We start from the raw sequence: 50,166 nt of genomic DNA, 5'->3' as shown, positions 1-50,166 counted from the left end.
GAAGAAGACACGGATTGATGAATCGAACTATGATTTTTCATGGACTCGCCCTCGCTGTCGTTGGCTGTTTAGACTGCCACCGTGGCGCATTGACGCCTCGGCTTGGGCGAGTCCATCCAATTACAGGATTGTGGGTGGGCGCAAGAGCGGTGTTTGATACCAAACCTTGTAGGAGCTGGCTTGCCAGCGAAAGCGCCAGACCAGCCACCGCCAATGTTGGCTGTGCCGACGCCTTCGCTGGCAAGCCAGCTCCTACAGAATTGTGGGTGGGCGCAAGAGCGGTGTTCGACACAAAACATTGTAGGAGCTGGCTTGCCAGCGAAAGCGCCAGACCAGCCACCGCCGATGTTGGCTTTGCCGACGTCTTCGCTGGCAAGCCAGCTCCTACGGGATTGTGGGTGGGCGCAAGAGCGGTGTTTGATACAAACATTGTAGGAGCTGGCTTGCCAGCGAATGTGCCAGTCCAGCCACCTCCAATGTTGGCTTTGCCGACGCCTTCGCTGGCAAGCCAGCGCCTACAGGGATTGTGGGTGTGTCTGCTATATCAATTTTGAATCTGCCGACGCTCGGCCACCAACAGCAACGACTGTGGCACCGGGCTCTGCGGGTGCTGCGGCTCTTGCAAACCAACCAGCGCAAAACCGGCCATGTCCAGCGCGTTCAGCCAACTGGACAGAGTACGGAAATACCACGGCATGGGCTGCCACTGGCCCTTGAACGTGGAAAAGGTTTCCTCCCGCCAGCCATCCTGATAATCACCTGCCGCTGCCGTCCACGGATGCAGCGTCTGGATCAGCAGCGCACCACCGGGGGCGAGCAGGGTATTCATGGCCGCAAGCAGCGGGATGATGTCTTGATGCAGCAAAGCAAAATTGGCGCAGATCAGGTCGTAGTCGCGACCAATGTCGACGTCTGCTTGCGCCAGTTGTTCATAACTCGCCAGGTGCACGGTCGCTGTCCCCGCCGTCCGCGCCGCCTCAACCAACGTCGCATCGCCGTCCACGCCGACCGCTTCAATGCCCCGGTCCCCCAGCGCCCGCAGCAACCAGCCTTCGCCGCACCCCAGATCAAGCACACGTTCGGGCTGGCGACCCATGATCGCCAGCAGGATGGCTTGGTCGGTCACCTTCAGGCGGCTTTCGATGGTGCCGTTGCGAATGGCCACGATCCAGGCCTGGGCGTTGTGGTGCCAGCTGTCGAGCAAGGGGGATTTGGCGGCTGACATGGGCATGTCCGGCGTGATGGGTTCGATGAAAGGATAGGGCACAGGAAGTGGTGGCGCCCGTTTTGTCCGGCGCCACCGACAGCGCGTGCTCAGCCGCTTTGGGTGGCGGCCAGGTGGTAGGCCACCAGCGCGTTGGCATGGCCATGCCCCATGCCGTGTTCCGCCGTCGTCAGTAATTCATCCCGTCTTCAATCGCGATGCCCTGGGCGCGCATGGCCTTGATCAACTCGACGCGGGTGCCGGGCAGGTTGAGCATGGTCTTGGCGCGCAGCGTCGTGACTTCCTCGGCGGTGTAGGGCTGGTAGTCGGCCGGCCGGCTCTGGCCCGCCATGCCGTCCTCACGCATCAGCCAGTTGATCAGGTCTGCCAGTTGCGCGTTGTTCAGCGCCGACTGCGACATGCCCGGAACCCGCACCAGGAATTCGCGACCGCCGGGCACCTTCAGGAAATTGCCGACAAACCCCTTCATCCGTGGCACGTCGTTGGCGGCAGAACCTGTGCCGTCGTTCAAATGGCAGCCGGCGCATTGCAGCTGGTAGTTCACGCCAACGCTGTACCCGGCCTGGGCAATCGGGGTCTGCGGGGATTCATTGCCCGGCGCGTGGTGCTGGTTCGGGTTGGGAATGGCCCGGGCGAAAGCAAGTGGGGCGCTCAGGGCGCAGACGAGACCGAGCAAAATAAAACGACGCATTTAACCGAACTCCACTGATGACCGTTTGGTACCCGTGTAGGAGCGAGCTTGCTCGCGAAGGACGTCAACGATAACGCGGGCAAAATGGTTTAACGCGCCGCCCTTGAGTTCTACGCGAGCAAGCTCGCTCCTACAGGTACACACACACAAAGCAGTAAAAAAAAGGAAAGCAGCCACAGAAAAAAAAGCCGCCGATTGCGCGAGCAACCGGCGGAAATTGCGCGTTTAAATGGCGACGCCGCGGATCACCGACACGGTGCAGTGGTAGATGTGCGATTTGGCGGCCAGGCACCAGTTCACATCGTTGTTGTTGAACGGGCGATAGGCCGGTTCTTCACTGTCGTTACGCGTACAGGCGCACTGGGCGCAGCTTTGCTTACCGCAGCAGTCGTTGTACGAAATGATGTAGTCCTTGCCGTCAGCCGGGTTGCGGCAAGTACCGATCCAGGACACTTGCGAGGCTTCGGTGCCCGGTGGGCAGGAAGTCACCGACCCGCCGCAGCAGCTGCACAGAAAGCCGTCGATGGAGCAGTAGCGCCAGTAGTCGCAGCTGTTCGGATCACCCGGGTCACCGGCTTGCGCAGGTTCGGCGGCCAGGGCCTTGCTGGTGCGATCCAGCGGCAACAGCAGGGGCAGGGCGGCGCCAGCCACCATCAGCGACCCCATGCGCGACAGCAATTTACGGCGCGAGGTGGTGTCGGCGACACGGCGGGTCGAGCGCTCAAACAACAGATCCAGCAGTTTCATAAACGTCTCCCTGCCTTATCAGTGGCTATGGCCGTGGCTGTGGCTGTGGTCGTGGGCATGCGGTTGGGCATTGAGGTATTGCTGCAGCGTGGCGTGCTTCAAGTGCTCGACCTCGAACAGGCTGTCCAGGTGCTCGCGGGAGTTGACCAGGCCTTTGGCGCGCAGGGTGCCGGACTTGTCGATCAACGCCGCGTACGGCAGCTTGCCGATCTGGTAGGTCATGCCCACTTGCGGGCCGACCACGTAGGTGGCGTCTTCGAGTTTGTGTTCGCGGATCAGCGCTTGCTGGGCGTCCATGTCGCCATCGCTGACGAACACCACGTCGAGGTTACCGGCTTGTTCCTTGGCGATGGATTTGATCGCCGGCAGCAACGACTTGCAGATCGGGCAGGTCGGCGAGAGGAAGAACAGCAGTTGCGATTTCTCGCCGGCATAACCGAAGTTCACCGGGCGACCATGACGGTCAGCAGCAGTGATTTGCGGCGCGGCTTCGTTGACCGCCACGCCTTTGTCGACCATCAGTGCGCCAGCCGGCGCCAGGCGACCGTGCAGTACGCCAATCTGCCGCACCAGGCCCATGACGACAAACGCCACGGCCACCAGCAGCACCCAGAGCAGAACGTTGGAAACGATCAAGCCTTCCATTTCGATTACCTACCAATCAATTTGAGCAGAAGAGGGGAATTCGCCAGCAGGCCATCGGCCGCGGCGTAGATGAGCAGCGCCACCGCGGCGGAGGCCAGGGTCACGAAGCCATCGAACAGGGTCAGGTCGCGGGCCACCGGTGCGAGGCTGGCCACCAGCGCCAGCGCAACCAACGCGCTGTTGCGCGCCAGCAGTACCGGGCGCAGCGGTTGTGCCTGGTCAGGGCCGGCACAGCCGCAGTCGATGTCGGCACGACCGCGCCACAGGTTGATGCCGATGGCCGCGGCGTACAGCGCCAGCAGGCTGGCGGCGCTCAAGGCGGCATAACCGCGGCTGACCGGCATCAACAGGGCAAAGGCGATGGCCAGTTCCAGCAGCGGCACCAGCCGTGCCGTCGGGCGCACCAGCCCCTGGGGCAGCAGTTGGTAGTCCGCCAGTTGCCGAGTGAAGCGGGCCGGCGCGCGCAACTTGTGGGTCGCGGCGCTGGCCAGCAACACCGCGATGGCGATAGCGCTGGCAATGATGAAGATCGGATCTGTGTGCATGGCCGAACCTCTTAGTAGCTCATGACCTGGGTCGCGGTCTTCGCGACTTTCGGCATGCTGCCGGTCAGCTTGTTGGTCTTCAGATCAAAGATCTGCAAACCGCCTTCGACGTCGACACCCAGCAGCAGCGGCTTGTCGTCGCCGGTGGCCTGCATGCTCCACACCGGAACCGGGGCCTCCAGGGTCGCTACCTTCTTGTGGGTCTTGAGGTCGAACGCCCATATCAGCGGGCTCGGGTCTTCCCACTTCATCGGTTCGTGAGCGTCGTGCATCAGCACGTACAAGCGGTCCAGCTTCGGCGAGGCGGCCATCAGCTGCCAGCCCCCCGGCGCCCAACCGGCTTTTTTCTCTTCGTCGTTGACCAGCGACCAGGCCGGCAGGATTTTCGGTGCATCACCGGAGAAGTCCACGGGCCGCACGGTGCCCAGGGTGGTGGTGAAGTAGTAGGTCTCACCGACGTTGATCGCGCGCTCTACCAGTTTTTCGGCGTTCGGATCAAAGAACGGCGTGCGGCTGCGTGCGGTTTCCTGACCCTGGTCGTTGAGGGTCACCACTTGCAGGCTGCCGTCGCCGCACAGGGAGGCGAAGCGGCGATTACCGATCGGGTAGTTGAGCACGCAGCCCGGAATGGCGATTTCCCCGGCAACGGTCTTCGCCTGGGTATCGACCACCGTCACCGAGGTGGACGGGGTGAAGTTGTAGACGTAGATGAACTTGTCATCGCCGCTGGCGTTGAGCGAATAACGCTGGGTCAACGATTCGGCGCGCTTGTTCGGCAGCGATACTTCCCAGGCCGGCGACAGGGTCGAGCTGTCCCAGGCGGTCAGCACGTCGGTGCGGGTGCCGCGGGTGCCGCGCGAATACCAGATGTCGGCGCTGTAGAGGGTTTTCTTGTCGTGACTGAGGGTCGACGGTGCGGCAAAACCGGTGGGTACCATGCCCAGCACACGCTTCTGGTCCGGGTCGACCACGGTCACGCGACCGACCACGAAGCTGTCGAATTCAACGTCGATGATGAACGCCCGGTGAGCTTCTGGTGGAAACGGTAGAACGGTCTGGCCAACGGTGCCGGCGGGCAAGTCCGCACGGGCACTGTTCAAACCGAGTACAAGCAGGCTCAGGCCTAGCGCTGACTGTACGGAGATCCTGTTTGTTCGCATACGGGGAACTTCCTGAATTGTTGGTAACGCGGATCGCGGGTGCTTTGGCAGATTTTTACCCTTTGATTCTGCCGTGCCGCGCCATCAGGAGAATTGCCCTGCCTGCCAAGTGTTTGTGTGTCTGTGCCAGTGTCATGAAATCTGTGCCAAAGCCTGATATTGCAGGGCGGCGGGAGCGTTTATCGGACGCAAACCTGCAGGCGCTGGCTTGCCAGCGAAGAGGCCCTCGGGTTCAGCGCAAACCTCAAGGACGCCTTCGCTGGCAAGCCAGCTCCTACAGAGGGGTGGGGGAAACACGGACTAGAGGGAGGTGGAGAGGGGCAAGGAAAAGGTAAATACCGCGCCGCACGGCTCCAGGTTTTGCGCCCAGATATCGCCGCGATGGCGGCCGATGATGTTCTTGCACAACGCCAGGCCAATGCCGTTGCCGCTGACCTTGGACGAGAAGAAACCGTCGAACAGCTTCTCTTGCGCCTGGGCCTGAATGCCCCGGCCGCGGTCTTCGATGCGTACCAATGCCACCTCATTCTCACGGCTGGCATGGATGCGCAACAGACGCCTTTCGGCCGGCAGGTCAGCCATTTCTTCGATGGCGTTGAAGGCCAGGTTGAGGATCACCTGACCGATCAGCACTTTCTCGCAACTCACCATCAGCGGTTCGGGCGCCGCGACCACCTCCACCCGCACCAGGCTCGGATCGGCGCGCAGGCTGATGAAGTACTGGGTTTCGCGCAGCAGCTCATTAAGGTCGACCCGCTCTTCGGACTGCTCCAGCTTGACCACGTAATCGCGCACGCTCTTGATAATCACCGAGGCATGTTCGATTTGCCGCACCGCGTTCTGCAAACCCCAGGCGACGCCTTGATCGGTTTCCCCGGCGTTGCCCAGGCGAATCACCGTGCCTTCGATGAAGTTGCGGGTGGCGGCCAGTGGTTGGCTCAATTCGTGGGCGATGGCCACGGCCATTTCACCCATAGCGTTGTAACGCGCCAGGTACTCGAGTTTCTGTTCACTGACCCGCCGCGCTTCTTCGGCCCGGACCTGCTCGGTGACATCGCGAAACAGCAGCAGGTGGCCGACCAGATCGTCCTCGATCTCGATGTAGCGGCAGGTCGCGTCATGCCAGCGCCACTCGCCATCGCGGCGCTGCACCTTGTAATGCACGTTGAACGGCGCGTGTTCCGGCGTCTCATGGGCAAACTGTTGCAGCAGGCGCTGGCGTGAGGCCTCGTCGCACCAGACCAGGAAATTCTTGCCCATCAGCGTATGCACTTCGCTGTCGAGCAGGTGCGCGCCGGAGTCGCTGATAAAACGGACATCACCCTCGGGGCCGAGCACCGCCACACCCTCGGCCAGGTCCTGCATGAACGCCTTGAGCCGGCTCTCGAAACGCTTGAGATCGCGCTTGACCTTGTCCTCCTTGGAGATGTCGCGGAACTGCACCATCAACACATCGCGACCGTCCAGGTGCACCAGGGTCGCCACCGCCTCGGACAGGATCTCCACCCCTTGCTTGGAGCGATAGCACCACTCGATGGCCCGTTGCCCGGTGCGCGCCGCGCCTTCCAGCCAACGCAAACCCACCGAGCGCCGGTACTTCGGCGCGTCGCTCGTCATGTCCGGGGCTTTGAGCGGCGTCAGCTCTTGCAGGGTAAAACCCAGCGCCGCCAGGGCGGCGGCGTTGGCCCAGAGAATCTCCTTGGTGTGCGCGTCATGAAGAATGATGCACAGCGGCATGGCTTCGATCAGCGTGTAGAAGTCGTTCGGTTTTGGCAGGTACATCGCACGGCCCTTGGCGGCAGGGGTTTGCAGTATGGCGCTTTATACCTGCTCGCACAGCGCGATGCGCTCAGAGGTAACCGGCGTGGGCCTAGGGGTTTTCTTTAGCGGGGAGGCTGCACGCCCCAATAGTTGCGCCGCGGTACGGTTTTTACACTGGGTCCCATCAACGTAACGGTCGCTGCCCCCGCATCACTGAATCACCCCTTGTAGGAGCCGGCTTGCCGGCGAAGGCGCCCTTGAGGTCACCGCTGAATTCGCGGGCCTCTTCGCTGGCAAGCCAGCTCCTACAAAGGGAATCAGCGTGCAGTCACCGGCACTTATAAACGGTCGCCAGCGTCCAGCCTGGCTCCAGCTAATAACAAGCAATACGGAGAAAGCCCATGCTGCGTTCAGCTGTCGCGCAACAAGACCCTGTGTCTGCCCCGGTCGTGCCAATGGTCGAGAGTCAGCTATTTCAGCAAGTGCTGGATGAGGTGCGTCAACGCCGCGAGGAATTCGACGCCGGCTCCCACGTGCCTCGGGACATGATCGAGCGCTTCAAGCAAGTGGGCATCTACCGCGCTGCCACGCCGAAATGCTTTGGCGGCGACGCCCTGGCGCCGGCGCTGTTCCTGCACATGATCGAACGCATTTCCGAAGCCGACGGCTCTGCCGGTTGGGTCGCCAGCTTTGGCAGCGCCGGCGTCTACCTCGCCGCTCTGCCGCCAGAAACCCTGGCTGAACTGTACGCCGACAGCCCGGACCTGGTGTTCGCCGGCGGCCTGTTTCCGTTGCAGCCGGCCGAAGCCGTCGAAGGTGGTTATCAGGTCAACGGCACCTGGAAATTCGCCAGCGGCTGCAAAGGCGCAGACCTGCTCGGCGTGGGCATCGGCGCGGCGGGCGGTAAGCCACGCACCGCGGTGTTCCGCCCGGAGCAGGTGGACATCGTCGAGAACTGGGACGTGGTCGGCCTCAAGGGCACCGGCAGCCACGACTTGCGCGTGACCGACAAACCCGTCGACGAACGCTGGACCTTCATCCGTGGCGGCGCCGCGACCATCGACGAACCGCTGTTCCGCTACCCGTCGATTGCCTACGCCGCGCAAGTGCTGGCGGTGGTCAACCTCGGCCTGGCCCGCGCCGCACTGGACGAAATCAGCCGCATGGCCGGCGGCAGTGGCATCACCGGCGCGCCGAAATTGTCCGACCGCGCTTACGTGCGCATCGAGATCGCCAAGGCCGAAGCCAAGCTCAGCGCCGCCCGCGGTTTCTTCTACAACGCCACCGAACAGGTGTGGAACTCGATCCTCGCCGGCAACCCGGTTACCCCGGAACAAACCAGCCTGCTGCGACTGTCGGCGATCCATGTGTCCCAGGCCGGCGCCGAAGTGGTGCACAGCGCCTACAGCCTGGCCGGCACCACCGCCATTTATCTGCGCCATCCGCTGCAACGCTACCTGCGTGACTCGATGGTAGTGACCCAGCACGCCTTCCTCAGCGAAGGCCTGTACGACGGCGCCGGCTCGGTGTTCCTCGGCGTGCCGCCGTTCCCGGGCTACATCTGACCCTCATTATTTTTTCAAGGAACTTCACCCATGTCGCAAACCACCCAAGAACCACTGCGCGTCGTCTTCTGCATCGGCATCACCCAGAACTTTTTCGACCTGCCCACCGGCGAAGGCCTGAGCGTTTGGAAAGGCTTCAGCCAGATGATGGGCGATCTCGGCGCCATGCCCGGCATCACCGTGCTCGGCGCAATGGACGACGATCGCTTGATGGTCGGCCCGTCGACCACCTCGCCGTGGACCGTGTACATCATGGCCGACGTCGACTGCCACCAGTCGGTGATCGACGCTTGCAACCTGTTCCGCACCACGCCGGTCGGCCAATACAGCCTGTGGCGCTACGCCAAGATCGAAGCGCGCATCGGTCGCCCGCTGACCATCCCTGATGCGGCCAAGGTGTAAGCCATGAACGAGACCTTGCTGCGGCGTCTGGCGACGCTCGAAGGGGAAAGTGCGGTGCGCCGCCTGATGGCGCGCTACATGGACCTGTGCGATGTGCCGCGGGTGCTCACTCAGGTCAGTGAATTGGCTGAGCTGTTCTGTGCAGACGCGATCTGGGAAGGCGTTGGCAGCCAGACGGCGCAGACCTTCGGTCAACACCGGGGACGCGACGCTGTGGCGGCATTCGTCGGCGGTTACCTGCCGCCGTCCGACCACTTCAAGCTGAACCTGCACTACCTCACCAGCGAGTCGATCGTTGTCGACGGCAGCGGGGCGCAAGGGCAGTGGATCATGCAGCAGATTTCGACCTACGCCGATGGCCGCAACGAGTTGTTCGGCACTCGGCTGAACATCGATTTTCGTTGTGTCGACGGCGTCTGGCTGATCGCGCATTTTCGCACCCAGCGTTTGTTCAATACGGAGTTGAGTGCATGAGTACCTTCATCAGCGAATTCCTCCTCGGTGGCAGTGGCAAGCGCGTTGCGATCAAGGACTCCATCGACATCGCCGGCCATCCGACCCGCTCGGGCAGCCGGGCCTTTGCCGAGGCCCCGGCAGCGACGAAAAACGCTGACGTGGTCGACGCCATCCTCGACGCCGGTTGGCAGATCGTCGGCAAGACCAACCTGCATGAACTGGCGTTCGGCGTGACCGGGATCAACGACTACACCGGCACGCCGATCAACCCGCAGGCGCCGGATCGGGTGCCGGGCGGTTCGTCCAGCGGTTCGGCCTCGGCGGTCGCGGCCGGCCTGGCAGACATCGCCATCGGCACCGACACCGGTGGTTCGGTGCGCGTGCCGGCAGCGTGCTGCGGGGTTGCCGGGTTGAAGCCGACTTATGGTCGCGTCAGCCGTGTCGGTGCGCATCCGTTGAATTCCAGCCTCGATTGCGTCGGGCCGTTCGCCAGATCCATGGACGACCTGATCGCCGCGATGCAGGTGATTTGCCCAGGTTTTGCAACGCAAGGTTTACCAGGGGCGAATGCCAAAGTCGGCTTCCTCGAAGTCGCCTGCGACCCGCACCTGCAAGCGTGCCTGGGTGCCGCTGCCGACCGTGCCGGTTGGCATCGCAGCAACTTGTACTTGAGCGAATTCGAAGCGGCCTTCGCGGCCGGCCTGACCGTGATCAATTTTGAAAACTGGGCGGCGTTCGGTCACCTCACCGGCAAAGGCCTGATCGGCGCCGACGTGGAAACCCGTCTGCTGGCCGCCAGCCGTACCGACGCACAGGAAGTGGCCCACGCCGAAGCCGTGCGCACCCGTTTCACCCGGCAGGTGGACGCGGCGCTGGAAGACTTTGCGGTGTTGCTGTTGCCCACGCTGCCGAGCCTGCCGCCGACCCTCAGCGAAGCCCGCGCCGGCAGCAAAGCCGTGGCCGGCATGACCCCGCTTGTACGACCCTTCAACTTGAGCGGCCACCCGGCACTGACGGTGCCGGTGGAGCTCGATTGCGGCGGGCTGAAAGTCGGCCTGCAAATCGTTGGCCGCAAAGGACAGGACGAACGGGTCTGCGCCTTCGGTGCGCAACTGCAACACAGCATGGCCGGCGAACGCCCAGCCTCCAAGAAATCATAAAAACAAGCCATGAGGAGAACCGCATGAGCACTCATGAATACCGGCTGATCGCGACGTCGAAAAGCCCCGAAGACCTGGTCCAGCATGACCGCGTCGACGTCTCGCTGTACAACGATCCGGCGCTGTTCGAAGCCGAGCTGGACAAGATTTTCTACCGTACCTGGGTGTGGGTCGCCCATGAAAGCGAAGTGCGCAACAGCGGCGACTTCAAAACCGCGACCATCGGCCGGCGTCCGGTGATTGTCGTGCGCGACAAGAAGAACACCATCAACGTGCTGGAAAACCGTTGCCGGCACCGTGGCGCCACCGTGTGCGAAAAGCACAAGGGCAACGCCACCGGCTTCACCTGCCCGTACCACAGCTGGTCCTATGGCCTGGACGGCAAGCTGCGTGCGCTGCCGTATCCGGATGGCTACGAGGGCATCCTGGAGAAATCCGAACTGCCGCTGACCAGCCTGCGTGTCGAGAGCTACGCCGGCATGATTTTCGCCAGCTACAACGACGAGATCGAACCGCTGGAAGATTTCCTCGGTGGCGCCAAGCACTGGATGGACCTGTTCATGAAGCAGGGCGCGGGCTACCCGATCAAGACCCAGGGCGAACACAAGTTCAGCTTCAAGGGCAACTGGAAGATCCAGTTGGAAAACACCACCGACGGTTATCACTTCCCGATCGTGCACAAGTCGTTCATGTCGTCGGTCGATGAAGAAACCTCGGAAATGCTCTCGTTCATGACCGACGAACACGCCGTGACCCACTCGCTGGGCAACGGCCACAGCGTGATGGTCATGGTCCCGGAGCACGTCGATCTTGATCACGACGACGGCAGCGAGCAGTTGCAGGAGCGCTTCGCCCATGTGACTGAAGAGCTGTCGAAGACCCTGCCCGCCGATCAGGTGCGTCGCATTGTGCGTTCGCTGCACGGCGCCGGTTTCAACCTGAACCTGTTCCCTAACATCGCGATGTCGATGTCGTTCTTTCGTGTGCTGCGCCCAGTGTCGGTCACCGAAACCGAGATCCGTCACGTTGCCCTCGGCATGGACGGCGGCCCGGAAATCGCCAACCGCGAGCGTATGCGCATTCACGAACACTTCCAGGGCCCGTTCGGTTTCGGCAGCCCTGACGATGCCGAGGCCTGGGATCGCGTGCAGCGCGGCTCGTATGCCGGCGTCGATGCGCCAATCCTGGTCAACCGCGGCCTGAACCGCGAAATCACCGCTGAAAACGGCGACAAAGTCAGCCACGCCACCGACGAAGGCGGCATGCGTGGTGCCTACGACATGTGGAAAAGGATGATGAGCCAATGAGCAATCACGACACCCTGAACGGTTTTACCGGCCCGTTGGCCCAGGCCATGGAGTTCATCTGGCGCGAAGCCGAACTGCTCGACCACAAGAACTACGCCGAATGGGCGACCCTGTGGAGCGACAGCGGCAAGTACATCGTGCCGATCGACCCGGACACCGAAGACTTCGAAGCGACGCTGAACTACGCCTACGACGATGCACGCATGCGCGCCTTGCGTATCGAGCGCTTGAGCGCCGGCTTCTCGCCGTCGGCCGTGGACGCGGCAAAAACCATTCGCACCGTTTCGCGGTTTCGCCTGGTGGAAGCGGCCGGTGACATCGTTGAAGTCAACTCCGCACAGTTGCTGTACGCCTACAAGCGAGGCGTGCATACGCCGTTCGTGGCCGACCTGAACCACCGCATTCGCTTCACCGATGGCATGCCGTCGCTGGAACGCAAAGTGGTGCGCCTGATCAACTCCACCGACAGCCTGAGCGCGCTCGGCTTCCTTTTGTGAGGGTTTCATCATGAGTCGAGTAGCCCTTGTTACGGGCGCTTCGCGTGGTTTGGGCGAGTGCATCGCCCGCCGTCTGCACGCTGCGGGTTATCGCGTCGGGCTGGCCGATGTGCATCTGCAGGGCGTGCAGCAACTGGCTGCCGAACTGGATGGCACTGGCGCCAGCGCCATGGCCATCGAACTGGATGTGCGCAGCAAGGCGGATTTCCAGCGTGCCCGCGACCTGCTCACCGAGCAATGGGGCGGCACTGACATTCTGGTGAACAACGCCGGCGTGTCGAAAGTCGCGGCGCTGATGGACATCACCCCGCAAGAGTTCGACGAGTCGATGGCGATCAACCTGCGCGGCACCTTTGTTGCCTGCCAGGTGTTCGGTGCGCACTTCGCCGAGCGTGGCTTCGGGCGCATCGTCAACATCGCGTCCCTGGCCGGGCAAAACGGCGGCACCGCCACCGGCGCGCATTACGCGGCGGCCAAGGGCGGCGTTGCGACGCTGACCAAGGTCTTCGCCCGTGAGTTGTCGCCGCAAGGGGTGACAGTCAACAGCATCTCGCCAGGCCCGCAGGACTTGCCGATCGTGCGCGAAAGTGTGGCGCCGGAGCGTCTGGAGCAGATCCTGAAAATGATCCCCACCGGTAGCCTCGGCGACCCGACGTTCGTCGCTGACAGCGTATTACTGCTGGTCGCCGATAACGCAACCTCCGTGACGGGCGCGTGCTGGGACATCAACGGCGGCTTGTTCATGCGATAAGCGATCCTATGGCTGAACAAATAACCCTGTAGGAGCTGGCTTGCCAGCGAAGGCGTCAACACTGGCGATGCAAGACTCAAGACCGCCATCGCAGGCAAGCCAGCTCCTACAGGGGCCGGGTGAACAGCCATCCCTGTAGGAGCCGGCTTGCCGGCGAAGGCGCTCTGATGGGCGATGTATGACTCAAGGCCGCCTTAGCTGGCAAGCCAGCTCCTACAAGGGGGCCGTGTTTGACAAGAAAATTTATATTCAGGTGATGCAATGATGAAGGTGAAGATCGAAAGGATCGTCGACGAAGCGCTGGATATCCGCTCCTTTCGCCTCGTGCGCAGTGACGGCCAGCCGCTCGACACCTATGAACCGGGTGCCCACGTCGACCTGACCGGGCCGACCGGCGTAACCCGTCAGTATTCGCTGTGCAGCCCGCCACAGGATCGCCGCGCCTACCTGGTGGCGGTGAAGAAAGAAGCGCAATCTCGCGGAGGCTCGCAGGCTTTGCACGAGCAGGTGCAAGAGGGCATGGAGCTGGAAATGGGTGCACCACGCAACCTGTTCCGTCTCGATGACGGTGCCTGCGAACACGTACTGTTTGCCGCCGGCATCGGCGTCACACCGCTGCTGAGCATGGCCTATAAACTGGCCGAAAGTGGTCAGCCTTACCGCCTGCATTATTTCGCCCGTTCGGCGCAATACGCTGCGTTTACCGAGCTGCTGGCGACACAGTTTGCCGATAACGTCGAGTTTCACTACGGCATAGAACCGGCTGATCTCGACAGCGCATTGAGCGCCTGCCTGGACCGCGCCAACCCCGCAGCCCACGTCTACACCTGCGGCCCGGCCCCGTTCATGAACAAAGTGGTGGAAGTCGCTGCACGCAGCCGTTCGGACGATTCGATTCACCTGGAACACTTCGCCGCAGACCCCGCGGCCAACAGCGCCCCGGCCGGCACCTTCGAAGTGGAATTGGCCAGTTCGGGCGTGGTGCTGCACGTGCCGGCCGACGCCAGCCTGGTCGACGTGCTGCAAGCCCACGGCTGCGATATCGACACCGAGTGCCGCGAAGGCATCTGCGGTACCTGCATCGTCGAAGTGCTGGACGGCGTGCCGGAGCACCGTGACAACTGCCTGTCCAATAAGGAAAAGGCGTCGAACAAGCAGATTTGCGCTTGTGTATCCCGGGCGCTCTCCGCTCGTCTGGTATTGGACCTGTAAGACTAAGGAAGGCTGGAAAGCACGCGCCGGAGCCTGTTAAATCGGCGCCCGGCGGCCATCGAGGGAGGCGATGGCTACAGAAACAACCGTGTTAGCGAACCGTTCGATGAAACGGTCGAAAAATAACAACAAGAAGCGTGAGGCTTTGCGGACATGATTACAGCATCGACGGTGCGCAATGAGGCGTTCGAAAGTTGGTTGAGCCAGGTGAACCAGGCCTGTGGGCGCTTTGACGCGCGGGCGCTGGACACGGATTTCTACGGCGAACTGGCGGAATTTCGCAGCGGGGCGATCAACCTGAGTGTGGTCGACATGGCGCACGTGCATTTGTATCGCACCAGCAAGGACGTCAGCACCAGCAGCGACGGCCACTATTACGCGGTGTTCCAGATGCGCGGCAGCTCGCAACTGGAGCAGGGCGACAACCGAGCGCAACTGGGCTGTGGCGACATCGCGCTGATCGACGCCAGCCGCCCGAGCGACATGATCTACCACGACGATTGCCGGCAGCTGTCGCTGATTCTGCCGCGCCAGGTGGTCGAGCGTGGTTCGCACTTCAACGCCGTCAACTGCGCCACGCGCATTGCGTCCAGCAGCCCTTTGGCGGCGATGGCCAACAAACTGGTGCTGGACACCCGCCAGCAGGACGGGCTGGACATGCAGGAAAGCGAGGCCGTGCTCGACGCGCTGGCCAGCCTGTTGCTGCCGGGCATCAGCGCTCGCGACAGCGTTGCCGATCCCCATGAACGGCAGTTCCGCAAGATCATCGCCTTCATTGATGCACACCTCAGCGACGAGGAACTGTGCCCCGAGTTGATCGCCCGTGAAGTGGGGATCTCCGTGCGCGGCCTGTACCGCATGTTCTCCAAGCGCGGCCTGGTGGTGGCGCAATACATCAAGCACCGCCGCCTGGACTTCTGCGCCGAAAACCTGCGCCGCGCCGATGTCGACCAGAAGCTGTCGGCGCTGTGTTATGCGTGGGGCTTCTCGGATTCGAGCTACTTCTCGTCGGCCTTCAAATCGCGTTTTGGTGTTTCGCCGGGCGCTTATCGCAAGCGGTATAGCCAGATCTGACACCCACCCTTGATGTTGGATGTGCCGACCCCTTCGCCGGCAAGCCGGCTCCTACAGGGACCTGCCGCGAACACGAATCCTGTGTACGACAAAAATCCACTGTAGGCGCTGGCTTGCCAGCGAAGGCGGTGTGTCATTCAACACATTAGATGGCAGGCTGACCCCTTCGCCGGCAAGCCGGCTCCTACAGGGATCTGCTGCGAAAACGGCCTGTCGGCAAAGACAGAATGATCAATGCCGCACCGGCTCTTCCACCGGCAAATGCAGCACCTCGCGCACCAGCATGGCAATGCTGCTCACGCCCATCTTTTCCTTGATCTTGGTGCGGTGCACGTCAACGGTCTTGACGCTGATGTTCAGCTCCCGCGCAATCACCTTGCTGGCCTTGCCATCGATCACCAGCATCAACACTTCCCGCTCACGGCTGGTCAGCAGTGCCAGCTTGCCTTGCAGGTTCTGACGCTGCTGCTGGTCGGCCTGGGCGTGCACGGCGGTCTTCAGTGCGGCCTGGATGCGGTCGATCATCTGCTGCGGGTTGTAGGGCTTCTCGACGAAATCCAGGGCGCCGTTCTTCATTGCCGTGACCGACATCGGAATGTCGCCATGGGCCGAGACGAAGATGGTCGGCAAGGTGCTGCCACGTTGGTTGAGGATTTCCTGCAACTGGAAACCGCTGGTTTCCGGCATGCGCACATCCAGCACCAGGCAGGCGGGCTGCTTGGGGTCGTACTGGCTGAGGAACTCTTCGGCGCCGGCAAAGCACTGCGCCTGCACGCTGACCGACTCCAGCAACCACGCCAGCGAAGTGCGCAGGTCCTTGTCGTCGTCAACGATGTAAACAATCGGTTTGCGGGTTTCCATCAGGGCTGCCACGAAAATTCTAATGATTGTTTTCGCACGCGAACGCACGGCATGCATTGGCTCGTCTTTCTTGAGCCAGTGAGCAGAATACCCACTGTGGCCGGCCCTTGCGATAAAGAAACCACCTAGTCGACTAGCGGAAACCCAACCTCGGCATGGGGATCGTCAGAATGGTTACGCAGCGCCTGCAGCCTTAGTCTTGTTCCATCAGCTACGGGCCGCAAGAAGGCGGTCCTCCTAGAAGGAAGGGGCATCGACATGGCCGACCTGAGCCAGCAGCAAATCGACTTTCGCAACGCCATGGCGCAGCTGCCTGCGGCGGTGAATATCATCACCACCAATGGCCCTGGCGGACGTTGCGGCATCACCGCCAGCGCCGTGTGCTCGGTGACCGATTCGCCGCCCACCGTGCTGGTGTGCGTCAACCGCAACAGCGCCACCCACGACGTGTTCCGCACCAATGGTCACTTGTGCGTGAACGTGCTGTGTGGCGAGCAGGAAGAACTGGCCCGGCATTTCGCCGGCATGACCCAGGTGCCGATGGCCGAGCGCTTCGCCTGGGACCTGTGGGATGACGGCGCGGCCGATGTGCCGGTGCTGCGCGATGCCCTGGTACAGCTGGAAGGGCGGATCAGCGAGTGCAAGGAAGTGGGCTCGCACTCGGTGATGTTCGTCGAGCTGACGAAGGTCGGCGTGCGCGAGCCGCGCGACAGCCTGGTGTATTTCAACCGCCTGTTTCATCGCGTTGAGCATGCCAGCGCGCATTGCTGAACTCCACCCATACCTGTAGGAGCTGGCTTGCCAGCGATGTGGCCCTGAAGACCGCTATCGCCGGCAAGCCGGGCTCCTACAGTGACCGCGTGCGGTTTACCTCGCGGTGATCACCGACAGTTTGCTGATCCCCGCGCGCTCGATCGACGCCATGGCGCGGGCCACTTCGCCGTAATTCACGCCGTCATCGGCCTGCAATTGCACGCGCACTTCCGGGTCTTTGGCCTTCGCCGCCTGCAGGTTGAACTCCAGCAGATCCGGCTGGATCTCATCCTTGTTGATGAACAGTTTGCCGGCACCGTCGATGCTCACCACCAAAGGGTCCTTCTGCTCTACCGGCGCCACCGCTTCGGTTTTCGGCAAGTTGATCGGTATCGCATTGGTCAGCAGAGGCGCCGTGACGATGAACACCACCAACAGCACCAGCATCACGTCTACCAGGGGCGTGACGTTGATCTCGCTGAGTACTTCATCGCTGTCTTGTGTAGAGAAGGCCATATCAGGACGCCTCCTTGATTTTCTGCCCTGAGGTGCTGGCGGCGGATTTACCCGCGACAGGGCTCAGCAGTACACGGAATGCATGTTTCTGCGCCAGGCTGTAGAAGTCGTGCGCAAAGTCATCCAGGTCTGCTGCCGTCAACTTCAGGCGACGCAGGAAATAGTTGTAGACCAGCACCGCCGGCACGGCGACAGCAATACCGACGCCGGTGGCGACCAGTGCGGCACCGATGGGGCCCGCCACGGTTTCCAGGCTCGCCGAGCCCGCCGCACTGATCCCTTTCAATGCAGACATGATCCCCCAGACGGTACCGAAGAGGCCGATGAAGGGCGAGGTGCTGCCAATACTGGCGAGGATGGCCAAGCCGGTTTCCAGCGAGCGCCGTTCACGCACGATCTGCTGGCGCAAGGCACGCTCAAGGCGGTCCTGATGATTGATCGACTGGCTGAGGTCAGCGTTCTGACTGTCACTGATCTGGATCGCGTTGTAACCGGCAAGCGCAACGCGGGCTGCAGCGCCAGGCAGGTTGTTGGCGAAATCGGCGGCCGATTCAAGGCTCGAAGCGGCCCAGAACAGCCGATGGAATTTTCGGTCCTGCGTCTTCAACCGGGTGAACTGCAGGCCCTTGAGCAAGGCCAGGCCCCAGGTCGCGACGGAGAAGACAATCAGCAGCCAGATGACGGCGTGTTCGATGGATTCGAAGGGGGAGGTGAGTAGACTCATGGTCGGGTGCTCCAACAAGGCATTAGATCAGTTGTAGCGATGCGCCTTTTGCCAGGTAGCCCGCAGGGTTTCGATAGGTTTGAGTTACTTGATTTTGAAGTCGATGGGCACGCTGACCCAGCCGTCCAGCGCGGTGTCGCCTTGCTTGGCCGGGACGAAGCTCCAGCGTTTCACGGCGGCCAGTGCGGCGTCGTCCAGCGATTCGCGGCCACTGCTTTTTTGAATCTGGATTTCACCGGGCTTGCCGCTGGCCAACACATGCACGCGCAACAGCACCGTGCCTTGCCAGCCCCGGCGCAAGGCCTGGGACGGGTACTCCGGCGCCGGGTTGTGCAAGTACCCGGCCGTTGCCGAAGCCGGGGTCACGGGCTGAGGGGCAGGCGGTGCCGCAGGTGCTGGCGCCGCGGCCACCGGTTGCGGCGTCACGGCGGGGGCAGGTTGCGCTGTCACCGGCTTGGCCACCGGTTTGGGCACTGGCTTGACCACAGGCTTGGGCTTGGGTATCGGCTTGGGCGGTGGTGGCTTCACGGCCAATTCATCTTCCACCGGTGGCGGCGGCTCCACCACGGGTTGGGCAATCGGCTCGGGCGCAGGTGGTTCGACAACGGGTGGCGCCGGCCGGGAGAACTCGATGGTCATCGGCGGGATTTCCGGGGGGACTACGGGCAGTTGCGGCGTAGGTGCCTGGCTGACCCAGACAATCACCGCGCCATGCAGGACCAGCGCCAACACCCCCAGCAAGACCACCTCGCGACGACTCAACAGCCGTTGCGGTGTGCGGTGCAGGCGAGACAGTGCCAAGGGTTCGCGAAATACCCGGCCAAGGTTGAGCAGCTCACCGAGGCCCGGGCCCTGGAATACCTGCGGCAGACTGGCGGGGCTTTGGACATTGCCCATTTGTTTACTCCTGTGAATCCTGTGGTTTTTCCACGCTTCGACGGACCGGTCCGGGCTTCAATGCCCCACCAGTTCCTCCAGCAGTTGTTCCTTGTAGCCTTGCAGCACGGTTGAAGCCCGGTCCCGGGGATGGGGCAAGTCGACCTTGATTTCGTGCTTGATCCGTCCCGGATGGGCGTCCATGACGATCACCCGGTCACCCAGGTACAGGGCTTCTTCGATATCGTGGGTCACCATGATCACGGTGCAGCGTTGTTGCACCCAGATGCGCTGCAGTTCGTGTTGAAGTCGTACCCGGGTCAACGCGTCGAGCGCGCCGAGGGGTTCGTCGAGCAACAGCACTTTCGGTTTGTTGATCAGGGCCCGGGCAATGGCGGCTCGTTGCGCCATGCCACCGGACAACTGGTGCGGGTAGGCATTCTCGAAGCCCTCAAGGTTGACCAGGGCAATGTGTTCGGCCACCAAACGGTCTTTTTCCGTCTGGGACAGTGGATGGTTTTTCAAGGCCAGGGCAATGTTCTGGTTCAGGGTCATCCACGGAAACAAACGGTGATCCTGAAACACGATCCCGCGTTCCAGGCTGGTGGCCACGATCTGCTTGCCATCGAGCAGGATGTCACCTTCATAGTCGGCCTCCAGCCCGACGATGAGCCGCAGCAGGGTGGATTTCCCGCAGCCGCTGGCACCCACGATGCTGACGAACTCGCCGGGGCGAACGTCGAGGTTGATGTTGCGCAGCACCGGCAAAGGCTGGCCTTCGATCCGATAGGCCTTGCTCAGGCCGCGAATTTGCAGCGCGCCGGACTGTAACGGAGTGCTGTGGGGCAGGATATGTTGGGCGATTGCGTTCATGGAGTGGCCTTTCAACGAATGTTGCGCCAGCGCAGCAAATGGCGGCTCAGAAGGGTGAATAGCAGGGTCATCAGGTAACCGCACAGACCGATGCACAACACGCTGAGGACGATGACTTCCATGCGTGAGCCGGCTTCGGCGTTCATCATCAGGTTGCCCAGGCCGGCTCCCGAAGACAGGAACAACTCGCTGCCCACCGCCGTGACCCAGGCAAACGCGAGCGCGTGCAGCACACCGGTGGCGATGCTTGGCAGCGCTGCGGGCAACAGCACATGACGAAACCGTTGCCAGCGGCTCAGCACCAGCACCTGGCCGACCTCGCGATAGCGCTGTTCGACATGGTGGAAGCCCTGGTAGGTGTTGAGAACCATGGGGTAGAAGGCCGCGAGGCTCACGATCAGCACCTTGGAGAACTCGCCGTTGCCGAACCACATGGCAATCAGCGGAATCCAGCCGAGCATGGGGACCTGGCGGATCGAATGAAACAGCGGCCCGATCAGCCGGTTGGCAAGTCCCGACAGCGCCATCAACACGCCCAACAGGACCCCAAAGAAAATGCCCAGCGCCAGGCCGGTGCTGGTACGCGCCAGGCTGGCCAACAGGTTCACCAGCAGCTCGCCATTGGCCAGCAGTTCGAGCAAGGCGGCGCCGATGGTCGACAGCGGTACAAAGGCGTAAGCCCCCGCCGCGTCCTGGCGCGACAGGTATTCCCAGCCGCCGATCAACAACAGCGGCAGCAACAGGCCACGGGATTTGGCAATGAGTCCAGACATCGAAGGCTCCTAGCGGGTCTGCCAGCGGAACAGCCGCTGTTCCAGTTGGCGAAAGCTGAAATCCAGGATGAAACCGATCAAACCGGTCACGACAATCCCGACCATCACCACATCGATGCGCAACATTTGCCGGCTCATTTCGATCATCTGTCCCAGGCCACTGTCGGCGGCGAGCAACTCGGTGGCCACCAGCACCACCCAGGCGCGGGTCAGGCTGATACGAAAACCGGTGATGATCGGGGGCGCGGCAGCGGGCAGGGCGATCTCCCGGACGAATGTCGGCCAGCGCAGGCGGTAGACGTCAGCCACCTCGAAGTAGCTGCGCGGAATGGCTTTGACGCCTTCGCTGGCGGCCAGCGCGACCGGGAAGAATGCGGTTTTGGCAACGATGATGATCTTGAAGGTTTCATCGATGCCGAACAGCAGCACGAACATCGGGATCAAGGCGATGCTGGGAATCTGGCGCAAGGTGTGGAACAGCGGCGAGCAGTAGATCTCGACGTTTTTCGACAAGGCCATGAGCACGCCGAACGCCAGCCCGCACAGTGAACCAATGCCGAACCCCAGCCCCAGGCGCGACAGGCTGTTGAGCAGGTGTTCGAGCAGCTCACCACTGGCCGACAGCGCTTCGAAAGTCCGCCACACCTGAGCGGGAGGGACCAGCAGGTTGCGCGGGAAAATCCCGGCCTCGGCGACCACCGCCCACAGCAACAACAGGGCAACAGGAGAGGTGAGCCAGCTCAGGGAGGACAACAGACGTTGAGTACGCATGGCGGTTCTTATTTCGGCGAAGTACCGAAGGGGTATCGCAAGAGCTGTGCCAGCAAATACCGATCACGCCAAACAACCCTGTAGGAGCCGGCTTGCCGGCGATGGCGGCGGTGCAGGCGACGTAGATCGTGCTGACCGCATCGCTGGCAAGCCAGCTCCTACAGGCCGTGTGTCGGTGCAATTGATGCCTGATCAGCACCCGTTGCTGCCAGGGCAACACCCCGGCAGCAGTCCACTCAGAAGTCGTAACTGACGCTGGTGTAGTAGAACGCGCCCTGGGCGCCTTCGGGGCTGGTGATCGAGTACTTCGGCACGCCGTACAACTGCGCTCCGTCAGCCTTGTCCGGATGGGTGTCGAACAGGTTGATCGCTCCCACCGACACTTTCAGCGCCTTGTCGAAGGTGTATGACAGATCCAGGTCGGTCACCCATTGCGGGCTGTAGGTCTGGTCCAGGTTCGGGTTGGTCGAGTTCAGACTTTTCCATTCGCCATAGCGGCGCTGGGCCACGGTGACGCCCCAACTCTCATACAGCCAGTTGGCACTGAGGATCAGCTTGGACTCGGGCGTGCCATCCTCGATCAGGCCTTGGGTGGTGCGGCCGACAATCTGCGAGCCCTTGATGTTGCCGACGTCACGCAGGGCGGTGATTCTGGTGTTGTTCTGGCTCACGCCGGCATTCAGGTTCAGGCGTCCCCATTGCTGCAGGTCCAGCTGATAGTTGCCGGCCAGCTCGACACCGTCGGTGCGGGTGTCGGCCACGTTGGTGTAGAAGGCCGCACTCTGGATGTTCGCGTAAGGGGTACCGGCGAAAATCGGCGAGACCACCGACGCGGGCAACTGGTCGGAGAGGGTGATGCGGTTGTCGATATCAATGCGGTAGGCGTCCAGCGTCACCGATGCATTGGCCAATGGACGCCAGACCAGGCCCAGGGAGTAGCTGGTGGATTCTTCCGGTTTGAGCGATGTCCCTCCGAGCAGCGCTGCCTCTGGACTGTCGGCGCGCAACGTACGCTGCTGCACTTCGACAAAGTTGCCGCTGCCGGGCGGTTGCTCCACCACTTGCACGCTGAACGAGGACAGGCCGCTCTGCACCAGGGATGGCGCGCGATAACCGGTACTGGCGGTGGCGCGGGCGGCGATCTGCGGGGTGAAGTCGTAGCGCAGGGAGAGTTTGCCGTTGGTGGTGCCGCCGAAGTCCGAGTAGTGCTCGCTGCGCAGGGCGACACCGGCCTGGAATTTCTCGGTGACCTGGCCTTCGATGTCGACATAGGCGCCCGCTACGTTACGGTCCAGCGAGGCTGCATCGACCTGGGTGATGCCCGAGTAGTAGCCCGGGATACGCCGTCGGGTAAGCGGGTCGACCGTGTTGAACAGCGGGCCGTTTTGCCAGCCGGCGGGCTCGCCTGCGCTGAGCTCGTAATTTTCACGGCGCCAGGCCAAGCCGGCGGACACGGTCAGGGGCTTGAACAACAGGTCGGTCGGGAAGTCCCGCACCCAATCGAGGGTGACGTTGGTCTGGTCGGCGTCGCGTTCGCCGGTAAAGATTTTTTCCGGGCTGTTGACTCCCCAACTGGGGTTGATTGCATTGCGGTCGGTGGACTTCAGCGTGTTGTCGCCGTGGTTGACGGCGAAGTCGAACTTGCCCAGTTGTTCATTTTCGTAGCGCAGGCCGCCGGTCAACGCATAGTCTTCCAGCGAGTAACGGGTGATTGGTACACGGCCGTCCGGGAAGCGTTGCAACGCGGTGCTGCTGTAGTTGTTGCGCAACGTCGTGGGCGGGTCGAAGAAGCCTTCGGCGTCGGTGTTCTTGTGCGAGTAGGTGGCAAAGCCGTAGGCCGTCAAACCGTCGCCAATGCCCATTTCACTGTTGGCGGCGAAGTTGTACTGGTCCGACACATTGCCCGAACCCCAGCGCCAGGTGCGATAGCGGTTGTTCTGCTCGCGGGGCGTGTTGATGCTGGTGGAGCCCGGGTAAAAAATCCGGTTGTCGGGGTTGGTGTCGCTGGCCGGGTCCTGACTGCCGGCATCGAAGCTCAGGGTCAGGAAGCCGTCATTGGGCAGGGCAATGCCTTTCCAGCCGCTGAGTTTGCGCTGGATGCCATCGCCCTTGTCGTAGCCGCCGAAGCGATAACCGAGGTTGCCACCGTCGTCGTTCTCCTTGAGCACGATGTTGATGACCCCGGCGATGGCGTCGGAGCCGTACTGGGCCGCCGCGCCGTCGCGCAGGATTTCCACGCGCTGGATCGAGCTCAGGGGAATCAGGCTCAGGTCGACCGCTGCCGCGCCCCGTCCGTTGACCAGGCTTTGGCGGGTGACATTGGCGCTGGTGTGGCGGCGCTTGCCATTGACCAGCACCAGCACCTGATCGGATGCCAGGCCGCGCAATGACGCGCCTTGGGCGATGGAGCCAGCAAAAGCGCCCTGGGGCGATTGCGGATAGGTGAACGACGGTGACAGCGCGGTGAGGGCGCCGGACAGGTCGCTGGCACCGGTCTGTTCCAACTGTTCGCTGGACAGCACATCAATGGGCGCGGCGCTTTCGAGCGCAGTGATATCGCTGCGCCGGGTACCGAGTACCACCACAGTGTCGAGGTGATCGCTGCTGGCGGAGGGGTGGGTTTCGGCAGCCAGGACAGGCACGGCAAAGCTGCCAATGACCAGCGCGATAGCGCCGGCCAACGGAGTGTGATGGAACATGGATAAATTCCTTCCAGACGAATGAAGACCCCTGTAGGAGCCGGCTTGCCGGCGATAGCGGCCTCAAGTGCGATGCAAGGCTTGTGGGCCTCATCGCCGGCAAGCCGGCTCCTACAGTGAATGTGTGGATACCGGAGGCCCGGAAATCCGTGGGTTTTGTGTGGATGCCGGAGGCCCGGAAATCGATGGGTTCTGCATGGATATCGGTGGCCCGGAAATCGATGTCCCCTGTAGGAGCTGGCTTGCCAGCGATGGCGGGCTCAAGTGCGATGCAAGGCTTGTGGGCCTCATCGCCGGCAAGCCGGCTCCTACAGGGGGAGGTTTCAGGTCAGAAGCGGCTGGTCACGCTCAGGCCGACGGTACGCGGATCGCCGTAGGTGATCACGTATTGGCCCAGGGTGCCGTTCGGACGACCGTGTACCTGGTAGCGACGGTCAGTGACGTTGTTCACAAACCCGGTAACGCTGAGTTTTTCGTCCGGGCTGTACCAGGTCAGGCGAGTATTGGCCAGGGTGTAGTGCGGTTGGCTGAGGGTCTTGTCAGCACTGCTCTGGCGATCGGCGAGGAAGTATTCCTTGTCGCGGAAACTCACATCGCCGCCAGCCACCAGCTTGCCACCGACTTCCAGCGGGAACGTGTAGTCGCCACCGAGCGCGACCACGTTGCGCGGTGAACGCACGAAGCTGTTGCCGCTGTAGTCACCCGTGACCACCCCGGTGTTGGGGTTGGTGTTCTTGAAGTCGGTGTATTCGGTGTCGAGGAACGATACTGCGGCACGCAAGTGCAGGTAGTCAGTCGGCTGGGCTTCGAGTTCCAGCTCGGCGCCCTTGACCGTACCCTTGGCGCCGTTGGTCAGCGCTGTGGTCAGCACGCCGTTGTTGACCGTCAGCAGGTTCACCTGAATATCCGAATAGTCGTAGTAGAAGATGTTGGCGTTGGCCGTCAGGCGATGATCGAACCACTCGGACTTGAGGCCGATCTCGTAGGCGTCGAGTTGTTCCGGGTCGACCGTGGTCAGCTGCGACAGGCTGGTGGACAGGCCGGTGTTGAAACCGCCGGAACGGAAGCCATGGGCGTAACGGAAGAACACCCGGACGTTATCGTTGATCCGGTATTCCGGCGTCAGGTCATAGGTCCAGGCGTCCCAGGTCTTGTCTTCCTGACGATTGCCATTGGTGCCGACGCCACGCAGCGGCACCAGCGGGCCGTTGGCCGTGATGCGGGTCAGTTGCGTCAGGTCGAGGTCGATGTCTTTCTTTTCCTGGGTCCAGCGCAGACCGCCGGTCACACTGAAATCTTCGGTGAAGTCGTAGGTCAGGTTGCCGAACAGCGCGTAGCTGTCGGTCTTGTGGTCATAGCTCAGATCACGGAAGTCGGTGACGCCGCCAATCTGGTTGGAGCCGGTGCCGTTAGGCGTCGGGCCGGGTGTGACAATGCGTTGGGCAGAGCTGTCGAGGTCTTCGTGGAAGTAATGCGCGCCCAGCAGCCAGCGCAGGGTTTCCTGCTGCGGCGATGCCAGGCGCAGCTCCTGGGAGTATTGAGCGTATTTGTTGTCGGAAATCGCTGCGCCGTTGACTTCATAAGGCGTGTAGTCGGCGTCGCTGGTCGCCTGGTTGCGAATGTAGTCGTAGGCGCTGATGGAGGTCAGGGTGTAGTCACCCAGGTGCCAGTTCAGGGTCAGCGACGTGCCGTCGTGATTGAGCTTGGAGTCTTCATTGACATTGATTGCGATATCGCGCCCGCGAGGTCTTTCGTAGCCGACGTTGTAATAACGCCCGACCGCGAGCGAACCGTTGCTGCCGTCGCCTTTGAATTCGCGGCTGTGGACCTTGAGCAATGCCTCGAGATCGTCATTTATCTGAGCAAGAAACTGCAGGCGCACGGCTTTCTTGTTCACATCGCCATAGGTGTTGTCATCGACCAGGTTTTCCTGGAAACCGTCACGCTCCTCGGAGTACAGCGAGACCCGTGCCGCGAGTTTTTCATCCACCAGCGCTCCCCCCAGAGCGCCGCTGACGATGCGTTCGTTCTTGGTGCCAAACCCGATCGTGCCGAAGCCGTCAGTGTCGAAGGTTGGTTTTTTCGAGATGACGTTCACCGCGCCCGCGGTGGTGTTCTTGCCGTACAGAGTACCTTGCGGCCCGCGCAGGATTTCGATGCGCTCCAGGTCGAACAACGGCCCGCCGCCGGCAACCGGTGCATTGAGGTAAACATCATCGGCGTAGATCCCCACCGGGAAAACGGTGGCTGCGCCGGTATCACCGGTACCGAGACCCCGGATGTACCAACGTGGGCGGCCATCGCCGTCCGGGTTTTTCGCAGACGTGTTGGGCACGAATGTGGTGATGTCGCCCATGTTGCGCACGCCGTCGGCGACCAGGCTGGTGCCCTGTATCGCTGACACCGCCACCGGAATCTCTTGCAGCGTTTCCTCCCGGTGTTGCGCGGTGACGGTCACGGTCTTGAGCGAAGGCTCGGTAGCGGTTTTGCTGCTGTCGGTTTCTGTGGTTTCTGCTGCCAGCAATCCCTCGCTGACGCCGCCCCCGGCGAGCAGCAAGGTTAGCCAGATACTTTTGGTGATTGAATTAAGTTTATGCATTTGAGTCTCCCCCAGGAAAGTTTCACTAGTGGGGGTTGAGCAGAGATCGTGCCAAGTGTTTTTTTTTGCGTGGTTAGTTTTGTCAAAGTATTGAAAATAAAGAATTTTATTTGATGGTAAGTTGTGCGTTAGGCGGATTTTTTTAGGGTTCGTTAGTTGGATTCAGTCTCCTGAGAAGTGCCTGTCAGGCATTCAGCAGAAGTTGCTTGGCGGGTGTTGCTGGAGCAGCAGGAGTTGAGTGAGGGATTGTTGCCTGGCCAACAATCCGTTGGCCTTGCGGACGCCATCGCCAGCAAGCCGGCTCCTACAATGTTTATTCCGTTTCAATGCAAAACCTGTAGGAGCCGGCTTGCTGGCGATGACGTCCTGACAGGCGCTGAAAAACTCAAACCGCCAATCGTGACGTGGAGCCGATGACCTTCTCCAGCACACTGAAATCGATCCAGTCACGCACATCGAAACGCCGCGGAATAAAGTCCCAGCGATGCAGGAAATCGGTGAAATCCTGCAACGCTTCAATGGATCGTGCATCCAGCGTCGTGCGCAAGCGCCGATGGGCGTCTTCGCCGTACGCGGCGGCGACCCAGTACTCGCTGGTGTTGAGTTCCCGTGCGAGAAAACGCCGGGTTTCGTCTGGGTTGGCCCAGGCCCATTGCTCGGTGCGCAGCACGGTATCAACGATGTTCACACTGGCGTCGAAATGCTCGTGCAGCAGGTGGGTGTCGACGGTCAGGGTCCGTGGCGTGCCGTTGTTCGAACGAATCAGCGGGTCGGGGTGAGAGCCGGTATCGACGACCACCTGCAAACCGAATTCGTTGGCCAGGTGCACGGCGTGCGCGCCCTTGAGAAAAATCGCATCGATGTCGCCGCGCAACAAGCCGATCAGTTCGTTGTTGCGGCGGCTGACGCGGGTGACATCGAGGCTGACTTCCGAGCCGTAGACATGCTGTTTTTGATCGTCGCTGTAGGTGCCGCCATAGGGGTAGTCCACCAACTCGACATCAGACACGTCCAGGCCTTCGAGCTTGAGGGCGTTTTCCAGGCCACGCAGGGCCTGGGCGCGAGTGAAGTCGATCTGCACGTTGGCCCATTTCGGCAAGCCGAAGCGGCGGTTCTTCAGGTCGCGAATGCTCTTCACACCGGATTCGGCGGTGGTCAGGATCAGCTGCACCTCGTCGCTCCAGGACAGCCCCAGCACCCGGGTCTGTACGCCGCTGGCATAGGCCCAGATGGCCGGGATGTTGCCGCCGTGACGCACCGAGTTTTTCAGGTGATGGTCGTAATGGGCTTCGCGAACTTCCCGCTCACTGGACTCGCGCAGTGACTGGATATTCGTGCCGAACGGCGCAAAGGCTTGCGCCAGTCGACCGGACTGCACGGCGATGCCAAGCCCCGTGGGAACAGGGCTATGGGTGTACCAAAGCGTATCGAGTGGTTTGCTCATAAAGTCCTTCAGTGCCGATCCATGAAACCTGGCGGGTTAGCCTGCCAGTGCGGTAGGGGTTTGCAGCAACGCGTCCAGCGGACGAGGATCGATCCAGTCGCGCACGTCGAAGCTTTTCGGGATGAAGCGCCAGCGATGCAGGAAGCGTGTGAAGTCCTGCAGGGCGTCGATGGCCTGTTCATCCAGTTCGGTGCGCAAGCGCAGATGAGCATCGTTGCCATAGGCGGCGCTGACCCAGTACTCGCTGCTGTTGGTTTCCCGGGCCAGGTAGCGGCGGGTATCTTCCGGATGGGTGTGAGCCCAATGTTCGGCGCGTCGTACGGAATCGAGAATGCCGGTGGCGACATCGAAATGGTTATCCAGCAGGTTCAGGTCCACGGCCAGCGTGCGGGGGGTGCCATTGTTGCTGCGAATCAGGGGCTCGGGGTGCGAGCCGGTGTCGATGACGGTGTGCAGGCCGAACTCATGGGCCTGCCGGGCGGCGCTGGCGCCTTTGAGGAAGATTGCATCGACCTCGCCGCGCAGCAGACCCACCAGTTCCAGGTTGCGCCCCTCGACTCGCTGCGCACTGACCGGCGTGCCGTTTACGGTGCTGACCTGCGGGTCGCTGAACGTGCCTTCATAGCGAAAGTTCACCAGCTGCACATCGCCGACCTGCAGGCCTTCCAGGCTCAGGGCGTTTTCCAGCCCGCGCAGGGCCTGGGCGCGGGTAAAGTCGATTTGCGCGCCGGCCCAGTCGGGCAAGCCGAAACGGCGGCCCTTGAGGTCCTTGACGGATTTGATGCCGCTGTCGGGAAGGGTCAGGATCAGTTGCACTTCATCGGCCCAGGACAGGCCAATCACCCGTGTTTCCCGGCCCTGGGCCCTGGCCCAGATGGCCGGGATGTTGCCGCCGTGGCGCACCGAGTTGCGCAGGGTGTGATCGAAGTGCGATTCCCGCACGGCCTTGTCGGTGGATTCGCGCAGCGACTGCACTTGCGTGCCCAACGCGCCGACGGTGTCTTGCAGCCAGCCTTTTTGCACGGCGATGCCCAGCCCGGTGGGGACCGGGCAGCGGGTGTACCAGAGGGTGTCCAGAGCTTGAGTCATCAATGATTCTCCCGCAGCGCTCAGGCGCTGGCCTTCAAATGAGTTGCCGCTTGCACGGCAGGACGTTGGTGCACCAGTGGCAGGACTTCCTGGCCGATACGCAGGGCTTCTTCCAGGTGAGGATTGCCCGCCAGGATGAAGGTCGAGAAACCGGCATCGCGGTACTCCACCAGGCGTTCGGCGATGTTCTGGTGACTGCCCACCAGGCCCACGGTCGGCCCCGGCTTGGCTTTGGCGAAGCCGGCCCACAGGTTCGGGCCGATGATCAGGTCATCGAAGCGGTCGATGTTCTGGTGGTAGGCAGTTTGCCGTGCGCCACCTACCGAGTCGGAGCCGCTGGTGAAGCCCTTGGCGACGACGCTGCTCTTGCCTTCGAGTTTGTCGAACTGACGACGCAAGTCTTTCCACGCCAGCTCTTCGGTTTCCCGGGCGAACAGGTCGACACGCAGACCAAAGCGCACGCTGCGACCCTGTTTGTCCGCCAGTTCGCGTACCCGATCGATATGCGGCTTGAGCTTGTCGATGGGCTCGGCCCAGTTCAGGTAGACGTCGGCGTGTTTGGCAGCTACATCAAGGGCTGCGTCAGAGAATCCGGAAAAGTACACGCCGGGTTTGCGCTCATTCTGCAGCCCGTGGGGCAGGGCACCGTTCTCCAGTTGGTAGATATCACCTTCGTAGGAGAAGCGTTCGTTCTGCCAAAGGCCCTGGATGATGTCGAGGAATTCACCGGTACGCTTGTAGCGCAGGTCATGCTCGAGGAAATCGCCGTTGGCGCGCTGACTGGCCGGGTTGCCACCGGTGATGATGTTCCACTCCAGGCGACCGCGGCTGAGGTTTTGCAGGATGGCCGCTTGTTGTGCGGCATAGGCCGGCAAGGTCCAGGTGGCCTGGAACGCGATCAGGAATTTGATGCGACGGGTTTCACGGGCCAGGGCCGCTGCGGCAATCCATGGCTCCGGGCCGGTGGGCAACAAGGCGCCTTCGAAGCCTGCCAGTTCTGCGGCTTTCGCGACCTGGGCAATGTAGTCGATGTAGGTGAAGTCGTCCGGTTCGCCATTGGGCAAGCGCCCTGGTGCGATATTGCCTGGTCGATAGTGCGGATTACCGCGGTTGTGTTTGTCGGTGGTCAGTTGCGGGCCGTCGGTGCCCAGTGGCAGGCGCCAGAAAAACTCAGTGCTCATGGGTTGCTCCTGATTCAAGTAGGCGGTACGTCGCGCAGGTGCGAGGCTGTCTTGTCAGGGGGATTGCAACGGACATGCCATGGTCGGCCCGCCGGGTTTTAGCCAGCGGGGCCGGGGGGTTGGCGGGGGAAGGCAGAGGGGGTGAAGGCGGGGGTGCTGCTGTAGCAGCAGTCCGTCAGCAATGGTTGTTCGGGGTGCAGCAAGGGAACCTGAGAACACGCGTTTCTGTAGGAGCTGGGGGGACGCCTGGTTCTTGCTGGCGATGAGGCCGTTGGATTTGCTGCGATCATGAGGACGCCATCGCCAGCAAGCCGGCTCCTACGGGCGATGGTGGTCTCAATCACGCTGACGCGGTGGCGACGATGTCGTCAATCGAGGCGCCCGCTTCGGCACTGCGCAGGTAGGTCTGGTACAGCGCCGCATAAGCGCCACCCTGATCGATCAATTGGCTGTGAGGGCCTTGCTCGACGAGGCGACCGTGGCGGATGACCGCAATGCGATCGGCATCGCGGATGGTTGCCAGGCGATGGGCGATGATGATGGCCGTGCGACCTTCGCATAATCGGCGAAACGCCCGCTGGATGCGGCGCTCGGTATGGATGTCGACGGCCGAGGTCGCCTCGTCCAGCACCAATACCGCAGGGTCCGCAAGGTAGGCGCGCACCAGGCAGACCAATTGCCGCTGGCCATGGCTCAGGTGCCCGCCCAGTGGTCCGACTTCGGTCTGGTATTGGTGCGGCAACCGCTCCAGCACTTCGTCCGCGCCCAGCTCCCTGGCGGCCGCAATCAGGCTCGCGTCGTCGGCGTGGGGAGAGGCCAGGCGCAGGTTGTCGAGAATGCTGCCGCTGAACAACACATTGTCCTGCAGGACCACGCCGACATTACGCCGCAGTTCATGCTGGGTCAGGTTGCGAACATCAATGCCGTCCAGCCTGACGGCGCCCGATTGCACCTCGTAGAAACGCGTCAGCAACTGCACCAGCGTGCTCTTGCCATGGCCCGAGGGGCCGACAATCGCCAACACTTCACCGGCAGGAATGTGCAGGTCAAGGTCGTTGATCACCGGCGTCGAACTGTTGGCATCGTAGCTGAAGCGCGCCTGTTCAAAGCTCACTTCGCCGCGGGCCCTGCCCACGCGTTGCGGTGTGGCGCTGTCGTTGATGTGCGCGCGCGTGTCGAGCAACAGGAAGATGCGTTGCGCCGAAGCCGATCCGGTGGCGTAGCGCTCGAACAGGTCCGACAGCTCCTGCAATGGCCCGAGGAACAGGAATACATAAAACAGACTCTCGGCGATCTGGCCCACGGTCACGTCCGCCTGCGCCAGACCGTAGGCGCCCACCAGCAACAGCACGGCCATGCCGGCCGAGCTGAGCAGCGCGGTAAAGGGCGCGAACCAGCCAGACCGCAGGCTGCCACGGATTAGCGCCTGATTGAAGTCATCCAGCAGGCCGCGATAGCGCCGCAGGTTCGGCGCTTGTTGCGCACACTGCTGCAACATGCGCGCGCCGCTGACGCTCTCCACCAGATGCGCGGTGAAGCGGCTGCGGTTCTCGGCGACCCTGGCCCAGTTGCGCTGGGAGATGCGTTTGAAACCCCAGGTCGCCAGCACCAGCAGCGGCACCGTCGCAGCGAGGCTGAGAAAAAATCGCGGATCGATTCGCCACAGCATCACCGAGGCCAGCCCGCAGCGCAGCAGTGCGCCCAGCAACTCCGGTGGCCCCTGGATCAACAGCGGCTCAAGGGCATCGACATCACGGTCGACTCGGGAAATGATCCGACCGGCCTTGGTCCGGTCGAAATAACTGACGCTCAAGCTCTGGACATGGGCAAACACGCGGACCCGCAGGTCATTCAACACCCGGATCGCCGCACTGCCGGCGACGAACTGCGAGACCCCGGCGAGCAGGAAACGCCCGAGCCAACTGGCCGCCAAGCCCAAACCGAGCCAGAGGACCAGGCGCTCATCGAGCAACCAGTGACCGCTCTGTTGAATCAGCCCGCGGTCGAGCAGTTCACGGACGAACCAAGGGCGCAGGAACACCGTGAATACCAGCAAAAGCTCAATGCCGATGACCGTGAAAATGTGCCGGCGAATCGGCTTCAACAGCGGCAACAGCCGACTGAACATGCTGCGGTCGAGGGCCTTTTTGGCCAGCATTTCTTCAATTTCGATATCGCTCAAGGCTTTGCCGGCGATTGGATTAGCCATGGTCGATCCCTAGCAGGTCGCGATAATCAGGAGAGGTATTCAACAGTTCGGCATGGGTGCCGCTGGCGGCGATCCGGCCGTCCTGGAGCATCAGCACGCGGTCCGCCAGGAGGATGGTCGAGAGCTTGCTGGAGATCACCAGCAAGGTGGTGGCACGCCCCTGTTCACGACGCAGTTGGCGAATGTTGTTCAGCACCTGGCGTTCGCTGATCGCATCCAGCGCGCTGGTGGCATCGTCCAGGCACAGGATGTCCGGCTCGCCGAGCAACGCACGGGCCAGGCTCAGGCGCTGGCGCTGGCCGCCAGAGAGCGTCACGCCACGATCGCCCAGCGGCGTGGCCAATCCCTGGGGCAGGCGTTCGAGTACATCTTCCGCGGCGGCCAGGCGCAGCCCGTGAAGCAATTGTTGATCGCTGGCGTGCGGTGCCGTCAGGCGCAGGTTGGCTGCGAGGGTGTCGGAAAACAGAAAGCTTTCCTGGGGGACCACGTGAACCCGCCGCCTGAGTTCGTCCAGTTGCAACTGACGAATGTCCTGCCAGCCGGCGCTGTCCGAGCCCAACGACAGGCGCCCGGAGCTGATGTCGCTGAGGCGCGGCAACAGGCCGGCCAACAGGCTTTTGCCGGTGCCGGTCGCGCCGACCAGCGCGACGATTTCGCCCGGGCGCAGGGTCAGCGAACAGTCCTGCAGGATATCCAGGCCGCCGCCGGGAGCGCTGACGCAGACATGCTCGAGCTTCAAGCCCAGCGGCGTGTCGGGCAGGCTGGCATTGCCGCTGCGGATGGCGGCCGGCTCGTCCAGCAGCTGCCAGATCCGCTCGGCGCTGGAGCGCGCGTCGGCGAACGTCTGCATGACGCGGCCAATGCCCTCGATGCGAAACACCAGGGTGGTGGCAATCAGCAGCGAGGTGACCAGCTCGCCGATGCCCAGCCGTTCGCTTGCCACCAGGTGGGCGCCGTAAACCAGAATCCACACATGCCCCAGCGCGACGACAGCCTGGGGCAGCGGTATTCGCGAACTGGAGTAGGCGAGGGCGTCGCGGGCGTGGTCGGCGAACACCGCTACTTGCGTGGCGAAACGCTGGATGCGGTGGTGTTCCAGGCCAAACGACTTGATCACCCGCACGCCGCCAATACCTTCGCTGAGGTCCTGGTTGACCCGGTCGTAGGCTTGGCCAACGGCCCGGTCGAGACTGACCAGGCGTTCGGTCTGGCGCACAAAGATCCACAGGCCGAACACCGTCAGCAACAGTGGAACCAGCCCCAGCAACGGGTTGTACCAACCCAGCAGGCCGACGGTTGCCAGTACCACCAGCGGCGTTTCCACCACCTGCCGCCAGAAGCTGATCAGGGCATCGCGAACCTTGTCGGCATCACGGGTGGTGCGGGTGATCATTTCCCCCATGCCGTGTTGCCAGTGGTAGCCCAGGTGCAGGGTTTGTACCTGTTGCAGGATGCGCTCACGCAGGCGCGTCAGCAGTTCCTGGCTGAGCACCAGCGACAACACGCTCGCGGCGTACTGCAACACGCCACGGCCCAGGGCGACGGCGAGCATCAGCCACAGCCAGTACCAGCCAAGACTTGCGTCGAGGCTGCCATCGGCTTGCCGGATCACCGCGCGACCGGCGCTGACATCGTTCACCGCGTGTCCGATCAGCCATTGTTGCCAGACCAGCCCGAGGTTCGCTGCAATGAACAGCACCGCCACCAGGGCGAAGCGCCAAGGCATTTCCCGATAAATCGCCAGGCAGCGTAATAGGGGATGTTTTTCGATCATGTAATAGCTCTGCAGGAGCCGGCTTGCCGGCGATGGGGCCTTTGGATGTGTACCGGTATTGACGACGCCATCGCTGGCAAGCCAGCTCCTACAGGTCAGTGTTGTGAATACGCCCTGTAGGAGCCGGCTTGCCGGCGATGGGGGCCGTCAGATCTATGCCGGGCTGGTGGCCCCCTGTTTTTCCTTGGCATTGAGGATCGCGGTGTATTCGCCCGGATCGACACCATTGAGGTAATAGTTGCCGACGTGATGCAGGCGCCAGCGGATCGGGTCGTGAGTGGTATGGACCCGGGCGTTGCGCCAGAAGCGGTCGAGGTTCCACTTGGTCAGCGATGAGCTGGCACCGAGCAGGGAGAAGATGTCACTGGAGATTTTCAGCGAGGCCGCGTCGGAGTGGGCGCGGGCGGTGGCCACCGAGAGAATCAGCTCGTCCTGCAACGCTTTGTTGTCCGGGTCGAGCTCGTGTTGGTCGAACACTCGCGCTGCATCACGCAGCAGTGATTGCGCCCCACGCAAGGCCACGGCGTATTCGCCGATCTGCTTGATGATGTGCGGCTCCTGATTGGCCTGGTCGACACCGCTTTCCACCCAGGGGCGGGCGTTGTGATTGAGGTAGTCCACCGCTGCCGACAACGCGCCTTCGGCAATGCCGGTGTCGATGGCGGCATGAAGAATCTGCGGGAAGGTCAGGCCGGTGCGCTTCATCGGTCCCTTGCGCAGGGAGACGAAGCCTTCGTCGAGCTCGATGTTGTCGAAGATCACCGTGCCGCTGACCGAGTTTTTCTGGCCGAAGGCTTCCCAGTCATCCACCAGGGTCAAGCCCGGCGCGTTGCGATTGAGCAATACGCCGGCGCCGCCGTCATCGCTGGCGGCGGTCAGGGAAATCCACTCGGCGAGGTAAGAACCGGTGGAGTAGAACTTGCTGCCGTTGAGGATCAACTTGCCGTCGGCACGCCGTTCGACCCGGGTCTTGAGCGCAAACTTGTTCTTGCCGCCCACTTCAGCCAAGGCGTTGCCGAAACGCTTGCCGGCCAGCACATCGCGGATCAACCGGTCGCGGATGTCGTCGGAGTAGCCGGTGAAAATCCCGCGCAGCATGACGTTGTGGATTTGCAGCAATTGACCGACGCCGCCATCGGCTACGGAAATGATGCGCACGGTTTCGACGATGGTTTCCACCGAGGCACCCAGCCCGCCAAATGCCTTGGGAACGCCAATGGCGGTCAGTCCGCTTTCGGACAGCAGCTGCGCCTGACGCCGGGGCAGTTGGCCGTTCTGACTGGCATCGGCGGCGATTTCGGCGATCTCCCTGGCGATGTCCTTCGCCACGGCGATGGCTTGAGCTTCGCTCTGAAGCAAGCGGATTGGAGCCTGCTCCTGGATCAGTTGCCCGGCGGGGTTGTGTTCGACCTTGCTCATTGATGCACCTCTGATAATTGATCGGCTGATGGCCACGAAAATCACACCTATCCCCTGTAGGAGCCGGCTTGCTGGCGATTGGCCTTCGAGCCTTGCGCTGATCCCGTCGACGCCATCGCCAGCAAGCCGGCTCCTACAGGGGGGAGTTTTCCGGGCGTTGTGAGGGGCTGAGCAAGTTCTGCGCCAAGGGCTTTGGAGGCTGTTGACGCAGGGTTTATCAGTCTGCGAGAGGCACGGGTGCTGCTGTGGAAGCAGTCCTCTGCTCGATCAGCAGCAGTCGCCGCGCAATGCTGCTGGCAGGCCAGCAATTGAAGGCAGTCGGGCATCCGGGTACAGGCGCAAAGCCCCATAAACGGCGGCTTTCGTTTCTTGGCACGGGCGCTGCAATAGCTCCGGCAACAGTCACTTGCCAACCCAGATGGAGCTGCCCATGACGCTTGCTGCCAAACACACCCGACCCGATACCACAGCTGAACTCGAGCAGATCTGGTTCACCCGTTGCCCGGTGCCGACGGCTTCCGGAATCGCCTACAAACTCGGCTGGCTCAGTGAAGAGTTCGCTGCCGACGGCCTGCCGGTTTCGACCTTGCAGGAGGCCCGTCAACTGGGTCATCACCACTACGATCACGAACTGCCAGGGCTGTTTCGCGAAGGCGGAAACGTCCCGGCATTGGCCGCGCGGGCGGCCGGTGCGCCGAGTCGCCTGATCGGCCTGACCTGGATCGAAGAATGGCAGACCATCCTGGTTCGCCCCGACTCCGGCATTCGTCATCCGCAAGACCTCAAGGGCAAGCGCCTGGCGCTGCCAGCCTGGGGTGAAACCCGCCCGGGGAGCATCGCCCGGGCCATGAGCCTGCACGGTTACAAGGGCGCGCTGAGCCTGGCCGGACTGGGGTTCGACGATGTCGAACTGGTGGAAGTCGCGTTGCAGGATCAAGAACGCGCGGCGAGCCCGCAAGAGGGCTTGCAACGATTGTGGTCGGGCCTCGATTACCTGGTGCGCGGTGAGGTGGACGCGGTCTACGTCAAAGGTGCTTCCGCCGCCGATGCCGCACGGCGTCTCGGGCTGGTGGTGGGCATCGACCTGGACCTGATCGCCGAGCCGCGGTATCGCATCAACAACGGCACACCGCGTCCGATTACCGTCCACCAGAGCCTGCTCGACAACCATTTCGACCTGGTGGTGCGGTTTCTCGCCCAAACCCTCAGCGCCGCTGATTGGGCCGCCAACAATCGGGAGGCACTGAACGCCATTCTCGAGGAAGAAACCCGCGCCGGCAGCGCCGGGGTCGCCGAGGCCTATCGCGGCGAATTCCACACCACGCTGGCGCCGGATCTGTCCTCACAGCGACTGGAATTTCTCGATACCCAGAAAGACTTTCTCTATCTGCACGGCTTCCTGGAACGCGATTTTTCCATCGCCGACTGGGTCGATCCGCGCCCATTGCAAGCCGCCCATGAACTGTTGGCCAAGCGCCGCGCCTGAATCCGGAGATCTGCCATGACCACTCTCGTCTACGAAAAACCAATCAACGAACAACTGATCAGCGAAGAACTGAAGAGCTTTATCGACAAGGTGCTGATCGAGGCTGAAGAAGCCTTCACCGTGTTTCGTGAAACCAACACCATCACGGCTAATGGCACCGTCGGTTTCATCGAGCGTGTGCCGGGCCAGGAGTTGCTGGTGTCGGTCAACTATGGCGGGCCGTGGAATTACCGCAAACCACTGCAGGCTACAGTCACCGACTTTGCAGGCAAAGTGATCTACGGCAAAGGCAAGGGCGGTTTGGGTCGCTACACCAAACTGTTCCAGCAGCACCCGGACATCACCACCGTGTCCCACGTGCATTCGCCGTACCTGGGTGCCTGGGCGCAAACCCATCGCACGCTGCCGTTCCACTACGTGCCGGTGCAGCGATATCAACTGGCGCGGGAACTGCCGGTGTACATCGACCGACGTCAGCCGGAAGTCGATTTCATTCTCGACAAGATTGCCGAAAGCCCCTTCAACCTGGCGATCCTGGAAGCCAATGGCGGTTCCACCGTGTGGGGCAAGCAAGGTTTGCGCGCCACTGCTGAATTCATCCTGTTGCTGGAAGAGGGCGCGCAACTGCAATTGCTCGCCGATGCCCTGGGCGGCTCCCGCCCCTATGGTCCGGGCGTTCTGACCCAGCAGTGGAAAATGAGCGGCCTGTACGACAAAGCCACCGAACTGGGCCTGGTACCTGCCATCGACCGCCGCAGCTGATCCACCGACCTCCCGGCCACCACACCTTCTGTAGGAGCTGGCTTGCCAGCGATGGCGGTCGCGAGGTTGGCGCAAGGTCCGATGGCCCCATCGCCAGCAAGCCGGCTCCTACGAGGGCGTATTCGCAACATTGAATTGTAGGAGCTGGCTTGCCAGCGATGGCGGTCGTGAGGTCGGCGCAAGGTCCGAGGGCCCCATCGCCAGCAAGCCGGCTCCTACGAGGGCGTATTCGCAACATTGAGTTGTAGGAGCTGGCTTGCCAGCGATGGCGGTCGCGAGGTTGCCGCAAGGTCCGATGGCCCCATCGCCAGCAAGCCGGCTCCTACGAGGGCGTATTCGCAACATTGAACTGTAGGCGCTGGCTTGCCAGCGATGGCGATCTCGAGGTTGGCGCAAGGTCCGAAGGCCCCATCGCCGGCAAGCCGGCTCCTACGAGGGCGTATTCGCAACATTGAACTGTAGGCGCTGGCTTGCCAGCGATGGCGGTCGTGAGGTCGGCGCAAGGTCCGAGGGCCCCATCGCCAGCAAGCCGGCTCCTACGAGGGCGTATTCGCAACATTGAATTGTAGGCGCTGGCTTGCCAGCGATGGCGATCGTGAGGTCGGCGCAAGGCCGAAGGCCCCATCGCCAGCAAGCCGGCTCCTACGAGGGCGTATTCGCAACATTGAATTGTAGGAGCTGGCTTGCCAGCGATGGCGATCGTGAGGTCGGCGCAAGGCCGAAGGCCCCATCGCCGGCAAGCCGGCTCCTACGAGGGCGATGGCGGTTGGAAGGTCGATACACAACTCAAGGAGTTCCACCATGGCTGTAAAAATCCTCTGGTACCTCACCACCCCCGACGGGCCCTATCCGTGGGAGTCCGAAGGGCGCTGGAAAACCGATTTCGAGCATTTGAAGCAACTGGCCGTGGCCAGTGATCGCCTGGGGTATTACGGTTCGTTGCTGGGCTCCAGCCCCAATGAAAGCCTGGCTGTCTCAGCCGCGTTGATCGATGCCACCCAGCGTTTGCGTTTTCTGGTGGCGCAACATCCCGGCGAATTGTCGCCGGCGGTGCTGGCCAAGTGGGCGCTGACCTTCGATCAATTCTCCAACGGACGCCTGTTGTTCAATGTGGTCAACGGCAACGACGCCGGCCTGGCCACGCTTGGCGTGCATTACCCCCACGATGAGCGTTATGACTTCAGTCTCGAATACTGGCGCGCCTTTCAGAACTTCTACGCCGGCGACACGTCGGGGCATGACGGTCGATACGTCAAGCTCGCCCCGCGTTCACCGGCTGCTGCCAGTCATCCCTTGGGCGGCTGGCATCCGCCGAAACAGAAACCCGGCATTCCATTGTGGGGCGCCGGCACCTCGGGGCCCGGCGTTGCCCATTCGGTGCAGTTGCTCGACGTTTACCTGAGTTTCGCCAATACCCCGCCGAAACTCGGCGAGAAATTCCGCAAAGTGGCGGCAGAGGCTGCGAAGATCGGCCGCGAGCTGACCTTCGGCACGCGCCTGCAAATCATCGTCCGTGAGACCGAAGAGGAGGCCTGGGCCCACGCCGAAAAACTCTTGCAGCGCACCTCACTGCAAACCGCGCGCACGGCCATCGAACGGCAACTGCCCCCTGGCGAAACCCTGGACAGCTTCCACAGCGACGACCCGCAAATCCAGCGCAACGTCGACGCCGTCCGTGCAGGTCGCCTGCCCAAGGCTCGCGACCTGGAGATCTACCCCAACGTCTGGCTCGGTCCGAGCCTGTTCGGCTTCAACATCCTCGGTCCAGCCGCTGGCACTTATCTGGTGGGCAGCGCCGAGCAGGTTGCCGAGCGGATTCGCGAGTACGAAGCACAAGGCACGTCAGCGTTCATTCTCTCGGGTTTTCCGCTGATCGATGAAGCGCACCGGGTCGCGGACCTGCTGTTCCCGTTGCTCGACCTCGATCACGGTTTCGACGTGCCGCGCCTGCGCGCCGACACGCCAGCGCCGCAACGCACCAACGTGGTCGAACGGGCCTGAGGAGTCGGTCATGAGTGAAGGATTTTCCCGTCGCAGGTTTCTCGGCAACGGCCTGGCGGTCGGCGGTGGCCTGATACTGGGCGGCAGCCTGCTCAGCGGTTGCGACAGTGGCGAAGCAGTCAGTGGCGCAGCGGCCTTGTCCAGCTCCCCGGTGCATGGCGGGCGCTTGCGGGTCGGCATTATCGACGGCGATCAATCGGGCAACCTCGATGCGCACAAACCGGTAGGCGGCGGGATCATTCGCGGCTGGGCGCTGTACAGCAAGTTCTGGGAATGGAACACCGACGTCAGCACGCGCCTGGCCTTGGCGGAGTTTGCCGAACCCAATGCCGATGCCAGCGCCTGGACCATTCGCATCAAGCCGGGGCTGGAGTTTCACCACGGCAAGAGCATCGGCGCCGACGACATGCTGTTCTCGATCCTGCGCCTGACGGACCCGAAACTGGCGTCGCCATTCGCCGGGCTGGTGGGGGCGATCGATCGCAATGCCTTGCGCAAACTGGACGAGCGCACCATTGAGATTCGCTTCAAGGAGGGCCAAAGCTTCTATCCGCTGGATGAGACCCTGATCAGTTTCGGCGGCATCGTGCCGACCGATTACGACCCGGTCACCAATCCGGTTGGCGCCGGGCCGTACAAACTGAAAAGTTTCATCCCCGGACAGCGCTCGCTCTACCAGCGTTTCGAAAACTACTACAAACCCGGTCAACCCTATGCCGATGAGCTGGAAATCATCGAGTTCAAGGATCAGGTGTCCCGCGCTGCGGCCCTGCGCGCCGGGCAAATCGATGTCGCCAGCGGCGTGCAGGCTGAGCACAGCGCGCTGCTCAAGGCTGACTCGCGACTCAACTTGTACGCATCGCCAAGCACTTCGTTTACCGGATTCAACCTCAACCTGGCCAAGGCACCGTTCCAGGATCAGCGGGTGCGCCAGGCGTTTCGTCTGCTGGCCGATCGTCAAGAGCTGGTCGAGCGTGGGCTCAATGGTTTCGGGCGGATCGCCAATGACCTGTATTCGCCCCATGACCCGACGTACAACCACAGCATTGCCCAGCGTCCCTACGACCTGGAGCAGGCGCGGTCGCTGTTGCGCCAGGCTGGGCAGAACGATTTGCGGGTGGAGCTGACCACCACGCCGGGACCTGGCGTCAATGCGGCGTTGGTGTTCGCCCAACAGGCGAAGAAGGCCGGGGTCGAGATCAAGGTCACTCAGGTCGATGGGTCGGTGTTCAACGGCCCGCAACGGGAAAACTGGCTGTTATCGCCAGGCTCCACGCCGGCTCGGGGGTTCCTGGCTTCGGCGCTGCACAACGACGCACCGCAGGCCATCTACAACCGCAGCAACTTCCACGATGAGCGTTTCACTTCGTTGTACCAACAGGCGCTGGCGCAACCTGATCTGGAACGGCGCAAAGTGCTGGTGCATGAAGCGCAAAGCATTCAGCACGACCGTGGTGGCCTGCTGATCTGGGGCTTCAATGATGTGCTGGACGCAGCGTCGGTACGGGTCGGTGGCCTGGCGCCTGAACAGACGACGTTCGCCTCCTGGCGTTTCGATGAAATGTGGGTGAACCATGTCTGAGCCGTCCTGCAAACCCCCACGCACTCCGGCCTGGCTGTCGTGGTTCATCGGGCGGTTGGGCTATGGCCTGCTGACGGCGTGGGTGATCAGCCTGGTGGTGTTCATTGCGACCCAGGCACTGCCCTCGGACCCTGCAAGGGTGATCCTGGGGCCCGATGCGCCGCTGGAAAGCATCCTTACCCTGCAACGGCAGTTGGGTCTGGACCGGCCGATCCTGGAGCAATACCTGCGCTGGCTCGGGCACGCGCTGAGTGGCGAGTTGGGTGTGTCGCTCGACTCCAACGCACCGGTTGGCAGCATTCTGTTCGGCCGTTTTGGCTATACGCTGGCGCTGTTGGCAGGGGTGATTGCCGTGGTGGTGCCAGCGGCGTTGCTGCTCGGCGTGTCGCTGGCCTTGCGGCGTGACAGTCGCCTTGATCGCTGGAGCCTGTCGTTGTTGATTTTTCTCAAGGCCACCCCGGGGTTTCTGTTGGCCATTGGCCTGGTCTTGCTGTTTTCCATGCCCCACATGGACGTGCTGCCAGCGGTGTCGATCCTTGATCCGGACAAGTCCCTGCTGCGCCAGTTGCAGTTTCTGGTGTTGCCGGTGCTCGCCCTGAGTCTGTCGGCGCTGCCGTACCTGACCCGCATGGTGCGGGCGTCGATGATCGAAGCGCTGGAGTCCGATTACGTCATCGCCGCCAGGTTGCGGGGCATTCCCGAATGGCGAATCGTCTGGCGCCACACATTGCCCAATGCACTCATACCCGCGATCCAGGGTGTGGCCCTGACCCTGCGCACCCTGATCGGCGGGGCGCTGCTCGCGGAGGTGATCTTCAGTTACCCGGGCATCGGCACCTCGCTGAACTCGGCGATCCAGATGCGTGATTTGCCGATGGTCCAGGCCATCGTGCTGTTGATCACGCTGGGTGTGGTGCTGATCAATCTGTTCGCCGACCTGCTGACAGTGCTGCTGACGCCGAAACTGCGCACCGCCCGCCGGGTCACCATGATTCGACGCAACCGCCGGGGTATCCAGCCCTGGTGGCGACGCTCCCCATCCAAGGCACCTTGAGAGGTTATGCATGACTGATTCGCGAAGCCTTCGTTGGCACAGGTGGCTGGAGGAACCGCAAACCCGCAAGGGCGCGCTGATCACTTCGCTGGTGGTCCTGCTTGCGTTACTGGGCCCATGGCTGGCGCCCCACAGCCCGACGGAGATGGTCGGCTCGGTGTATGGCGCTCCCGTGGGGGCGGCTTTGCTGGGTTATGACTTTCTCGGACACGACGTGTTGTCGCGCTTGCTCAGCGGCGGCGTGTCGGTGCTGTGGATGTCATTGGCGGCCGCCTCGATTGCGCTGCTGGCGGGTAGCACCCTGGGCCTGTTGGCGGGGTTCTCCCGGCGTCGGCTGGATCAACTGATTACCTGGCTGGCAGATGTGTCACTGGCGTTTCCCGACCTGATCCTGGTGTTGTTGATCGTCTCCATGCTGGGTCGCGCGCCCTGGCTGATCGTGCTGACCGTGGCCATTGCATTCACCCCCGGCGTCATTCGCCTGGCCCGTGGCAGCGCGGTGGCGGTGGCGGGGCAGGAGTTCGTCGAGGCCGCGCAGATGATGGGGTATTCCAGGCGGCGGATTCTGTTCAAGGAGATCCTGCCCAATATCCTCACGCCGCTGCTGGTGCACTTCGGCAACATGCTGACCTGGGGCGTGGGCATGCTCTCGGGGCTGAGTTTTCTCGGTTACGGCGTGGCACCGCCGACCGCTGATTGGGGGCTGATGATCAACGAGAACCAGGCGGGGTTGCTGGTTCAGCCCTGGGCGGTGTTGGCACCGGCCATCCTGATTGGCATCATCGCCTATGGCACCAACATTCTGGCCGAAGGCATTGGCCGCAGCAGCTCACGGATCGGAGAAAAACAGCCATGAACGCCATTGCCGGAATCGAGTCACGCTCCCCTGTGGTGAAGACGCACGTGTTGCAGGTTCGGGACTTGCGGGTCGAGTTGTCGGAACAGATCGACGTGCTGTCCGGCGTGACCTTCAGCCTTGAGGCCGGAGAAATTCTCGGGCTGGTCGGGGAATCCGGGTCGGGCAAGACCACCCTGGCCACTGCCTTGCTGGCCCATGCCCGAAGGGGCGCGCGGATCGTCGGCGGGGACGTCGAAGTGTCCGGTCAATCGCTGCTGACACTGGAGGGCGAAGACCTGCGCCGGGCCCGGGGCAGCCTGATCGGTTACGTCGCCCAGGACCCGGCGACCGCCCTGAATCCGGCACTGCGAATCGGCAGTTTGCTGCGCGAAACCCTGGGTGCCCATCAGATTGGACTGGACCGTGCCGCTCAACAGCAGCGCATCCTCGAGACCTTGCGTGATGTCGGTCTGCCCGATGATGCGCAGTTCCTGCGACGCTTTCCCCATCAACTGTCCGGCGGACAGCAGCAACGGGTGATGTTGGCACTGGCCTTTGTCTTGCGTCCGGCATTGATCGTCCTCGATGAGCCGACGACAGCACTGGACGTCACCACCCAGGCCCACATCCTTGCCACCCTGCGCCGGTTGTGCAAAAGCCTGGGTATCGCTGCGGTGTATGTGTCCCATGACCTGGCGGTGATCAAGGACCTGGTGGACCGGGTGATGGTGATGTATGCCGGGCGTATCGTCGAGGTTGCACAGCGCGAAATGCTGTTCCATCAGCCGGCTCATCCCTATACCCGAGGTTTGCTGGCGGCGATTCCCGATGTGGCGCAACGCCGGGATTTGCCGGCGATTGCGGGGCATGCGCCGGCACCGGGGCAGCGACCACAAGGGTGTGCCTTCGCGCCTCGGTGCCTCCGTCGCGTGGCGGCGTGCTCGGTGCTCGAGCCGCAATTGCAGGCCCTGTCGTCTCAGCAGCGGGTGGCCTGCCTGGCCCCGCATCTGCAACCCTTGCAGCGGATTGCCCAGGCTTCCGTTGCGCCAGTCACCGACTCGGTGGAGCGCACGCCACTGTTGCAGATCAAGGACCTGAACGTGGCCTACGACCGCCAGGTACTGTTCGATGTTTCCCTGCACGTGGCTGCCGGGGAGTGCCTCGCGCTGGTGGGCGAGTCGGGTTCGGGCAAGACCAGCCTGGCGCGCGCCGTTGCCGGGTTGGGGGAAAACGCCGAGGGCGAACTGCTTTACGCGGGCGGTTTGTTGAGCCTGTCGGCGCGCCAGCGTGACGGGGCGCAACGGCATCAGATCCAGTACATCTTCCAGAATCCATACCGGGCGTTGAACCCCCGACAAAGTGTTTTGCAGACACTGAGTGCGCCTCTGGAGCATTTCTTCGGGATCAAGGGCGCTGCCGCACGGGAGCGAGTGGAGGCGGTGCTCAAGCGGGTTTCGCTGCCGGCCTCGGTGGCGGATCTGTATCCCCACAGCTTGTCTGGTGGTGAGCGCCAGCGCGTAGCGATTGCCCGGGCGTTGGTCTGCGAGCCACGGCTGTTGATCTGCGACGAAATCACCTCGGCCCTGGATGTATCGGTACAGGCGTCGATCCTGGCGCTGTTGCGGCAATTGCAAGGGGAAGGACTGACGCTGCTGTTCGTTACCCATGACCTGGGCGTGGTCCGCGCCATCGCCGACCGGGTGTTGGTATTGAAATCCGGTCGTGTGGTGGAACAGGGGCGGGTGGATGAGGTGCTGGATCAACCGCAAGCGGCGTATACACGCACATTGCTGGAGAATTCGCCGACGTTGGCGGGCGGCGTTTTGTAGGTGCCGGTTTGTCAGCGATTCGGCGGTGAACGTCATGCCTCCATCGCCAGCAAGCCGGCTCCTACAAGGTGGCGTTTGCACGTCGAAATGTGATGCGACACAAGGTGGATTGGCACGCGGAAATCTGATACGACACAAATCTGTAGGAGCCGGCTTGCTGGCGATGGCGGTCGTACTGTCACATCCAGAACCAGACTTTGACGACGTTCTTGATTCTCGCGCACTAGCCTTGTATTTCGGTCTCGAACACAGGAGGGCAATGGAATGCCAGATCTTCCCCATGCCAAACGGCTTCGCGCCGGGCGCTACTCCCAATTCGGACAAATCTATTTGCTCACTGCCGTCACTCATCACCGTGATCCGCTATTTGCCGATTGGCGTGTGGGGCGCCTGGTGGTGGATCAATTTCGCCAGGCCCAGACAGAAGAATGGGCCGACTCACTCGCTTGGGTGGTAATGCCCGACCATTTCCATTGGCTGGTCGAACTGAAGAACAGCACGTTACCGGCGTTGATGCTCGCCACCAAATCCCGCAGCGCCCAGGTGGTAAATGCGTTTTTGAACCGTAGGGGACCGCTATGGCAGAGAGGTTTTCATGACCGTGCAATTCGACGGGAAGAGGATTTACAGGCTGTGGCCCGATACATCGTTGCCAATCCGTTACGTGCGGGCTTGGTGAGACGCGTGCACGATTATTCTTTGTGGGATGCCAAATGGCTGTAGGTGGTAGCCGTTGTGACGCCATCGCCAGCAAGCCGGCTCCTACAGATCGTGGGTGTGCCGATATTATGTTGGCACACCCGAACCCGTAGGAGCCGGCTTGCTGGCGATGGCGTTGGTCAATATTGCATCGTACTTACGCCACACGCGCCTTTCGACGGCGTGCCTCTTCGCGCACCGCCGGAATGATCCAGCGTCCGTAATCCACCGTGTCGTACAGCGGATCGTAGCCACGGTTGAGAAAGGTGGTCACTCCCAGGTCGACGTAGTCGAGCAAGGCCTGAGCCACGGTTTCCGGGGTGCCGACCAGGGCGGTGGTGTCGCCGTAGGCACCGACGGCGGTGGCGGTGGGCATCCATAGCGCACGGTCATGACGGTCACCCGCCGCGGCGGCGGCAAGCAAACGTTCGGAGCCGGTGCCCTTGATGCGTTTTTGCCAGGGGCTGCCGGCGGCAAACTGTGGGTTGGCCTTGATCTGCTCAAGGATCTGTTGCGCCCGTTGCCACGCCAGTTCCTCGGTGGCGCCAAGGATCAAGCGCACGGACAGGCTGACCCTCGGCGCCTCCACACCCGCCGCGCTGGCGGCCGCGCGCAGTTTGCCGATCTGCTCGGCGACACCGCTCAAGGGCTCACCCCACAAGGCATACAGGTCCGCGTGCTTGACCGCGATCTGATAGGCGATATCCGAAGACCCGCCGAAGGAAATCGGAATGTGCGGCTGCTGCAACGGCTTGACCGGCGAGAAGGCACCCTTGATGTTGAAGTACTGCCCTTCGAAGTCGAATGGTTCTTCCGCGGTCCAGGTGCGCCGGACGATTTCCAGGTACTCATCGGTACGTTTGTAGCGCTCAGTCTTGTCCAGCAGGAAGTCGCCTTCCTGGGGTTCGGCGGTGATGCCGGTAATGGCATGCAGGCGAATTCGTCCGCCGCCCGTGGTGTGATCCAGTGTCGCAAAGGCCCGGGCGGCGACGGTCGGGGCGGTGAGGGCCGGGCGGTGGGCGATCATGAACCCCAGGCGTTCGGTGTGCGCGGCGGCGTAGGCGGCGATCTGCAAACTGTCGGCGCTGCCCGGTCCACTGGCGATCAGCACCCGATCAAAACCTGCGTGTTCATGGGCCCGGGCGTGATGGCGGATAAACTCCAGATCGAAATCCGGGCTGCGAACACCTCGGGTCTCGGACCACTGGCGGGGGAAAATCATGCCGACGAATTCAATGGACATGGGAACACTCCTGATTGCGGTAAGCGGGCAGGCCGCTGGCTTAGAACTGGTAATCCACCTGGGCCAGCAACGTGCGGCCGGGCATGGGTTGCAGGAAGGTGTTGGTGGAGCCGGCCAGGCCACTGACGAAATTCAGTTCGTTGGTCAGGTTGAGCACGCGCAAGGTGGTGCTCCACTGCGGCTGGCGGTAGTAAACCGCGAGGTCGAGGTTGTACTCGTCCGGGACCTTCACGGTCTTGCTCAGGTTCAGGTACCAGCTACTGGTCCACCACCCGGACAGCTCGGCACCAAAGCCTGAGTCGAAGCGATAGTCGACATAGCCGCTGGCGGTGTATTCGGGAATCTGTACCGCGTCGAAGCGCCCGGACGGTCGCTGGTTAAGGCTATTGTTGTCACCAAACACCGTGCCGTTGTCGGGGATGAAGCCGGCCGAGGCAAAACCGGCCTGGGAGGCGAACTCGTTGTAGGCGGTGAGTTTCGTAAGGTTCAACGCCGTGCGCAGGTGATCGTCAGGCTGGTAGCGAATGGTCGACTCCACGCCTTTGATCACCAGTCGCGCGATGTTGTTGTTGCTGTCGGGTGATTGATCCCGCTCCTGCTTGAACGCTGCCAGGCTCATGAACAATTCGTTGGGCACGGCTTCGACTTTCAGGCCGACTTCGTGCAAGACACTCAGGCTTTCGAACGCCAATGGATTGAGCAGGTTCGCGCCCGCGCCGCTGCCCCAGCCAAGGCCATTGGAGAAGAACCCGGTGTTGACGGCCAGGGAGCGATCGAAGGTGTAGTACAGCGTGCTGTTTTCGGTCGGCTTGATGTAGGGGCTGACCTGAAAGGCAAACAGTCGATAGTTGTCGCTGTCCTTGCGCGGATTGCCACCGGCGAGCACGAACGGGTTATCGATTTCGGCATCGATCCAGCTGCGGCTCGCGCCGATGTTCAGGCCGACTCGCTCACCCAATCGCAGGTTGTGCTGGGTGAACAATGTCTGGGTGGTCCAGGTACTTTCAGCGGTGTAGGGCGCGACGGACTCAGCGTACAAGCCATGGCCGGCCGGGTACATCGGCGGCAGGTTCAGCCAGCCGTAGAGGTTGGAAAACTGTGGTACGCCAGCCTGGCCGATCCAGGCACCGTTGCCGCCGGCCGGGTTGGAGCCAGTCAGCCCCAGAAGGCTCCCCGGGTTCTTGCCCGAAGGGTCCTGGGTCAGGTCATAGGCATTGATGGTCGAGCCGAAACTGTTATTGGCGGCGATCGACTGGTTGAACTCGCGGCGGTAGATCAGCCCTGTGTTGCTGTCATCACGCAGGGTCAGGCCGCCCAGCTGCGTTTCGTTGCGCGAGCGAAACTCGAAGCGGTTATCGAAAATGTTGTCCTTGGACTGCACCTGGAAAGACCCAACGGCGTCGGTCATGTCCCGCGAGCGCTGGTAAAACGTGTTGTTGGCCAGGGTGATGGTCGGCGTCAGATCAGCCTCCACTCGCAGTTGCGTGGTGAAGCGTCGCGAAGTGTTTTCATCCTCATCGCGCTGGCCGGTTTGAGAGGACAGGGAGGTCAGGCCGTTGCCGGCGAGCGACGGGTCGTAGACCCAGCCACGCAGGCTGCCAGGGTTGCTGCGGGTGTTGGGGGAGGTGGACTGGAAACTGCCATCGACTACGCTGTATTGCCCTTGGGCGTTACGTTGGCGTTTGACCCAGCCCAGGGTCGGCGCATCGGCCGCGCCGGAGGCCAGCACCGGCGACCACAGCGTGTTGCCGTTCTGGATGATCGGCGTGGCCCGTCCGGCGTAATACTTGCCGCTGTCCACCAGTTCCTGGTTGGCGCGGTTCCAGCCGTGGGTGATGTTGTAGTCGTAGTAGTCGTCGTAACTGGCATTCCAGTCCACGCGCACGCTGTCATTGCGCCAGGCCAGCGCGCCGTAGAACGCGTCGAAGTTGTTGTCGACGTTGTCGTAGAAGTCTTCCTGACGCTGTTTGGTGATGCTGATCCGATAAGCCAGGTTGTCACTCAGCGGCCCGGTGTTGTCGACGCTGAATTTTGTCGCGTCGCGGGATTCACCGTCAGGCACCCAACTGCCCACCTCGCCGCTGAGCCTGGTCTTGAATTCATTGAAGTTCGGCTTTTTGCTCAGGTAATTGACGTAACCGCCACTGCCCGACACCGAACCGTAGGTCACCGAGGACGGACCGGCGACAATGTCGGCGCCTTCATAGGCGTTGAAGTTGGCTGGATGGCGCACGCCGTAAGCCCGCTGACCGTCCTGGAACGCTTCAGAGCCCTGGGCGCGGAACTGCGGCGCGATCCCGGCGTTCTGGCCACCACCGCGAGTAATGCCTGGCGCGTACTTGACGAGGTCGTCGGCACTGCGGATCGGGTCGTCGGCCAGCTGTTCGGCATTGATCTGAGAGATCGAACGCGGGGTGTCGAGCACCTTGGTTTCGATGCCTCCATAGATCGAAGACTCCGGCCGGGTGGGCAGGGCGTCATCGTCGGAATCACTGGCGCTGGCCTGAACCGTGACGGTTTGCAGTTGAGTGTCGGCGGCAAATGTTGCTGTCGACAGGGTAGAAACGAAGACCAATGCCAGAGCGTGGCCAGAAGCAGGACGAACGAAGCCGATAGAGGGCATGAAAATGTGCCTCGAAAGATAAATTCAGTGAATTGCGTAAACACGCAGCACCTTGTAGGAGCCGGCTTGCCGGCGATGGCGTCTTTGAATGTTGCGTCGCCCTTGCGGCCGTCTTCGCTGGCAAGGCAGCGCCTACAAATAACGGCTTCGTGTCGCCGTTCTTGTGGCGACGCGGACCTTGTAGGAGCCGGCTTGCCGGCGAAGGCTTCCTTGAATCTTGCATCGCCCTTTCGGCCGTCTTCGCTGGCAAGCCAGCGCCTACAAATAACGGCTTCGTGTCGCCGTTCTTG

43 protein-coding genes are annotated in these 50,166 nt (G+C 62.2%); 18 read left to right on the top strand and 25 right to left on the bottom strand.

The window, feature by feature from the left end; all coding sequences use genetic code 11:
- Positions 1-544: 544 nt before the first annotated feature.
- From J1D76_RS25630 to J1D76_RS25595, 8 genes are all read right to left on the bottom strand, one after another.
- A complete protein-coding gene (locus J1D76_RS25630) occupies positions 545-1,225 on the bottom strand; it encodes a class I SAM-dependent methyltransferase (RefSeq protein ID WP_421141174.1) in 681 nt (226 codons plus the stop codon).
- 89 nt (positions 1,226-1,314) lie between these two features.
- Positions 1,315-1,398 carry a DUF4287 domain-containing protein gene (locus tag J1D76_RS25625; RefSeq protein ID WP_421141176.1) on the bottom strand — a complete coding sequence of 28 codons (84 nt, stop codon included), beginning with the start codon at positions 1,396-1,398 and terminating at the stop codon, positions 1,315-1,317.
- Positions 1,395-1,916 carry a cytochrome C gene (locus tag J1D76_RS25620; RefSeq protein WP_421141173.1) on the bottom strand — a complete coding sequence of 174 codons (522 nt, stop codon included), beginning with the start codon at positions 1,914-1,916 and terminating at the stop codon, positions 1,395-1,397. Before J1D76_RS25620 ends, J1D76_RS25625 begins: the two co-directional genes overlap by 4 nt.
- Before the next feature lie 225 nt (positions 1,917-2,141).
- The gene (locus J1D76_RS25615; protein ID WP_421141172.1) at positions 2,142-2,663 is read right to left on the bottom strand and encodes a methylamine dehydrogenase light chain; all 522 of its coding nucleotides are present in this window, start codon (positions 2,661-2,663) and stop codon (positions 2,142-2,144) included.
- A gap of 18 nt (positions 2,664-2,681) precedes the next feature.
- A complete protein-coding gene (mauD, locus tag J1D76_RS25610) occupies positions 2,682-3,308 on the bottom strand; it encodes a methylamine dehydrogenase accessory protein MauD (RefSeq protein WP_421141170.1) in 627 nt (208 codons plus the stop codon).
- A gap of 5 nt (positions 3,309-3,313) precedes the next feature.
- Positions 3,314-3,853 (bottom strand): MauE/DoxX family redox-associated membrane protein, encoded by a 540-nt coding sequence (locus tag J1D76_RS25605; protein ID WP_421141169.1) that lies wholly within the window; start codon positions 3,851-3,853, stop codon positions 3,314-3,316.
- A gap of 11 nt (positions 3,854-3,864) precedes the next feature.
- A complete protein-coding gene (locus tag J1D76_RS25600) occupies positions 3,865-5,013 on the bottom strand; it encodes an amine dehydrogenase large subunit (RefSeq protein ID WP_421141168.1) in 1,149 nt (382 codons plus the stop codon).
- Between the two features lie 300 nt (positions 5,014-5,313).
- Positions 5,314-6,795 carry a sensor histidine kinase gene (locus J1D76_RS25595; RefSeq protein ID WP_421141167.1) on the bottom strand — a complete coding sequence of 494 codons (1,482 nt, stop codon included), beginning with the start codon at positions 6,793-6,795 and terminating at the stop codon, positions 5,314-5,316.
- A 380-nt stretch (positions 6,796-7,175) separates the two neighbouring features.
- On the opposite strand from J1D76_RS25595, the gene J1D76_RS25590 reads away from it, so the two are divergent.
- The 9 genes from J1D76_RS25590 to feaR all read left to right on the top strand — a co-directional run bounded on the left by J1D76_RS25590 (position 7,176) and on the right by feaR (position 15,198).
- The gene (locus J1D76_RS25590) at positions 7,176-8,339 is read left to right on the top strand and encodes an acyl-CoA dehydrogenase family protein (RefSeq protein WP_421141166.1); all 1,164 of its coding nucleotides are present in this window, start codon (positions 7,176-7,178) and stop codon (positions 8,337-8,339) included.
- A gap of 30 nt (positions 8,340-8,369) precedes the next feature.
- A complete protein-coding gene (locus J1D76_RS25585; RefSeq protein WP_057715413.1) occupies positions 8,370-8,741 on the top strand; it encodes a hypothetical protein in 372 nt (123 codons plus the stop codon).
- Positions 8,742-8,744: 3 nt separating this feature from the next.
- The gene (locus J1D76_RS25580; RefSeq protein WP_421141165.1) at positions 8,745-9,215 is read left to right on the top strand and encodes a nuclear transport factor 2 family protein; all 471 of its coding nucleotides are present in this window, start codon (positions 8,745-8,747) and stop codon (positions 9,213-9,215) included.
- Entirely contained in the window at positions 9,212-10,357 is a 1,146-nt protein-coding gene (locus tag J1D76_RS25575; protein WP_421141164.1) for an amidase, read from the top strand. Before J1D76_RS25580 ends, J1D76_RS25575 begins: the two co-directional genes overlap by 4 nt.
- A 23-nt stretch (positions 10,358-10,380) precedes the next feature.
- Entirely contained in the window at positions 10,381-11,664 is a 1,284-nt protein-coding gene (locus J1D76_RS25570; protein WP_421141162.1) for an aromatic ring-hydroxylating oxygenase subunit alpha, read from the top strand.
- The gene (locus tag J1D76_RS25565) at positions 11,661-12,161 is read left to right on the top strand and encodes an aromatic-ring-hydroxylating dioxygenase subunit beta (RefSeq protein ID WP_421141160.1); all 501 of its coding nucleotides are present in this window, start codon (positions 11,661-11,663) and stop codon (positions 12,159-12,161) included. The genes J1D76_RS25570 and J1D76_RS25565 overlap by 4 nt, the downstream gene beginning before the upstream one ends.
- A gap of 10 nt (positions 12,162-12,171) precedes the next feature.
- Positions 12,172-12,912 (top strand): SDR family NAD(P)-dependent oxidoreductase, encoded by a 741-nt coding sequence (locus J1D76_RS25560; RefSeq protein ID WP_421141159.1) that lies wholly within the window; start codon positions 12,172-12,174, stop codon positions 12,910-12,912.
- A gap of 261 nt (positions 12,913-13,173) precedes the next feature.
- Positions 13,174-14,124, top strand: coding sequence for a PDR/VanB family oxidoreductase (locus J1D76_RS25555; protein ID WP_421141158.1), 951 nt, complete (start codon positions 13,174-13,176; stop codon positions 14,122-14,124).
- A gap of 153 nt (positions 14,125-14,277) precedes the next feature.
- A complete protein-coding gene (feaR, locus tag J1D76_RS25550) occupies positions 14,278-15,198 on the top strand; it encodes a transcriptional regulator FeaR (protein WP_421141157.1) in 921 nt (306 codons plus the stop codon).
- A 231-nt stretch (positions 15,199-15,429) separates the two neighbouring features.
- On the opposite strand, the gene J1D76_RS25545 is transcribed toward feaR, so the two are convergent.
- On the bottom strand, positions 15,430-16,059 hold the full coding sequence (locus J1D76_RS25545; RefSeq protein WP_110662334.1) for a response regulator transcription factor: 630 nt from the start codon (positions 16,057-16,059) through the stop codon (positions 15,430-15,432).
- A 258-nt stretch (positions 16,060-16,317) separates the two neighbouring features.
- On the opposite strand from J1D76_RS25545, the gene hpaC reads away from it, so the two are divergent.
- Complete coding sequence (gene hpaC, locus J1D76_RS25540; protein ID WP_103395704.1) at positions 16,318-16,830, top strand: 4-hydroxyphenylacetate 3-monooxygenase, reductase component; 513 nt, start codon at positions 16,318-16,320, stop codon at positions 16,828-16,830.
- A 96-nt stretch (positions 16,831-16,926) separates the two neighbouring features.
- On the opposite strand, the gene J1D76_RS25535 is transcribed toward hpaC, so the two are convergent.
- The 14 genes from J1D76_RS25535 to J1D76_RS25470 form a co-directional block, all read right to left on the bottom strand.
- On the bottom strand, positions 16,927-17,328 hold the full coding sequence (locus J1D76_RS25535; protein WP_347907311.1) for an ExbD/TolR family protein: 402 nt from the start codon (positions 17,326-17,328) through the stop codon (positions 16,927-16,929).
- A 1-nt stretch (position 17,329) separates the two neighbouring features.
- Positions 17,330-18,052: a MotA/TolQ/ExbB proton channel family protein gene (locus J1D76_RS25530; RefSeq protein WP_421141155.1), complete on the bottom strand. Its 723-nt coding sequence runs from the start codon at positions 18,050-18,052 to the stop codon at positions 17,330-17,332.
- Positions 18,053-18,136: 84 nt separating this feature from the next.
- Positions 18,137-18,949, bottom strand: a complete 813-nt coding sequence (locus J1D76_RS25525) for an energy transducer TonB (RefSeq protein WP_421141154.1) — start codon at positions 18,947-18,949, stop codon at positions 18,137-18,139.
- Positions 18,950-19,006: 57 nt separating this feature from the next.
- Entirely contained in the window at positions 19,007-19,801 is a 795-nt protein-coding gene (locus J1D76_RS25520; RefSeq protein WP_421141153.1) for an ABC transporter ATP-binding protein, read from the bottom strand.
- An 11-nt stretch (positions 19,802-19,812) separates the two neighbouring features.
- The gene (locus J1D76_RS25515; RefSeq protein ID WP_421141151.1) at positions 19,813-20,574 is read right to left on the bottom strand and encodes an ABC transporter permease; all 762 of its coding nucleotides are present in this window, start codon (positions 20,572-20,574) and stop codon (positions 19,813-19,815) included.
- 9 nt (positions 20,575-20,583) lie between these two features.
- The gene (locus tag J1D76_RS25510; RefSeq protein WP_421141149.1) at positions 20,584-21,345 is read right to left on the bottom strand and encodes an ABC transporter permease; all 762 of its coding nucleotides are present in this window, start codon (positions 21,343-21,345) and stop codon (positions 20,584-20,586) included.
- Positions 21,346-21,581: 236 nt separating this feature from the next.
- Positions 21,582-24,044, bottom strand: a complete 2,463-nt coding sequence (locus tag J1D76_RS25505; RefSeq protein ID WP_421141148.1) for a TonB-dependent receptor plug domain-containing protein — start codon at positions 24,042-24,044, stop codon at positions 21,582-21,584.
- A gap of 328 nt (positions 24,045-24,372) precedes the next feature.
- Positions 24,373-26,643: a TonB-dependent receptor gene (locus J1D76_RS25500; RefSeq protein ID WP_421141146.1), complete on the bottom strand. Its 2,271-nt coding sequence runs from the start codon at positions 26,641-26,643 to the stop codon at positions 24,373-24,375.
- 385 nt (positions 26,644-27,028) lie between these two features.
- On the bottom strand, positions 27,029-28,087 hold the full coding sequence (locus tag J1D76_RS25495; protein ID WP_110661677.1) for an ABC transporter substrate-binding protein: 1,059 nt from the start codon (positions 28,085-28,087) through the stop codon (positions 27,029-27,031).
- Between the two features lie 36 nt (positions 28,088-28,123).
- Positions 28,124-29,176 (bottom strand): ABC transporter substrate-binding protein, encoded by a 1,053-nt coding sequence (locus J1D76_RS25490; protein WP_421141144.1) that lies wholly within the window; start codon positions 29,174-29,176, stop codon positions 28,124-28,126.
- A gap of 20 nt (positions 29,177-29,196) precedes the next feature.
- Positions 29,197-30,357 (bottom strand): LLM class flavin-dependent oxidoreductase, encoded by a 1,161-nt coding sequence (locus tag J1D76_RS25485; protein WP_421141143.1) that lies wholly within the window; start codon positions 30,355-30,357, stop codon positions 29,197-29,199.
- A gap of 340 nt (positions 30,358-30,697) precedes the next feature.
- Positions 30,698-32,566: an ABC transporter ATP-binding protein gene (locus J1D76_RS25480; RefSeq protein WP_421141142.1), complete on the bottom strand. Its 1,869-nt coding sequence runs from the start codon at positions 32,564-32,566 to the stop codon at positions 30,698-30,700.
- On the bottom strand, positions 32,559-34,340 hold the full coding sequence (locus J1D76_RS25475; protein ID WP_421141141.1) for an ABC transporter ATP-binding protein: 1,782 nt from the start codon (positions 34,338-34,340) through the stop codon (positions 32,559-32,561). Before J1D76_RS25475 ends, J1D76_RS25480 begins: the two co-directional genes overlap by 8 nt.
- A gap of 153 nt (positions 34,341-34,493) precedes the next feature.
- Positions 34,494-35,759, bottom strand: a complete 1,266-nt coding sequence (locus J1D76_RS25470) for an acyl-CoA dehydrogenase family protein (protein WP_421141140.1) — start codon at positions 35,757-35,759, stop codon at positions 34,494-34,496.
- Between the two features lie 430 nt (positions 35,760-36,189).
- Between J1D76_RS25470 and J1D76_RS25465 the strand changes: the two genes are divergently transcribed.
- From J1D76_RS25465 to J1D76_RS25430, 8 genes are all read left to right on the top strand, one after another.
- Positions 36,190-37,245, top strand: a complete 1,056-nt coding sequence (locus J1D76_RS25465; RefSeq protein ID WP_421141139.1) for an ABC transporter substrate-binding protein — start codon at positions 36,190-36,192, stop codon at positions 37,243-37,245.
- Positions 37,246-37,260: 15 nt separating this feature from the next.
- On the top strand, positions 37,261-38,007 hold the full coding sequence (locus J1D76_RS25460) for a class II aldolase/adducin family protein (protein ID WP_421141138.1): 747 nt from the start codon (positions 37,261-37,263) through the stop codon (positions 38,005-38,007).
- An 801-nt stretch (positions 38,008-38,808) separates the two neighbouring features.
- The gene (locus tag J1D76_RS25455) at positions 38,809-40,008 is read left to right on the top strand and encodes an LLM class flavin-dependent oxidoreductase (protein WP_421141137.1); all 1,200 of its coding nucleotides are present in this window, start codon (positions 38,809-38,811) and stop codon (positions 40,006-40,008) included.
- A gap of 10 nt (positions 40,009-40,018) precedes the next feature.
- Positions 40,019-41,590 (top strand): ABC transporter substrate-binding protein, encoded by a 1,572-nt coding sequence (locus J1D76_RS25450; RefSeq protein WP_421141136.1) that lies wholly within the window; start codon positions 40,019-40,021, stop codon positions 41,588-41,590.
- Positions 41,583-42,644, top strand: a complete 1,062-nt coding sequence (locus J1D76_RS25445; protein ID WP_421141135.1) for an ABC transporter permease — start codon at positions 41,583-41,585, stop codon at positions 42,642-42,644. Before J1D76_RS25450 ends, J1D76_RS25445 begins: the two co-directional genes overlap by 8 nt.
- A gap of 10 nt (positions 42,645-42,654) precedes the next feature.
- Entirely contained in the window at positions 42,655-43,500 is an 846-nt protein-coding gene (locus J1D76_RS25440; RefSeq protein ID WP_421141134.1) for an ABC transporter permease, read from the top strand.
- Positions 43,497-45,311: a dipeptide ABC transporter ATP-binding protein gene (locus J1D76_RS25435; protein WP_421141133.1), complete on the top strand. Its 1,815-nt coding sequence runs from the start codon at positions 43,497-43,499 to the stop codon at positions 45,309-45,311. The genes J1D76_RS25440 and J1D76_RS25435 overlap by 4 nt, the downstream gene beginning before the upstream one ends.
- Positions 45,312-45,575: 264 nt before the next feature.
- Positions 45,576-46,034 carry an REP-associated tyrosine transposase gene (locus J1D76_RS25430; RefSeq protein ID WP_421141132.1) on the top strand — a complete coding sequence of 153 codons (459 nt, stop codon included), beginning with the start codon at positions 45,576-45,578 and terminating at the stop codon, positions 46,032-46,034.
- A gap of 133 nt (positions 46,035-46,167) precedes the next feature.
- Here the strand turns inward: J1D76_RS25430 and J1D76_RS25425 are convergent, their stop codons facing one another.
- Together J1D76_RS25425 and J1D76_RS25420 are read right to left on the bottom strand one after the other, a co-directional pair.
- Complete coding sequence (locus J1D76_RS25425) at positions 46,168-47,253, bottom strand: LLM class flavin-dependent oxidoreductase (protein ID WP_421141131.1); 1,086 nt, start codon at positions 47,251-47,253, stop codon at positions 46,168-46,170.
- Positions 47,254-47,293: 40 nt separating this feature from the next.
- Positions 47,294-49,876 carry a TonB-dependent receptor plug domain-containing protein gene (locus J1D76_RS25420; protein ID WP_421141130.1) on the bottom strand — a complete coding sequence of 861 codons (2,583 nt, stop codon included), beginning with the start codon at positions 49,874-49,876 and terminating at the stop codon, positions 47,294-47,296.
- Between the last annotated feature and the right edge of the window lie 290 nt (positions 49,877-50,166).

Origin of the sequence: Pseudomonas sp. NFX15 (assembly GCF_049132105.1) — a bacterium.
GTDB lineage: Bacteria > Pseudomonadota > Gammaproteobacteria > Pseudomonadales > Pseudomonadaceae > Aquipseudomonas.
The sequence above is the reverse complement of the archived record's forward strand: the minus strand, read 5'-3'. Positions and strand labels throughout refer to the sequence as shown.

Excerpts from the sequence above, each read along its gene's own strand:
- J1D76_RS25475 (WP_421141141.1), bottom strand. The coding sequence starts at position 34,340 with ATGATCGAAAAACATCCCCTATTACGCTGCCTGGCGATTTATCGGGAA.
- J1D76_RS25605 (WP_421141169.1), bottom strand. The coding sequence starts at position 3,853 with ATGCACACAGATCCGATCTTCATCATTGCCAGCGCTATCGCCATCGCG.
- hpaC (WP_103395704.1), top strand. The coding sequence starts at position 16,318 with ATGGCCGACCTGAGCCAGCAGCAAATCGACTTTCGCAACGCCATGGCG.
- J1D76_RS25445 (WP_421141135.1), top strand. The coding sequence starts at position 41,583 with ATGTCTGAGCCGTCCTGCAAACCCCCACGCACTCCGGCCTGGCTGTCG.
- J1D76_RS25490 (WP_421141144.1), bottom strand. The coding sequence starts at position 29,176 with ATGACTCAAGCTCTGGACACCCTCTGGTACACCCGCTGCCCGGTCCCC.
- J1D76_RS25450 (WP_421141136.1), top strand. The coding sequence starts at position 40,019 with ATGAGTGAAGGATTTTCCCGTCGCAGGTTTCTCGGCAACGGCCTGGCG.
- J1D76_RS25435 (WP_421141133.1), top strand. The coding sequence starts at position 43,497 with ATGAACGCCATTGCCGGAATCGAGTCACGCTCCCCTGTGGTGAAGACG.
- J1D76_RS25535 (WP_347907311.1), bottom strand. The coding sequence starts at position 17,328 with ATGGCCTTCTCTACACAAGACAGCGATGAAGTACTCAGCGAGATCAAC.
- J1D76_RS25510 (WP_421141149.1), bottom strand. The coding sequence starts at position 21,345 with ATGCGTACTCAACGTCTGTTGTCCTCCCTGAGCTGGCTCACCTCTCCT.
- J1D76_RS25440 (WP_421141134.1), top strand. The coding sequence starts at position 42,655 with ATGACTGATTCGCGAAGCCTTCGTTGGCACAGGTGGCTGGAGGAACCG.
- J1D76_RS25430 (WP_421141132.1), top strand. The coding sequence starts at position 45,576 with ATGCCAGATCTTCCCCATGCCAAACGGCTTCGCGCCGGGCGCTACTCC.
- J1D76_RS25595 (WP_421141167.1), bottom strand. The coding sequence starts at position 6,795 with ATGTACCTGCCAAAACCGAACGACTTCTACACGCTGATCGAAGCCATG.
- J1D76_RS25585 (WP_057715413.1), top strand. The coding sequence starts at position 8,370 with ATGTCGCAAACCACCCAAGAACCACTGCGCGTCGTCTTCTGCATCGGC.
- J1D76_RS25470 (WP_421141140.1), bottom strand. The coding sequence starts at position 35,759 with ATGAGCAAGGTCGAACACAACCCCGCCGGGCAACTGATCCAGGAGCAG.
- J1D76_RS25500 (WP_421141146.1), bottom strand. The coding sequence starts at position 26,643 with ATGCATAAACTTAATTCAATCACCAAAAGTATCTGGCTAACCTTGCTG.
- J1D76_RS25495 (WP_110661677.1), bottom strand. The coding sequence starts at position 28,087 with ATGAGCAAACCACTCGATACGCTTTGGTACACCCATAGCCCTGTTCCC.
- J1D76_RS25620 (WP_421141173.1), bottom strand. The coding sequence starts at position 1,916 with ATGCGTCGTTTTATTTTGCTCGGTCTCGTCTGCGCCCTGAGCGCCCCA.
- J1D76_RS25505 (WP_421141148.1), bottom strand. The coding sequence starts at position 24,044 with ATGTTCCATCACACTCCGTTGGCCGGCGCTATCGCGCTGGTCATTGGC.
- J1D76_RS25530 (WP_421141155.1), bottom strand. The coding sequence starts at position 18,052 with ATGAGTCTACTCACCTCCCCCTTCGAATCCATCGAACACGCCGTCATC.
- J1D76_RS25580 (WP_421141165.1), top strand. The coding sequence starts at position 8,745 with ATGAACGAGACCTTGCTGCGGCGTCTGGCGACGCTCGAAGGGGAAAGT.
- J1D76_RS25545 (WP_110662334.1), bottom strand. The coding sequence starts at position 16,059 with ATGGAAACCCGCAAACCGATTGTTTACATCGTTGACGACGACAAGGAC.
- J1D76_RS25455 (WP_421141137.1), top strand. The coding sequence starts at position 38,809 with ATGGCTGTAAAAATCCTCTGGTACCTCACCACCCCCGACGGGCCCTAT.
- J1D76_RS25630 (WP_421141174.1), bottom strand. The coding sequence starts at position 1,225 with ATGTCAGCCGCCAAATCCCCCTTGCTCGACAGCTGGCACCACAACGCC.
- J1D76_RS25600 (WP_421141168.1), bottom strand. The coding sequence starts at position 5,013 with ATGCGAACAAACAGGATCTCCGTACAGTCAGCGCTAGGCCTGAGCCTG.
- J1D76_RS25570 (WP_421141162.1), top strand. The coding sequence starts at position 10,381 with ATGAGCACTCATGAATACCGGCTGATCGCGACGTCGAAAAGCCCCGAA.
- mauD (WP_421141170.1), bottom strand. The coding sequence starts at position 3,308 with ATGGAAGGCTTGATCGTTTCCAACGTTCTGCTCTGGGTGCTGCTGGTG.
- J1D76_RS25485 (WP_421141143.1), bottom strand. The coding sequence starts at position 30,357 with ATGAGCACTGAGTTTTTCTGGCGCCTGCCACTGGGCACCGACGGCCCG.
- J1D76_RS25465 (WP_421141139.1), top strand. The coding sequence starts at position 36,190 with ATGACGCTTGCTGCCAAACACACCCGACCCGATACCACAGCTGAACTC.
- J1D76_RS25555 (WP_421141158.1), top strand. The coding sequence starts at position 13,174 with ATGATGAAGGTGAAGATCGAAAGGATCGTCGACGAAGCGCTGGATATC.
- feaR (WP_421141157.1), top strand. The coding sequence starts at position 14,278 with ATGATTACAGCATCGACGGTGCGCAATGAGGCGTTCGAAAGTTGGTTG.
- J1D76_RS25425 (WP_421141131.1), bottom strand. The coding sequence starts at position 47,253 with ATGTCCATTGAATTCGTCGGCATGATTTTCCCCCGCCAGTGGTCCGAG.
- J1D76_RS25460 (WP_421141138.1), top strand. The coding sequence starts at position 37,261 with ATGACCACTCTCGTCTACGAAAAACCAATCAACGAACAACTGATCAGC.
- J1D76_RS25480 (WP_421141142.1), bottom strand. The coding sequence starts at position 32,566 with ATGGCTAATCCAATCGCCGGCAAAGCCTTGAGCGATATCGAAATTGAA.
- J1D76_RS25575 (WP_421141164.1), top strand. The coding sequence starts at position 9,212 with ATGAGTACCTTCATCAGCGAATTCCTCCTCGGTGGCAGTGGCAAGCGC.
- J1D76_RS25565 (WP_421141160.1), top strand. The coding sequence starts at position 11,661 with ATGAGCAATCACGACACCCTGAACGGTTTTACCGGCCCGTTGGCCCAG.
- J1D76_RS25560 (WP_421141159.1), top strand. The coding sequence starts at position 12,172 with ATGAGTCGAGTAGCCCTTGTTACGGGCGCTTCGCGTGGTTTGGGCGAG.
- J1D76_RS25615 (WP_421141172.1), bottom strand. The coding sequence starts at position 2,663 with ATGAAACTGCTGGATCTGTTGTTTGAGCGCTCGACCCGCCGTGTCGCC.
- J1D76_RS25590 (WP_421141166.1), top strand. The coding sequence starts at position 7,176 with ATGCTGCGTTCAGCTGTCGCGCAACAAGACCCTGTGTCTGCCCCGGTC.
- J1D76_RS25420 (WP_421141130.1), bottom strand. The coding sequence starts at position 49,876 with ATGCCCTCTATCGGCTTCGTTCGTCCTGCTTCTGGCCACGCTCTGGCA.
- J1D76_RS25520 (WP_421141153.1), bottom strand. The coding sequence starts at position 19,801 with ATGAACGCAATCGCCCAACATATCCTGCCCCACAGCACTCCGTTACAG.
- J1D76_RS25525 (WP_421141154.1), bottom strand. The coding sequence starts at position 18,949 with ATGGGCAATGTCCAAAGCCCCGCCAGTCTGCCGCAGGTATTCCAGGGC.
- J1D76_RS25515 (WP_421141151.1), bottom strand. The coding sequence starts at position 20,574 with ATGTCTGGACTCATTGCCAAATCCCGTGGCCTGTTGCTGCCGCTGTTG.